Genomic DNA, 57,671 nt, shown 5'->3' with positions numbered 1-57,671 from the left:
GTGGTTGGTACCAGACGCGTAATCACCCACAGATTCTGGCGACCAAGCGCCCAAGAAGATAGAACCTGCATTATCCAGCAGCGGTAATAGTTCGCGCGGTTTTTTGGTCTGAACAATCAAGTGCTCAGGACCATAATTGTTTGAGATGGCGATACATTGGGTCAGGCTTTCAGCGATGATGATAATGCTTGAACCCAAGGCTTTACTGGCAATGTCCGCGCGACTTAGTACCGAAAGTTGTTGCTGCACGGCATCGGCGACTCTGTCGGCCAATACGGGAGACGGCGTGACTAGCACAACTTGTGAATCTGGGCCATGCTCAGCTTGACTGAGCAAGTCTGCGGCAACGAAATCGGCATCTGCCTCTTCATCTGCAATGACTAGCACCTCAGACGGGCCAGCAGGCATATCAATCGCTGCGCCTTGGTGATCGTTGCTGACTTGACGTTTAGCTTCGGTCACAAACGCATTGCCTGGGCCGAAAATCTTGTCCACTTTGCTGACAGTTTCAGTGCCATAAGCCATGGCGGCAACCGCTTGTGCGCCACCCAGGTTATACACTTGATCAATGCCACACAGTTTCGCAACGTAGAGGATTTCGTCTGCAATAGGTGGTGGCGAGCAAAGTACCACTTTACGGCAACCTGCAATTTGCGAGGGAACGCCAAGCATTAACACGGTAGACGGCAAAGGTGCGCTGCCACCGGGAATATACAAACCCACACGATTGATCGGACGGGTGACAAGCTCACACACAACACCCGGCATGGTTTCCACAGTCAGCGGCTGTGCTTTTTGTGCTTGATGGAAACAAGCGATGTTGTCATAGGCTTGCTTGAGCGCGACTTTAATCTCCTCACCCAAACGTGACTCAGCGGCATCGATTTCTTCCTGTTTAACACGAATGTTTTCAGGGACGACTTTATCGAATTTCTCGGTCAGTGCTTTTAGTGCTGCGTCACCACCTTGGCGTACATCACTGATCACGCTTTGAACGGCTTCCGTAATCGAAGCACTGTCTGAGATAGCAGGGCGTTCTAATGAACTTTCCTTCTGCTGGTCACTGAGCGATTTCCAAACCACTGTTTTCATGGCTTACTCCATCATCTTTTCTATTGGCAGCACCAGAATAGAGCTTGCGCCTAGTGCTTTCAGTTTTTCCATGGTTTCCCAGAACAGATTTTCAGTGCTCACAAGATGAACGGCAACGCGTTGTTTGTCATGCGCCAATGGCAGGATGGTTGGATCTTCTGCACCTGGCAGTAACTCAACGATTTTCTCAAGCGTTTCACTTGGCGCATGAAGCATGATGTATTTGGATTCTTTGGCTTTAATAACGCCGTTGATGCGGGTAAGAAGGCGATCTATAAGCTCAGCTTTGTCGACAGCAAACTCGCCAGTACGTTGGATAAGCACGGCTTTTGAACGGAAGATAACTTCTGCTTCTTTCAGGCCATTAGCTTCGAGGGTCGCGCCAGTAGAAACGAGATCACAAATCGCGTCAGCAAGGCCTGCGCGCGGCGCAACTTCAACCGAACCATTCAACATACAGGTGCTGAATTTAACATCTTGCTGGTCGAGGTAGGCTTTCAGAATGTTAGGGTAGGTGGTCGCAATGCGCTTGCCCGCTAGATCTTGTGGGCCGTTGTAGTCTTGGCCTTTTTCAACGGCGACAGACAGGCGGCAACCACCAAAATCAAGACGACGAAGTTTATTGTATTCGCTTGGTTCGCCAACCTTGACTCGCTCTAAACGCACTTCTTCAAGTTCGTTTTCACCGATCACACCCAGATCGACAACACCATCCATGATGAGGCCTGGGATATCATCATCGCGCACCAGCAATAGGTCGAGAGGCATGTTTTCTGCGTGGGCGACCAAACGATCACCGGAGACATTGATTTTCACACCGCAGCGCTTAAGCAGTTCAAAACACTCTTTTGCGAGACGGCCTTTTTTCTGTATTGCGATTCTTAGACGTTCTGTTTGCATGATCTAATCCCTGTATCTTTGGTATCAACGCTTCCTTCTAGAAGACGTTGCCACAATTTTTAATCCTAAAATGTAAAAACCCCCGGAAGGTTCGCTTCCGGGGGTCTGAATCTTGTATTCACTATAATGACCGTTGGAAGAACCTAAATCCCTGTCTTCCAGTCGAAACCAATCTTCCCGAAAGACTACTCAGGGTGATGGTGGTGGTGAATGGTCATTAGTGTTTTTTGCATTTGTGTCTTCTCTCAATATGTAAACGAGTAAACGTTTGCTTGGGCTCAACACTAACAAACTCATTAAATATTGCAACAAGTAATTTGTGTGTTTAACGAATTAGCGACTATGAGAAAGGGCAATGGCTTAAAAGGAGATGAGCGGGAGTGCAAACGGGTCAATTTCGCGAAGGTTTTATGACACTTTTCTTCTGCTTACTTTGTGATGGAGCAAGGGGTAGGGAATGAAAAACCGGAAATAAGACGAAGGTTTTTTCGATCAGACATAAACATCTAACAACCCATCGTTTTTCTTATCTTTCGATGCGGGATGCTGTTCGTTTTCAGCGTTGTCGTGCTCTTCTTCATCAACAAGCTTTTGTTTTTGCTGCTCTGTTTTATTTTGCTTCGAGACGTTATTCACTTTTTGTGGTGAATAGTCTGAGATTTTGGGGAACCAAGCCATCATATGTCCTCATGAGTTGCTCCCCCATATATCGACCAAAAATCAATCAGCTTGAGTGTTTTCTAACCGCAGCATTTTTTATGCTTTTTACCGCTTCCACAAGGACAAGGATCGTTTCGGCCCACTTTCTCGATTTTTGGGTATTCCCCATCAATGTAAAACCAAAGGGTTTCACCGTTTTTTTCTTCAGTGACAAAACGCGATTTTTCATGTAAGCAGTAAGGCGTACCGTCTTCTACATAATGGGCTTTGAATTCGACGAAACCCTGCTTGCCACCGTCATCAACAGAGCTTGATAGGACTTGCAGCATTTGCCATCGGCTCTTCACTGATTTGGCAATGGCCTCGCGGTGTTCTTCTGCGTGGCAAGAGGCGTGATAGGTGGCAACAACAAAGTCCACTAATCCAACAACATGTGCGCTGTAACGTGCGCGCATCAGTTTTTCTGGGTGATCCGCATTGCTGTGTTGATAATGAATAGGTTCGCAGCATTGGCTATAAGGCTGCTGGCTGCCGCATGGGCAAAGTGTTTGTGTTGAAGCTTTAGAAGGCTGAGCAGTCATGAAAATGAACCGAATGAATAAAATCCGGTTCATTTTCGAAGGCTAGCCACAAAGAGTCAATATATCGATGTCATTGTGGCAGGAAGAAAGCTGACATCGGTATATCGTCACTAGAATGCGTGAAGGTACCAGTCGTACTCTAAGTTAGTGATGTGTTGCTCAAACTCTTCCTGTTCTTTCTCTTTGCAGGTGACGAACACGTCGACAAAATCAGTACCGAGATATTGTCGCAAGACATCTGACGACGACAGCAACCTTAACGCGTCACGAAGGTTGGTGGGCAATGGCGTGGTGTCCATGTCATAAGCATTACCGACGATGGGATCACAGGGTTCAATTTTGTTATCGATGCCATGCATGATCGAAGCGAGGAAGGCGCTCATCATCAAATAGGGGTTGGCATCAGTCCCTGCCACACGGTGTTCAATTCGTGTTGCCTCTGGTAAATCGCCGGGAATACGAAGTGCTGTGGTGCGGTTTTCCAGACCCCAAGTCGCTGCGTTTGGCACATAGAAATCTGGGCTGAATCGGCGATACGAATTGATGTTCGGACACAAGATTGAAAAATACTGTGGCATCAACTCAAGCAGACCACCCAGTGCATAGCGCATGGTGTCGGTGACCTGGCCGTCTTCCTCAGGTTGAAAGACGTTTCTTCCCTCTTCATCAAGTAAGCTGATATGCAGATGCATGCCATTGCCAGCCTGGTCTGCGTAGGGCTTTGCCATAAAGGTGATGTCGAGATCATGATCATGGGCGACTTGCTTGATCACGCGTTTGAGCAGTATTGAATGGTCACATGCGGCGAGCGCATCATCGGTATGTTTGAGATTAATCTCAAATTGACCGGGCGCAGATTCGGCAACGATGGTATCAGCAGGTAGGCCTTGCTCACGGGCTGCTTCGATAATATCGGTAAGCAGGTCGGCATACTCGTCAAGGTCATCCAACGAATAGACTTGTGTATTCTCAGGTCGTTTTCCTGTCACAGGAGAGATTGGCGGCAATGGCGCTTTACCCGGCGTTTTACTGTCAATGAGGTAAAACTCAAGCTCAAAGGCCGAAACGGGGTTCAAGCCGCGCGCTTGCATTTGACGTAATACCCGACGAAGGATCATTCGTGGGTCGCCAAAGAAGGGCATTTCACTCTTCTCATACATCTCGAGCATGACCTGAGCAATGGGACGCTTTTGCCAAGGCTGGCGTGTCAGTGATCCTGAAACCGGGAAACAGATCGCATCGGATTCGCCAATCTCCAATCCCAATCCGGTTTCCTCGACTGGGTTGCCTTTAATGTTCATGCCATAAATAGAGATAGGTAATGCTATGCCCTGTTCATAAGCCTTGGGCAGTTTATCCTTCTCGACGCGTTTGCCCCGCACGATGCCATTCATATCAAGTAACAGCAGATCGACAAATTCAATATCCGGATTTTGTTCGAGAAACTGAATCGCTTCTTGTGCATCCGGTAAATTTGTATCTTCAGGCGTAAACATTTCCTTGTCTGTTTGATATCGCATTAAACACCTACCTGAGTGTAAATTATATTGGCCACCTCGATGTGTACCTCTGAGTGAATAGTAAACACACAATAATGTCAACCGCGTTCAACATCACAAATTCCTTATTTTTGCTGCAAATCAATGCGATAAGCGCGGATAAATCAGGCAATTAACAATGTTAATAAATTGATAAATAATTAGGTTGATTTTGTTGGGCTGGTCACTTGCGTAATTTATTTTTAACGTGTAGCGTGTGAAAAAACGAACGCGTTAAGTGGTGATAACGGTTTTTAACTTATCCCATCACATGGAATTAACGACAAAGTAGAGGACGGTATGCAGTGTTCAACAACGCCATTAGTCGGCGTGACAGGTTGCAGTGCTCAGCTGGGATTGCATCCCTTCCATATTGCTGGCGACAAATACGTTAAAGGTGTTGTTGATGGTTCGGGTTGTTGCCCGTTGATTATTCCTGCATTGGGCCATGCGCTTCCTATGAAGCAATTGCTCGCCTCGTTTGATGGCCTTTTGTTCACCGGCTCTCCTTCCAACATTGAACCTCATCACTATCAAGGTACGCCAAGCGGTTCAGATGCTCATCACGACCCAGAACGCGATGCCACCACATTGCCCTTAATGAAAGCCGCTATTGAAATGGGTGTCCCCGTTTTGGCGATTTGCCGTGGTTTTCAAGAAATGAACGTCGTGATGGGCGGCTCTTTACACCAAAAGCTGCATGAAGTTGGTGGCTTTATTGAACATCGGGAAGATAAAACCGCATCCGTGGGTGTTCAATATGGCCTTTCTCACACAGTGACAATCGAACCTGGAGGCCTTCTCTACGAGGCGTGGGGTCGCACTTTTGCGGAGGTCAATTCTGTTCATACACAGGGCATTGACCAATTAGGCAAGGGTTTGCGACCAGAAGCGTATGCGCCAGATGGGTTGATAGAGGCAGTCTCTGTTATCGATGCAAAACGTTTCGCTTTAGGGGTTCAGTGGCATCCTGAGTGGGAAGTCACAAAAAATCCCTTTTATTCAGCTATCTTCGAAGTATTCGGGAATGCCTGCAGACTAAGAGCGAAATCACGTGAGAAAGAATATGAATAAGCTTAAGAAATGGTTGAAGGACAACGAAATTACGGAAGTCGAATGTGTGGTTGGCGACTTATCAGGTATTGCGCGCGGTAAAATTGCGCCCGTGGATAAATTTATTCACGAAGGTGAGATGCGATTGCCTGAAAGCGTTCTGCTTCAAACGGTGACCGGTGATTATGTGGATGACGATATCTACTACTCATTGCTCGATGAAGCGGATATCGACTTCATTTGTAAACCTGATGAAGACGCCGTTTATCTGTTGCCGTGGACAATAGAGAAAACAGCACAGATCATTCATGACACGTTCGACAAAATGGGTAATCCCATCGAGTTGACGCCACGAAATTTGCTCAAGAAAGTGCTGAAACTCTATGAGGAGCGAAACTGGAAACCGGTTGTTGCGCCTGAAATGGAGTTTTACCTCACCGCGCGCAGTGAAAACCCCGATTTACCCTTAAAGCCACCTATTGGCCGTTCAGGTCGAATGGAAACAGGACGCCAATCATTCTCGATCGATGCCGCTAACGAATTCGACCCCTTGTTTGAAGATATGTATGAGTGGTGTGAAAAGCAGGGCTTAGCCATTGATACCTTAATTCATGAAGAAGGGGTCGCACAGATGGAAATTAACTTCCGTCACGGTGACCCTCTGGTTCTGGCCGATCAAGTGTTTTTGTTTAAGCGCACATTGCGAGAAGCCGCGCTGAAACACGAAGTGGTGGCAACATTTATGTCTAAGCCGGTCACCGATGAGCCGGGCAGTGCAATGCATTTACACCAGAGTATTTTAGATACCCAAACGGGCAAAAACATATTTACCAATGAAGATGGCACCAGTTCGTCGTTGTTCTACGGACACATTGCCGGTCTTCAACAATTTATTCCCGAAATGCTGCCGATGTTCGCACCCAACGTGAACTCGTTCCGTCGCTTCCTTCCTGATACCTCCGCACCTGTCAATGTCGAATGGGGCGAAGAAAACCGAACCTGTGGCTTACGTGTGCCGAGTTGCTCTCCGCAAAATCGACGTGTGGAAAACCGTTTGCCGGGCGCTGATGCAAACTGCTATCTCGCCATCGCAGCGAGCTTATTGTGTGGCTATATCGGCATGGTGAGAGAGCTAAAACCGACGCCGCCGGCACAAGGACGTGGTTATGAAATCAGAAGCCCTGCATTGCCGTATACCTTGGAAGGAGCATTGGAACGCATGGAGAAATGCGATGAAGTTGCTGAATATTTCGGCGAGTCATTTGCCAAAGGCTATATCGCGGTGAAGCGTAAAGAGCAGGAAAACTTCAAACGTGTGATCAGTTCGTGGGAGCGAGAGTTCTTATTGCTGACAGTGTAAAAAGGGAGACAACCTAATAGGTTGCCATTGAGTCAAACTATATGGATGTGGAGGTCTAAATGACACACGTCGCACAACACCCAGATACCGAAACACTGCAAGCGCTAGATAACGCGCACTATTTACACCCATTCAGCGACCACAAAACGCTGAGAGAGACGGGCGCTCGCATGATTGTGCGTGCTCAGGGTGTGTACATCTGGGACAGCAATGGAAATCGCATTCTGGATGGCATGGCAGGTCTTTGGTGCACCAATATCGGTTACGGCGAGAAAAGATTGGCCGACGCCGCGCATCGACAGATGCTTGAACTCCCTTACTACAACAGTTTCTTCCAATGTGCTCACCCACCGGTGGTGGAACTCGCGAAGGAAATTGCAGACCTTGCTCCTGACCACATGAATCAGGTGTTCTTCACCGGCTCTGGTTCTGAATCAAACGACACTGTGCTGCGCATGGTTCGTCATTATTGGACGTTGAAAGGCCAGCCTGAAAAATTCAACATCATTGGTCGTCATAACGGTTATCACGGCTCCACCGTTGCAGGTGCGAGCTTAGGTGGCATGAAAGGTATGCACAAGCAAGGTGGGCTGCCGATCCCTGGCATTCACCATATTCCACAACCTTATTGGTTTGGGGAAGGCGGCGACCTGACCCCCGAAGAGTTTGGAATCAAAACGGCACAAGAATTGGAAAAAGCCATTCTTGAGATTGGCGAAGATAAAGTCGCTGCGTTTATTGCAGAACCGTTTCAAGGCGCGGGTGGCGTGATCATTCCACCTTCGACGTACTGGCCTGAAATCAATCGCATCTTGGCGAAATACGACATTCTCATGATTACTGATGAAGTCATCTCAGGCTTTGGCCGAACCGGCGAATGGTTTGGCTGCCAACACTTCGGTATCACGCCTGATTTTATGCCTATCGCAAAAGGCATGACATCTGGTTATATCCCGATGGGCGGTGTGATTGTTAGTGATCGTGTGGCGAATGCGTTTCAAGAAAAAGGCGGCGATTTCAACCACGGCTTTACCTATTCCGGTCACCCTGTTGCCGCGGCTGTGGCGTTGGAAAATCTGCGCGTCATGAAAGAGAAAAATCTCATTCGATACGTCAAAGAAGACATCGGCCCTTACTTGCAACAACAGTGGCAAACCTTGGCGGATCATCCTTTGGTGGGTGAAGCACGAGGCGTAGGGCTGGTGGCTGCGATCGAATTGGTCAAAGACAAAGCCTCGCGATCTCGATTCGATGAATCTGTTGGCATTGGTGGTATTTGCCGTGACTTAAGTGTTGAAAATGGCCTTGTAATGCGAGCTTGTGGCGACACGATGATCATCAGCCCCCCGCTGGTGATCACGAGAGCTGAGGTCGATGAACTTATCCATAAAGCGAAATTGTCGCTGGATTTGACGTTACAACATTTGCAGGAAAATGGCGTGATTTAACGCCCACGAGATCTCACTGATTGGCATCAAAGCGATGCCAATCAACCATCAAAGCCAGCTTGCAAAACTGGTTTGGACATTGGAATGTAGTAATGCCTTTCTTTTGAAAAGGAGAGGGCTAAAAGGAGAAAACATGAAGATGGTAATCCGAAACAAGGTCACCGCAGTTATGCTTGCGGGACTGGTGGTTTCAACTGGGCTACACGCAGAAGAAGTGCTACGAATTTACAACTGGAGTGATTATATCGCGGAAGACACGATAGAAAACTTCGAGAAAGAGACGGGTATTAAGATCACCTATGATGTCTACGACAGCAACGACATACTCGAAGCCAAGTTGCTTTCCGGCAACTCGGGCTACGATCTGGTTGTGCCATCAAATAACTTCTTAGCCAAACAAATCACGGCGGGCGCATTCCAGCAATTGGATAAAAGTCAGCTGACCAACATGAAAAATTTGGACCCGGTATTAATGAAGCGTTTGGAAATGGCTGATCCAGGTAATAAGTACGCCATTCCTTACCTTTGGGGTACCAATGGTATTGGTTACAACACCGAAAAGGTGACAGCGATTTTGGGTGATAACTTACCCGAGAATAAGCTAGACCTTTTGATGGACCCTCAGTACGTGTCCAAATTAAAAGAGTGCGGTGTTGCTATGCTCGATTCCGCCGATGAGGTGATGCCGCAGGTGCTGCAATATCTCGGTTTGAATCCAAACTCCACCAATAAAGAAGACTACAAAAAAGCAGGGGAAGCACTGGCTAAAATTCGCCCTTACATTACCTACTTCCACTCGTCGCGCTACATCACCGATTTGGCGAATGGTGATGTTTGTCTGGCCTTTGGTTTCTCGGGGGATATCTTTCAAGCGGCAGATCGCGCGGAAGAAGCTGACAATGGTCAGGTTATCGAATACGCCATTCCAAGTGACGGCGCGAATATTTGGTTCGACATGATGGCGATCCCAGCGGGGGCGAAGAATGCCAAAAACGCTCACACCTTTATCAACTACATTATGCGTCCAGAAGTGATTGCCCCAATCACGGATTATGTTGTGTATGCCAACCCTAACACTGCCTCGAACACACTGATTGATCAGGACGTGTTGAACAACCCTTCTATTTATCCGACTCCTGAGGTGATGGAGAAGTTGTTCGTGTCTGAAGTGTTACCTCTGAAAATAAGCCGTCTCAAGACTCGTAACTGGACGCGAATGAAAACTGGCCAGTAACGGTTAATCAGAGAGCCGCATTGTTTGTGGCTCTCTCGCTGTTTTCAGGATTTACGTTTTCTGAGCGGTAACAGGGAGGATCAGAGTGTGACGAATAAACCGCAACCTATCGAAAGTCAGCAGAAGAAACAGGATCTGCTAAAAATTGACCGTGTCAGCAAAGTGTTCGGCGATGTTCGTGCCGTCGATGATGTGTCCCTCACGATTGAGAAAGGAGAGATTTTTTCGCTATTGGGTGGGTCCGGGTCCGGTAAATCTACCTTATTGCGCATACTGGCGGGATTCGAAAAACCGTCAAGCGGTCGAATTTATCTTGATGGTGAAGACATCACCGACATGCCTCCTTACGAACGCCCTATCAATATGATGTTTCAGTCTTACGCCTTGTTTCCGCACATGACGGTGGCGCAAAACATCGCCTTTGGTTTGAAGCAAGACAAAATGAAGAAGGCTGAAATTGATCTCCACGTTGCCGAGATGCTTCGTTTAGTGCGAATGGAAGAGTATGCCAAAAGAAAGCCACATCAACTTTCGGGCGGTCAGCGCCAACGGGTTGCTTTGGCGCGATCATTGGCAAAGCGACCAAAACTTTTGTTGCTCGATGAACCCATGGGGGCATTGGACAAAAAGCTACGCACACAAATGCAGTTAGAAGTGGTGGAAATTCTTGAACGTGTTGGTGTGACCTGTGTGATGGTAACTCACGACCAAGAAGAAGCCATGACCATGGCAGGTCGTATCTCCGTGATGCACGAAGGATGGATCGCCCAAACAGGCTCACCAACGGACATCTACGAAAGCCCCAACAGTCGCATGATTGCCGAATTCATTGGTTCGGTGAACACGTTTGAAGGCGATATCGTGGTGGATGAAACTGACCATTGCGTGATTGATTCACACGAAATCTCGCAGCCCATCTATGTTGGTCACGGCGTTGCTACTAATGTCGAAGACAAAAAAGTATGGCTGGCGGTCAGGCCAGAGAAAGCCTTGATCAGCAAAGAGCCACCTGAAGGCGAGTACAACTGGACCAAAGGTGTGGTGGATGATATTGCCTACCTCGGTGGAATGTCCGTTTACTACGTCAAATTACCTAGCAGTAAAATCGTGATGTGTAGCATGGCGAATATCTCTCGACGCCAAGACCGACCCACTTGGGATGACGAAGTGTTCATCAGTTGGGAGGCCACCAGCGGTGTGGTATTACGCGTATGACGATGCCCTCTAACCCTAATACTGACGTGAAAAAGCCGCCGACTAAGACACACATTCTGTTTCCAAAGGGTCGGCATTTTACCTTAGGGATCCCCTATCTTTGGCTATTACTCTTTTTTGCGATGCCCTTTGCGATAGTGTTTAAGATCAGCCTCTCCACGGCTGCCATTGCAATACCGCCTTATGAAGCGATTATGCAATATGTGGATGAAGTGGTTGAGATCACGCTGAATCTTGAAAACTATCTACGAATACTCGATGACGATCTTTATGTTCTCGCGTATCTCAGTTCGGTCAAAATTGCTTTTTTCTCGACGATTGGTTGTCTGCTATTGGGATACCCAATGGCCTATGCGATTGCCCGTGCACCTGCACGGATGCAGACCGTGCTGCTGTTGCTTATCATGTTGCCATCTTGGACCTCTTTTTTGATCCGTGTTTATGCCTGGATGGGGCTATTGAGTAACTCGGGGATCATCAATAGTTCTTTACTCTGGCTCGGTGTGATTTCAGACCCTATCCAGATCCTCAACACCAATGTCGCGGTGTACATCGGTATTATTTATACCTATTTGCCATTCATGGTGCTGCCCCTTTACGCCAACCTCGTCAAGCTCGATGGCAGCTTGCTCGAAGCGGCAGCTGATTTAGGCTCACGTAACTTTAATACTTTCTGGAAAGTGACATTGCCCTTGTCGAAAGGCGGTGTGATTGCAGGTTCCATGTTGGTGTTTATTCCTGTGGTGGGTGAAGTCGTGATACCAGAGCTGCTTGGCGGCCCTGAAACCCTGATGATTGGTAAGGTGTTGTGGCAAGAATTCTTTAACAACCGTGATTGGCCTGTTGCCTCGGCATTGGCGATTGTGATGTTGGCGCTGTTGATCATTCCGATCACCTTGTTCCATCACTATCAATCTAAGGACATGGAGGCTAGCCGATGAAACGTTGGCAATTTTCAACCGTCATGTTGTGGGTAGGGTTAGTGTTTCTCTATTTGCCGATGTTGATCTTGGTGATCTACTCATTTAATGCCTCAAAGCTGGTGACGGTGTGGGGCGGATTCTCCACCAAGTGGTATATCGAACTGTTCAAAGATGAACAGATCCTGCAAGCCGTCTGGACCAGCCTACGCATCGCGTTTTATAGCTCCACCATGGCGGTGATCATAGGCACGCTTGCAGCGTTTGTAATGACACGGTTTAGACGTTCATGGGGGAGGCTCACGCTATCAAACATGATCACGGCGCCACTGGTCATGCCTGATGTGATTATCGGTCTTTCGCTGTTGCTGTTGTTTGTTCAAATGGGCGAGCTGTTTGGTTGGCCAGCTGAGCGCGGGATGACAACGGTGTGGATTGCACACTCGACATTCTGCGCCGCGTATGTGGCGGTGGTGGTGTCATCGCGCTTGCGAGAATTGGATTTCTCGATTGAAGAAGCCGGCATGGATTTGGGGGCAACCCCGCTGAAAGTCTTCTTCGTGATCACTGTCCCTATGATTGCGCCTGCGCTGGTGGCGGGTTGGTTATTGAGCTTCAGTTTGTCTCTTGATGATCTGGTTATCGCAAGCTTCGTGTCGGGGCCGGGGTCAACCACGCTACCTATGGTGGTGTTCTCTTCTGTGCGCCTGGGCGTGTCACCGAAGATCAATGCCCTTGCCACATTAATCATTCTGGTTGTGTCGTTGTTTGCGTTTATTTCTTGGTATATCGCTCGCCGCTCTGAGCGTAAGTCCAAGGAAGAAATGAAACGGCTCAACCAAGAATTAGAACAACAGTAGGAACGTCACATGTCGCAGCAAGCAGGTTCAATGGAATCGAAGCAACGCACCCAAAACCCTCAGTTAGAGCATGCCTCGTCGTATTATGCGGCGTCTGCCAATCCCTCGCCGTTGCGTGAGACACTGAAAGAAGATGTCACCACGGATGTGTGCATTATCGGCGCGGGTTATACCGGATTGTCGTCAGCACTGCATCTGCTGGAAGCGGGGTTTAATGTTGTTGTGCTTGAGGCTGCGCGAGTGGGCTGGGGCGCGTCAGGTCGCAATGGCGGCCAGATCGTCAACAGCTACAGCCGTGATATTGATGTGATTGAGAAAACGGTGGGTAAAGAGAAAGCCCGCCTTTTCGGTGAGATGGCGTTTGAGGGCGGTAAAATCATTCGTGAGCGCGTTGAGAAATACAACATTGAATGCGATTTGAAAAACGGCGGCGTGTTTGCGGCGCTGAATGCCAAACAGATGCACGAGCTTGAACATCAAAAAGCGCTTTGGGAGCGCCATGGTAACGACCAACTTGAAATGATCAATCAGAATGACATTCGTAGTATGGTCGATACCGAACGCTACGTGGGGGGATTGCTCGATAAGTCTGGTGGGCATATTCACCCGCTAAACCTTGCATTAGGCGAAGCGGATGCTGTCGAAAGCTTGGGCGGTATCATCTATGAGCATTCAGCGGCGATTCGTATCGAGCGTGGCGAGCCAGTGAAAGTGTTTACTGAGCAAGGTTCTGTGACGGCTTCGTTTTTGATTGTTGCTGGCAATGCCTATTTGGGCGGATTGATGCCTGAGCTACGCGCAAAATCGATGCCTTGTGGCACGCAGGTGATCACGACCGAACCGCTAACGGACGACCAAGCCAAAAGCTTATTACCTCAAGATTACTGTGTGGAAGACTGTAATTACTTGTTGGATTACTTTCGGTTATCTGGCGACAAACGGCTGATTTATGGCGGAGGGGTAGTTTATGGCGCTCGCGATCCCGCGGATATTGACGCGATTATTATCCCGAAAATGCTCAAAACGTTTCCTCAGCTCAGCAATGTCAAAATTGACTATCGCTGGACAGGAAATTTCTTGATGACGCTATCTCGTCTGCCCCAGGTGGGTAGGGTAGGCAGTAATATCTACTACTCGCAGGGTTGTAGCGGTCATGGCGTCACTTATACCCATTTGGCGGGGCGCTTGTTGTCGGAAGTGTTACGCGGGCAAGCAGAGCGGTATGATGCGTTCGCGAGCTTACCGCATTTACCTTTCCCTGGTGGACATGTACTGAGTGTGCCTTTTTCAGCACTGGGTGCGTGGTATTACACGATGCGCGACAAATTCGGGATTTGATGTCACAGCTAGCCCCGCACAAATGGCTTTATCAACAAGAAGCGCCCAAGATTAAGGGCGCTTTATTACGAGGAGATTCTTTTTAGAAGTTAGCAGGCGTGGTCGCGCTGAAAATACGGCACTCATCATCAAACGGATTGGCAAATCGGTGGGGGCGATTACTGTCAAAGTAATAGCTGTCACCCACCTCTAGAACATAAATGTCATCGCCGACGGTAAGCTCCAATTTCCCCTCAATAACCAGTCCAGCTTCTTCGCCTTCATGCTGAAGCATATCGTCACCTGAGTGCGAGCCTGGCGGGTAAATCTCCGAGAGTACAGACAGCGCACGATTCGGATAGTCTTTACCAACTACCTTCATGGAAACCGCGTCATCGCCAATTTCCAATAAGTCAGTTTGGCGATAAATCACCGGTGCCGACTCACTTTGACCGATATCCGCAGAGAAAAACTCCACGAGGGAAAGGGGAATACCTGACAACACTTTTTTGAGCGAACTGACAGAAGGGCTAACACTGTTCTTCTCAATCATTGAGATAGTGCTGTTTGTCACACCGGCGCGTTTTGCCAATTCACGCTGAGATAATCCACGACTTTTTCTTACGGCCTTTAGGTTGGCACCAATATCCAATGTCCGACTCTCCTCGTTTCGAATGTATCAGTCACTAATGTAATAGATTTTGAACAAGCAATCCTACTTCTTAGCCCGAGGTAATCAAGTGTTTTGTGATGGCGCAGCCATAATGTAAAAAATATTTACCGTTTCATGCTCGCTTTATTTGATATGAAAACGGAATGTAATGTGTGGTGATGACAGATTAGCCTTTGTAACCAGAGGGAGATGAGAGTCAGGTTGGTGGGCGGCGGAATATTAATCGACGTCTCACTGTGTATATTTTTCACTTCACCTTCATGTAGAGAATACGTTAATCTTTGTTGATTATATTTTACAGAGAGTGTTTGTCATGGCTTCTACGTCGTCAAAACTAGCGCATACACAGTCTTACTACGCGGCGACCGCGAAGTATCCGCAACGCTATCCCGAACTCACTGAGTCGATAACGGCCGATATCTGTATTGTCGGTGGTGGATTCAGTGGCGTGAACAGTGCAATAGAGCTCGCGCTACGTGGCTACTCTGTTGTGGTGTTGGAAGCGAATAAGATTGGGTGGGGAGCGTCAGGACGGAATGGCGGCGAACTGATCCGTGGTATTGGTCATGGTATTGAGCAATTCACGAATCAGATAGGCAAAGACGGCGTTGAAGCTATCAATCAAATGGGTGTGGAAGCGGTTGAGATCGTTAAAGATCGCGTCGGGGCGTTTAACATTGATTGCGATCTCACCATGGGATACTGCGATCTAGCGTTGAAACCCGCGCACATGAAAGAACTCGAAGACGATTTCAATGGCCTAAAACAAAGTGGCTATGCCCATGAAATCCGCATGCTAGATAAAGAGGCGATGCCTGAGGTTATCGGCTCAGAACGCTATATTGGCGGTATGCTTGATATGGGCAGCGGCCATTTGCATCCATTAAATCTCGTTACGGGTGAAGCGGCGGCGGCGGCTAGTTTGGGTGTGCAGATGTTTGAAGACAGCGCCGCGATTGAAATCATCAAAGGCAATAGGCCCGTAGTGAAAACCAACAAGGGGCAGGTGACGTGTCAGTATTTGCTTTTGGCAGGCAATGCCTATATCGGCAACAAGCTTGAGTCTTACATTGGCGGGAAAGTCTTGCCTGCGGGGAGCTACATCATTGCGACCGAGCCGCTGACGGATGAGCAGGTACAAAGTACGATCCCTAAGAACATGGCGTTTGCCGATCTCAGTATCGCGCTGGATTACTATCATTTATCGGGCGATAACCGATTGCTGTTTGGTGGGTTGTGTACGTATTCTGGCAAAGATCCAAAGGACATTACAGGCGCGTTGTTGCCAAACCTTGAGCGTGTGTTCCCGCAGCTAAAAGGGACGAATATTGATTTCGAGTGGGGCGGCATGATTGGTATTGGTGCGAATCGATTGCCTCAAATTGGGCGCTTACCGGATGCACCGAACATTTTTTATGCGCAGGCCTATTCCGGTCACGGTGTGAATGCTACGCACATGGCGGGCAAGGTGATTGCTGAAGCTATCTCAGGCACAGCCGAACGCTTTGATGTGTTTGCCCGAGTGAAACACATGACGTTCCCTGGTGGCCCGATACTGCGCTCTCCATTGCTTGCAATTGGTATGACGTACCACAAGATCAAAGAAATCCTGCAATAACACACCAGTCAACTTTCCATCTATTCATGTCTCTCGCCTAAATGAGAGACGTGTTGTCATACTTTTCCCGTCATTCCGGTCTCTTTAGTTAGTGATAGGATTGTTAGTGCTCGCTCACTCACAATGCGAACGTATCCGTGAACTTATCTGGAGAGCTAAATGGCTGGAAAACGAAGTAAAGTCACTTTTGTCAGTGGAAACAACATACTTGCTGGCATGTTGGAAACCCCGGAACATACCGCACGTGGCTACGCGCTTTTTGCCCACTGCTTTACTTGCGGAAAAGATGTCGCGGCGGCATCTCGTATCTCTCGGGCATTGGTGAATATTGGTTTCGCTGTATTGCGCTTCGACTTCACGGGTCTTGGTGGCAGTGACGGTGATTTTGCAAACACAAATTTCTCGTCCAATGTGAACGATTTAGTGGCCGCTGGCGATTTTCTTCGTGAGCACTATCAAGCGCCTTTGTTATTGATTGGTCATAGCCTTGGCGGACGCGCCGTGTTATCTGCGGCGCAACGTATTCCTGAGGTGTCCGCTGTGGCAACCATTGGCGCACCTGCGGATGCAGAACATGTCGTAAAGCAATTTTCTGCTGATGTGGGAAAAATTGATGCAGATGGCGAGGCAGAAGTGAGCTTGGCGGGTCGTCCATTTACCATCAAAAAGCAGTTTCTTGACGACATTCGCACCGAAAATGACGATATTGAATCCCTTCGAGTGCCATTGCTTGTGATGCACTCGCCAATCGACAGCGTCGTTTCGATTAGAGAAGCGGAGAAAATTTACCTTCGCGCCAAGCATCCGAAAAGCTTTGTGACGCTCGACACTGCTGATCATCTGCTGACCAACAAGGATGACGCCCAGTATGTCGCTGAACTGATTGCCGCGTGGTCACACCGCTACATTGATTTGGCGTCGCCGATCAAAGAAAGCAGCACCTCTATCAAACGTGGTGAGGTGCTAGTGACTGAGCACAACAAGCAATTTACCCGCACTATTCAAACCGATCATCACCAATGGTTTGCGGACGAACCTGTGGATTTCGGCGGTGACAATTTAGGGCCCGATCCCTATGAGCATTTGCTTGCGGGGCTAGGTGCATGTACTTCCATGACGCTTCGTATGTATGCGAACCGCAAAAACCTGCCACTTGATGATGTCAAAGTCACGCTGTCACATAGCCGCCAATATGGCGACGACTGTGAGCACTGCGATGATGAGCATTCTAAAGTGGAAGTGCTTGCGCGTGAAATTGCGTTGTTTGGCAACTTGACGGACGATGAACGACAACGCTTGTTGGAAATAGCGGACAAATGCCCGGTTCATAAAACCCTAGAAAGCAAAATCGTGATCACCACGGCGTTGAAAGCGTAACGCTAAAAAAGTGGCTGACGCAAAGGGAATAGACCCAGCTGTGCTGGGTCTTTTTGTATTGATTACTTATCGATTGCTATCGCCCATAAGCGTGGGTTTTGGCTGATCAGAACGCAATCCACGTGGCTTTGACTTCGGTGTATTTTTCAAACGCGTGAAGCGATTTATCGCGACCGTTGCCTGATTGCTTATAACCCCCAAACGGTGCCGTCATGTCGCCGCCATCGTAGTGATTAATCCACACCATGCCAGTACGTAGTGCCTTCGCGGTTTTGTGGGCTTTGGAAATATCCGATGTCCACACCGCTGACGCGAGGCCATAATCCGTATCATTGGCAATTGCTACAGCCTGCTCTTGCGTTTCAAACGTAATGACAGAGAGCACGGGATAAAGATCTCTTCGCGCGCGATAGACATATCATTGTTCACGTTATCGAACACAGTAGGCTCAATGAATAATCCACCGGTTTCTGGCATAACACGACTCCCACCACAAACCATGGTTGCACCGCCTTGTGTGCCTTTTTCGATATAGCTCAATACCGTATCAAGTTGCTGCTGATCGACGACAGCGCCGACTTGCGTTTCTGGGTCAAGCGGGTGACCCGGCTGCCAGCTTTTTAGTTGATCAACCACCTTCGCCACAAAGGCATCTTTGATGGAGGCTTCTACCAACAATCGAGAGCCTGCAGTGCACACTTCGCCTTGGTTAAAAGCGATCGCAGATGCGGCAGAAGCAGCCGCGGCATCTAAGTCTGGGGCGTCAGCAAAGACAATGTTCGGGCTTTTTCCGCCAGCTTCGAGCCAAACACGCTTCATGTTCGATTCACCCGCATAGATCATCAACTGCTTGGCTATTTTGGTGGAGCCGGTGAACACCAGCGTGTCGACATCCATGTGTAAAGCGAGGGCTTTACCCACGGTGTGACCAAAGCCCGGTAACACGTTAAGTACACCTTTTGGCATACCCGCTTCAAGAGCAAGCTCACCCAATCGAATAGCTGTTAATGGTGACTTCTCTGAGGGTTTTAAAATGACGGAGTTACCAGAAGCCAACGCAGGGCCGAGTTTCCAGCACGCCATTAACATCGGGAAGTTCCAAGGCACAATAGCCGCGACAACACCGATAGGCTCTCGCGTGATCATCCCAATTTCATTGTGAGGCGTTGGGGCGATTTCATCGTAAATTTTGTCAACCGCTTCGCCAGACCAGCGTATTGCCCGCGCTGCACCGTTAACATCCACCGCTTTTGAATAGCGAATAGGTTTACCCATATCGAGGGTTTCAAGTAGCGCTAACTCGTCACCGTTTGCTTCAATAAGCTCAGCAAAACGGATAACTACTTTTTTTCGTTCTGCGGGAGGAAGATGCGCCCACACGCCAGATTCGAATGTTTCACGGGCGTTGGCCACGGCCAGATTGGCATCATCCAGATCGCAACTGGCGACCTGGGCAAGTGTTCGGCCGTCGATAGGACTAAGACAGGGAAACGTGTCGCCAGATACGGCGTCTCGGAGTTCCCCATTGATGAAAGCTTGGCCCTTAATTGTCAGCGTATTTGCCAACGAATCCCAGTCTTGACGAGACGTGCGAGAAGTCATATCTGCCCCTTAATCCATGTTAATTGCCGATTTTTTGCCACTGTGCACTATTTCAAAATATTTTACAAATAGTGCGATTAATTGTTTTTATCTTGAACATAATCCATTTACTGTTCGTTATATTTGACATAGTATTGCAAATATTGCTCATTCAGCAACAACTCATTAACAACGATGACGGCATGTAAGGATACCTGACGATGGCAGTGCAAAAACCACAAAGTGAGGGAGTGAATCTGGATAATTTCTGGATGCCTTTCACCGCAAATCGACAATACAAAGCGACCCCTCGTTTGCTTGCGAAAGCGAAAGGCATGTATTACGAAGATGTTGAAGGCAATTCAGTGCTTGATGCAACTGCGGGCCTTTGGTGTTGTAACGCCGGTCATAGCCGACGCGAGATTTCTGAAGCGGTGAGCCGTCAGATCTCAGAGCTGGATTACGCGCCAACATTCCAGATGGGGCATCCTTTGCCGTTTGAGTTGGCTGAGCGTTTGGCTGACATGGCACCTGGCGACCTAAACCGCGTATTTTTCACTAATTCAGGTTCTGAATCGGCCGACACGGCGTTGAAGATTGCGTTGGCTTACCAACGTGCTCGAGGTCACTCCAATCGCACGATGTTGATTGGTCGTGAGTTGGGTTATCACGGTACTGGCTTTGGTGGTATTTCTGTCGGTGGCATGGTGAACAACCGTAAAGCGTTTAACGGCCAGCTTTTACCGAGTGTCGCGCATCTTCCTCATACGCTGGATATGCAGAAAAATGCGTTCTCTAAAGGATTACCAGAAAACGGTATAGAGAAAGCGGAGGCGCTTGAGCAATTGGTTGCCCTGCACGGCGCTGAGAACATTGCTGCCGTTATTGTTGAACCTATGTCTGGCTCTGGCGGTGTGGTATTGCCACCCGTTGGCTATTTGAAACGTCTGCGTGAAATTACGACCAAACATGACATTTTGCTGATCTTCGATGAAGTGATCACCGCATTTGGTCGGATGGGTGATGCGTTTGCCGCACAGCGTTGGGATGTGACACCGGACATGATCACCACGGCGAAAGCCTTGACCAATGGCGCGATCCCAATGGGCGCAGTGTTGGTGAGCGAGCGAATTTACGATACGTGTATGAATGCGCCGGAAGACACCATTGAATTTTTTCATGGCTATACCTATTCGGGTCATCCCGTTGCCGCCGCCGCCGCGCTCGCATCACTGAATATCTACCGAGATGAAAAGCTGTTTGAGCATGCCCGTGAAATGGAAACGGAATGGCAAGATGCCGTTCATTCCCTTGCAAGCCATGCCAACGTTATCGATGTCCGGAATACGGGCATTATCGCAGGTATTCAACTTGCGCCAAGCGAGAAAGGGATTGGAAAACGTGGCTACGACGTGTTTACACGAAGCTTTTACGACGGTGTCTTGGTGCGCGCATCCGGCGACATCATCGCCATGTCACCGCCATTGATTTTGGAATCAAAACACATTGATCAGATGGTCAGCACGCTGGAACGCGCCATCAAAAACGCGTTATGAGTTAACTGAGGAATATAGGGATATGTCTGTGACACATTACATTGATGGTAAATACACTGCTGCGAGTGAAAGAAAACAATCGTTGTTTAATCCAGCCACCGGAAAGGTGTGTGGTGACGTTTCTTTGGCGTCGGTGTCTGAAACCGAGTCTGCTATTGCTGCGGCAAAAGCGGCGTTTCCAGCGTGGTCCGAAATGTCACCGCTGCGCCGTGCTCGTGTGATGTTTAAGTTCAAAGCGTTAGTGGAAGAAAACATCGACGAGTTGGCAGCGTTGATCACCAAAGAACATGGCAAAGTGCTTGATGATGCCAAAGGGGAACTAACCCGCGGCTTGGAAGTGGTGGAATTTGCATGCGGTATTCCACACTTGTTGAAAGGCGAGATGACGGAACAAATTGGTACCGGTATTGACGCTTGGTCGCTGAACCAGCCACTCGGTGTTGTGACGGGGATTTCGCCGTTTAACTTCCCGATCATGGTACCCATGTGGATGTTCCCGATTGCGATTGCTTGTGGCAATACCTTTATTATGAAGCCGTCGGAAAAAGATCCGAGTTCGACGATGCGTATCGCCGAGCTATTAACGCAAGCGGGATTGCCAGATGGCGTGTTCAATGTGGTGAACGGTGATAAAGAAGCGGTTGATGTGCTGTTGACTCACCCAGATGTGCAAGCTGTCAGCTTTGTCGGCTCAACACCCATTGCCGAATACATTTACAGCACAGCCTCTGCGCATGGCAAACGTGTTCAGGCATTGGGCGGCGCGAAAAATCACATGGTGGTGATGCCGGATGCCGACCTTGATCAAGCCGTTGCTGCATTAATGGGCGCGGCATATGGTTCGGCAGGCGAACGCTGTATGGCGATTTCCGTTGCGGTAGCCGTCGGCAACGTCGCTGATGCATTGATTGAAAAGTTAACCCCAAAAGTGAAAGCGTTGCGTGTTGGTAATGGCGTGATTGAAGGCATGGAAATGGGGCCTTTGGTCACCGCCGAGCATTTAAAGAAAGTAGAAGGCTATGTGGCCGAGGGTGTTGCCGAAGGGGCAACGCTGGTGGTTGATGGTCGAGGTGTGGTTGCAGAGGGCGGCGGCGACGGTTTCTTCCTTGGTGGTTGTCTGTTTGATAACGTCACCGAGGATATGACTATTTATCGTGATGAGATTTTTGGTCCTGTTCTGGCGGTTGTGCGTGTGCCAGATTATGCCACCGCCGTGAAGCTTATCAATGAACATGAGTTTGGCAACGGAACCGCAATTTTCACGCAAAATGGCGATGCGGCAAGGCAGTTCTGCCATGAAATTCAGGTGGGCATGGTGGGTGTGAATGTGCCTATTCCTGTGCCCATGGCGTTTCATAGCTTTGGTGGCTGGAAACGTTCTTTGTTTGGGCCTCTTCATATGCATGGGCCAGATGGCGTGCGTTTTTATACACGTCGCAAAGCTATTACGGCTCGATGGCCCACAGGCATTCGCGCCAACGCAGATTTTGTCATGCCGACAATGAAATAAGCGTGGAACGCGATAAAAACCGAGCGCATTGAAACGACAAAAAGGAGCCTACTGGCTCCTTTTTCTTTGTCATTTTCTGTCGCGATTTAACCAAGCTATTTAGCAAAACTAAGCAACAAAGCTAAGTAACAAAGCTAAGCAACAAACGGATAGGGCATTCGTTCAGGTTTACTCAGTTGATAGCCTTGGAAGAGATCGAAACCGAGTTCACGTGCGAAGTGATATTCCTCTTTGGTTTCAATTTTTTCCGCTAACAACTTGAAGCTGAACTTTTCTCGATATTCCTGCACAAAGCGAGTAATTGAATCCAGTGACTGTGCGCGAAAATCAATTTTGATAATGTCGGCAAGGCCAAGAAAAGGGATCCAATCAGTCGAAGGGATAAAGTCGTCAAATGCGATGCAGTATCCTTTGGCTCTTAAATCAACCAACTTCTCAAACAGTACCGAGTCTGCCTGGCAATCTTCCAACACTTCGACCACAAGATTTTCTGGTGGGTACTGAAGAGCAGTGCCATCAATTAGGCTTTGGTAAGAGAAATTCACGAAGCATGGTAAGCCATCAGAGACAGCTTCCTGAGTGATATTGCCTTTAATAAAGAGGTCATTGAGTATGCTCTGCGTGGCTACGTCAGAAGCAATACCAGGGAACGAGTCTCGAAATCCATCACGAAACAAAAACTCATAAGCGATTACTTGCTTATGAATATCAAAAATCGCTTGTCTTGCAAAGTTCGAACTCATAGAAAGCCACAGTACCTTCAAGCAAATCAATATAAAACTAAGTGTATATCCCGTCTCAGAGTCGAGAGTGCCAAATAAGTCTGATATTTCGCGAAGAAAAATAATTAAGTAAATAATACTTTTTTAATCTTGAAATGTCAGATTTAGCTGAAGAAATATGGTTAGTTTTGGAATTTTCGCGCTTCTAGCGTGCAGCCTTCTGGGGTGCAAGCGAGAACAGACCCTTGAGTGTACCAATCGCCAAGAACAATTCGTTGCGCAAGATCAGTCCCGATCGACAAAGTATGAATATTTGGGCGATGGGTGTGACCATGGATCAGTTGTTTGACACCGTAAGCTTGCATCACTCGGGTGACTTCATTCTGATCGACATCCATGATTTCTTGTGGCTTTTCTTGGTTGTTTGACGAGCTGCTTGAGCGGATCTTCTGACCAATCTTCTGTCGTGTTGAAAGCGGCAATCGACGGAATAGCCATTGCGTAAATTTATTGTGAACTTTCTTGCGGTAGCGTTGGTATGCCTCATCCTGAATGCACAGGGTGTCACCATGCATGATGAGCGTTGGCTCGCCAAATAAGTCAATAACATGGTGCTCAGGAAGCAGCGTCATGCCAGCGGATTTCGCGAAGCGCTTTCCAATCATAAAATCGCGGTTGCCGTGGATGAAATAGATTGGCACACCTTTAGCATTCAGCGCTTTAAAGGCGTTGGCGACATCACATTGTAGTGGCGTTTCTTCGTCATCACCTATCCATGATTCAAACAAATCCCCAAGCACATAGAGTGCGCTGGCCGACGGTGCTTCTTGTTCCATAAAACGGAAGAAGCAATCAGTAATGTCTGGATGAGATGGACTGAGATGAAGATCTGCAATAAATAGTATGGTCATAGATAAAAGGGCAGTGGTGGTAACCACTGCCCATTGCCACCTTATTCTTCGATGGTCACGTTGTTGATGATGACTTCTTCAACAGGTACGTCTTGATGTACATAGCCCCAGTTGCCGGTTGCTACGTCTTTGATCTTGTTAACCACGTCCATGCCTTCAACCACTTCGCCGAATACGCAGTAACCCCAGCCGTCCATAGATTCAGATTTGTGATCTAGGAAGGTGTTGTTGCCAACGTTGATGAAGAACTGTGAACTCGCTGAGTGCGGTTCCATGGTGCGAGCCATCGCAAGGGTGCCGATTTTGTTGCTCAGACCATTGTTTGCTTCGTTCTTGATTGACGCGCCTGACTCTTTCTCTTCCATGCCAGAAATCATGCCACCGCCCTGGATCATGAAGCCATCAATAACACGGTGGAACAGAGTGCCATTATAGAAACCGTCACGACAGTACTGCAGGAAGTTCGCTGCTGTTACTGGCGCTTTTTCTGCATTAAGTTGGATTTTGATATCACCAAAGTTGGTATGAAGCGTAACCATGTTGAGTTCCTTAAAAGAGCATTAAGCTTTAGACCGATGATTCTATCCCAACGGGCGGGACATTCAACCGATCGCCGCATAAAAAACCGCAGAGTGCAGGTAAGTCATGGCATACAGTATCTTAATTCCCGTACTTTCAGGTCGCTTGGGCATATAGCCTTGCCTTAAACGAAAGGAAAAGGTGTAATATACAGTCATTAAATTACGTTAATTATTGTAATGGGTAACCCGACGGCCATGTTGAAAATCTACAATTCCCTCACCAAGAAAAAAGAAGAATTTACACCTATCCATCCTGGCAAGGTTGGCATGTATGTGTGTGGGGTTACCATCTACGATTTGTGTCACATCGGCCATGGTCGCACCTTTGTTTCTTTCGATGTTGTTTCGCGCTACCTGCGATTTTTGGGTTATGACCTCAATTTTGTTCGCAACATTACAGATATTGACGACAAAATCATCAAACGTGCAGCTGAGAACGGCGAAAGCTGTGACTCACTGACCAATCGACTGATCGGGGAAATGCACGCCGATTTCGATGCATTGAACATGAAGCGCCCAGATGTTGAGCCGCGAGCAACGCAATTTATTGCTGAAATTATTGAATTGGTCGAACGTTTGATCGAACGCGGGTTTGCTTATGTCGCATCCAATGGCGATGTGTTGTTTGAAGTCGCCAAATTTGACGATTACGGCAAGCTATCGCGCCAAGACTTGGATCAACTTCAAGCGGGCGCCCGTGTTGACGTTGAAGAAGCGAAGAAGAGCCCACTTGATTTCGTGCTTTGGAAAATGTCCAAGCCAGGTGAACCGACGTGGGAATCGCCATGGGGACCCGGTCGCCCGGGTTGGCACATCGAATGTTCAGCCATGAACTCAGCAATTTTGGGTAACCATTTTGATATTCATGGCGGCGGCTCAGATTTAACGTTCCCACACCACGAAAACGAAATTGCGCAATCTTGCTGTGCCCATGATACCCAGTATGTGAATACCTGGATGCACAGCGGCATGGTGATGATTGACCGTGAAAAAATGTCAAAATCACTGGACAACTTTTTCACCATCCGTGACGTGCTAGCGCATTACGATGCCGAAACGGTTCGCTATTTTCTGATGTCAGGTCACTACCGTAGTCAGCTGAATTACAGCGAAGAAAACCTCAAACAAGCACGTTCAGCGATGGAGCGTTTGTACACCGCACTTCGCGGTTTGGATTCGTCGGTTGAAGCTGAAGGTGGTGAGGCATTTGTTGAGCGCTTTAAAGCGGCAATGAATGATGATTTCAACACACCAGAAGCGTATTCCGTGTTGTTTGATATGGTGCGTGACATTAACCGCCTGAAAACAGAAGACGTTGTGGCGGCATCAAAACTGGCTGCACGCATGCGTGAATTGGCGGATGTACTTGGCCTGTTAGGTCAAGACCCTGAAGCCTTCTTGCAAGGAAATGCGCAGGGCGGCGGCGATGAAGTGGCTGAAATCGAAGCGCTGATCAAAGCGCGTAACGATGCGCGCACGAACAAAGATTGGGCAGCAGCAGATACTGCACGTGATGCACTGGCAGCACTTAATGTCGTCCTTGAAGACGGTGCTGGTGGCACAACGTGGCGTCGTAAGTAATCAACCCAAATTAGCATCATCTAGAAACTGAAAACGGAGCGCGCGCTCCGTTTTTTTATGTCTGTAATTACTATCACGGCTGCATCAATAACCATCCTTCCGAATACTGCATTTATCGCTCTACTTTTTCTTCAATCTCTAATTCTTTGATAGTTTTGAATATATAAAGATTAGTGAAAGCACTGTGCTTGATTTTGTCTGACTTTCTCAACATTAAAACAAGAATTACTCAGTAATATCCCATCATTTCTGTTGGTTGCATTGAACCTAGATGGCTGCGATTTATCTTTAGTTGAAGAGAGTCCGAAAGGAGATGCTCGACTCGATATCGGTCATATCAATCACAGGCAATGAAGGACAGCTCATGAATAAACCATTCCTAGTAACAGCGATTCTTAGTTCTTTCCTCTCAACGACATCTTATGCGTACACTGTTTATTCGACTGATGAATCTTCTCTTACAGTGACTGGGCGCATTGAGCCGCGCTTTAATATTTCTGATGCAAACAAAACGGCTGACAATAGCTCTTTTGATGACATCAGTCGTGTTCGAGGGAATTTGGACGGAAGCACTAAGGTGACAGAGTCCATCAAAGTCTTTGGCTACTACAGTGGTGAAATCTATTCAGATAGCTCTGACAGCAAAAATCGCTATATGTACGTTGGGGTGGGCACGGATTACGGCGCTCTTTCTTATGGGCAACAAGACTCGTCTCAAGTCGTACTCACCAACGTCACTGATATTATGGAAACTTTTGGTGGGAGCGCGTCAGATATCATTACAGGGAACCAAGATGAGCTAGAGAATAACTTCGTTTATCTTGCTCAATTGCCCTTAGATCTTACCGCTACGCTCAACTATGTGAGAGATGATTCGAAAGGAAATTACACCACAGGGGGCTCCCTTTTCTATAACTCTCCAGTGGGGCTTCAATTTGGTGTTGGTTATGTTTCAGGAGAGCAAACGAGCCTGGATGTCGATCAATACAATATAGCAGCCGCCTACACGGTAGGTGATTTCTACATTGGTGGTGTTTATGTGAACGGTGAAGTCAACAATGTGGATGTGAGTGGGTTTGAAGTCGCGACAGCTTATACCCTCGATGATTTTATCTTCCGCTATGTGTACAACTACAGAACGTCTGATTTTCCAGCAGCACAAAGTGGTGAATACAGCGTGAACTACAATGCGATTGAAGGTGTTTATAACGTGACGAGTGATTTTGTTGCTTATGCGGGGTATGAATTTAATCGTCTTGAGGGGCAAATTAATGACAACCAGCTACAAGCTGGCGCACGTTACATGTTCTAAATACGCCATGTTGTTTCTTCATACGCATTAAAGAAGAAAGGAGCCGTTCGGCTCCTCTCTTCTTATTTGTTTAATGTTTTTGGTGTTTAGTTTACCCGCCTAATCCGGGAAACAACGCTCTCATCCCGTTGGCAATAAACTCGATGCCCAATGCGCCAAGAATCAAACCCATAATACGAGTGATCACGTTGATGCCTGTTTGACCCAGAAACTTCACGATGGCTGGCGCAAGACGAAATAAACCCCAAATGCCGGCGGTAAAGACACAAATGGTGACAATCAAACCGATGGTATCGACAGAGTTTGGGTAGCGACTTGAATACACGATGGTAGAACTTATTGCACCAGGGCCAGCAAGAAGAGGCATTGCTAACGGTACGACGCCGATCTGTTCACGACTGATCGACTCAGACTGTTCTTGCTTGTTCTGCTTATCTTCGCCCAACTTACCATTCATCATGGTGAAGGCAATACTAACAAGTAGCATACCGCCGGCGACTCGAAACGAATCTAGCGAAATGCTAAACACATCCAAAAGCAGCTGCCCAGCGAGCAATGACACAACCAGAATAGCAGCGACAGCAATGCTGGCGGTGTATGCCGTTTTGTTGCGCTCGGCCGGATCTAAGTGAGCGGTTAATGAAACAAAGATAGGCATGATGCCAAGTGGGTTTACCGCAGCAAACAACCCAATGAAAAACTGAAAAAATATTACAAGCTCGATGCTATTCATTTCCAATCACTCGGTCGGTGAAAAATGGACATATGGTATTGATCGCAAAAAAGCAATCGCGGGCGCTAGTATAGCGACGAAATATTAAATGCCAATCAGTAGATAACATGACAATGCATAGAGAAGAGTGGAAAGGCCTAGATGCTGCAAAAATAGGCGCTTTAACCCTGAGTGCTCTAAATGTAATCGAGAGTTTTTGGCTGGAAAGTATGGCAGACACATATGACCAATTTAACATATGTGATATGTGTCACATTAGAGTGTGTTGTAATTTTTTTAAAACAAAAAGTCGTTGTACAAGTGTGTGAGACACGGGGCGTATGTGTTACATTCTCGTAGTTTTAATGTGGTTTTAAGCTTTCAAAACGTGGATTGTAGAGCCTTTTGATTGAAAATTGAGCAGGTGGTGAAAAACTTTATGAAAGTTTATTACACATGATCCGGATCAACTTTCTGCTTCTCTGAAAATCTATAATCAGTTTTGAAAGTTATTTACTAAATGCTTGCCAAGGCTCACGGGTAATGTGAGTTGCTTAGGCCTCTAATCAAATGAGCATGTAGTTACTAAATGATTTTTAAACTTTAGGTATGTAGGAGACAACTATGCCTGTAACTAACGTAGCCGAACTCAATGCAATGGTTGAGCGTGTAAAGAACGCACAGAAAGAGTTCGCCACTTTCTCGCAAGAGCAAGTCGACAAAATTTTCCGCGCGGCCTCTTTGGCGGCGAATAATGCCCGCATCCCACTAGCCCAACAGGCTGTTGCAGAATCTGGCATGGGTATTGTCGAAGACAAAGTTATTAAAAACCACTTTGCTTCTGAATTTATCTACAACAAATACAAAGATGAAAAAACCTGCGGCATCTTGGAAGAGAACGACGAGTTCGGTACTTTCACTATCGCTGAACCAGTAGGCATCATCTGCGGTATCGTCCCTACGACCAACCCAACTTCAACGGCTATCTTCAAATCTCTCATCTCTTTGAAGACCCGTAACGGTATTATCTTCTCGCCACACCCACGTGCTAAAAACTCAACGAATGATGCTGCGAAGCTGGTTCTTGATGCAGCAGTTGCGGCTGGCGCGCCAAAAGACATCATCGGCTGGATCGATGAGCCATCAGTTGAATTGTCAAACCTTCTAATGAAGCACGACGACATCAACCTTATCCTTGCAACTGGCGGTCCAGGCATGGTTAAAGCGGCTTACTCTTCTGGTAAACCAGCCATCGGTGTAGGTGCGGGTAACGTTCCTGTTGTTATCGATGAAACAGCTGACATTAAGCGTGCAGTTGCCTCTATCCTGATGTCTAAAACGTTTGATAACGGCGTAGTATGTGCGTCTGAGCAAGCAGCAATCGTTGTGGATTCTGTTTACGAAGAAGTAAAAGAGCGTTTCGCTTCTCACAAAGCACACGTATTGAACAAAGACGACGCAGTGAAAGTGCGTAAAGTTCTTTTGATTGACGGCGCACTGAATGCAAAAATCGTTGGTCAGCCAGCCGTTAAGATTGCTGAAATGGCAGGTGTTACTGTGCCAGCAGACACCAAAGTACTTATCGGTGAAGGCCTAGGTAAAGTGTCTTATGACGATGAATTCGCTCACGAGAAACTGTCTCCAACACTGGGTCTGTTCCGCGCTGACGATTTCGAAGACGCTGTTGCTCAAGCAGTGACCATGGTTGAAATCGGCGGTATCGGCCACACTTCTGGTCTGTACACTAACCAAGACGTCAACCAAGATCGCATCCGTTACTTCGGTGACAAGATGAAAACTGCACGTATTCTTATCAACATCCCAACCACTCACGGTGGTATCGGTGACCTGTACAACTTCAATGTTGCACCATCACTGACCTTGGGTTGTGGTTCTTGGGGCGGTAACTCGATTTCTGAGAACGTTGGTCCTAAGCACCTTATCAACAAGAAGACTGTAGCGAAGCGAGCTGAGAATATGCTGTGGCACAAACTACCTAAATCAATCTACTTCCGTCGTGGTAGCCTGCCAATCGCTCTTGGCGATTTGGAAGGTAAGAAACGCGCAATGATCGTGACTGACCGCTTCCTGTTTAACAACGGTTACTCTGACGAAATCGTTGCGTTGCTGAAAGCACAAGGCATGGAAGTTCAGACGTTCTTCGAAGTTGAAGCTGACCCAACACTGTCTGTTGTAGAGAAAGGTGCTGCAGCAATGCAGAGCTTCCAACCTGACGTAATCATCGCACTTGGCGGCGGTTCACCGATGGACGCAGCGAAAATTATGTGGGTAATGTACGAGCACCCAGAAACGCATTTCGAAGAACTAGCAATGCGCTTTATGGACATCCGTAAACGTATCTACAAGTTCCCTAAAATGGGTAAAAAAGCAGAATTGGTATGTATCACTACCACTTCTGGTACCGGTTCAGAAGTCACACCATTTGCGGTTGTAACTGACGACAAGACTGGCGCGAAATACCCACTGGCTGATTACGAGTTGACGCCACAAATGGCAATCGTAGATGCGAACTTGGTGATGAACATGCCTAAGTCGCTAACCGCATTCGGTGGTTACGATGCAGTGACGCACGCACTAGAAGCTTACGTATCTGTTCTTGCGAACGAATACTCTGATGGCCAAGCGCTTCAAGCTCTGAAGATGCTGAAAGAATATCTGCCATCTAGCTACGCGAACGGCGCAGCTGACCCAATCGCTCGTGAGAAAGTGCACAATGCAGCGACTATCGCAGGTATCGCGTTTGCTAACGCATTCCTGGGTGTATGTCACTCAATGGCGCACAAAATCGGTGCTGAGTTCCACCTGCCACACGGCTTGGCGAACGCATTGCTGATTTCTAACGTGGTTCGTTACAACGCAAACGACAACCCAACGAAGCAAACTGCATTCTCTCAGTACGACCGCCCACAAGCACGTCGTCGCTACGCAGAAGTTGCTGAGCACCTAGGTCTGGCACAGCCAGGCGACCGTACTGCTCAGAAAATTGAGCGTCTGCTAACGTGGCTGGAAGAACTGAAAGTTGACTTGGACATTCCATTGTCTATCCAAGCGGCTGGTGTGTCTGAAGCTGATTTCCACGCGAAGCTTGACGGCCTAGCAGTAGAAGCGTTCGATGACCAATGTACTGGTGCGAACCCACGTTACCCGCTTATCACTGAGCTGAAAGAAGTGCTGGTTTCTTCTTACTACGGCACAGCCTTTGTTGAAGGTGAAACTTTCGAAGGTACAACGGTTATCAAGAAGAAAGAAGACCGTGATGTAGCCGCTAAGCCTGCTGCAAAAGCAAAAAAAGAATCAGCAAAAGCGTAATCCGCTGACCTGATAGAAAAAGCCCGCTTTCGCGGGCTTTTTTATTGGCAGTGGTAAATACCCTTTGAAGCGAATAAGCCCTGACAATGGGCAATCGCCAATTGTCGGAATTTAGGTCATTTCAAGGAAAAGGGTACAGAAGCGGCTACGGCAAAGTTCACCAACCGATTAACTTGCAGCTTCTAATATACGGCCGGTGAAACTGTCGTTTTCAACGATGTATGCGGCACCATCAATCATGTCGTAGTTAACCGCAGGGTGATAATGGACTTTGCCATTCTCATAATGACGTTTGCGGGGAAGCACCCCACCTACACGAATATTGGCATGTTCTAATTCTTGCGCCCAGCTACGGGTTAAACCACGAATAACAGCATTTGAACTATCAAGGCTTTGGTCGCGCCCCATCTCAGCTTGCAAGCCGGGAATATTCACGATGACACCTTTGCGGCCTCGATCGAGCATATTGAATGCAGCGCCGCGTCCGAACAGATAAAGATTAGAAGCAACATCAGCGATGGTTTGGTCAACGGTATCATTGCTTGCCAACAGGCTAGGCAAACAACTCGCTTGCCAATAATTAATCAGTACGTCTACCGCACCCATTTCGCGATTTATTTCCTCAAACAGGAAGGAAATGTTCTCAACGCTTCGACTGGCGAGAGAGAATGAGTAGCAAATGCCCCCCGATCTCATGCACGAATCGTAAGTTGTTTGCAGCTTTTGACGCTCGGTATCGACCAAAGCAACACGTGCGTTCAGCTTGCAGAAATATTCAGCCATTGCACGTCCAGTTGGGGTGCCTGCTGCAGTAATCACAATGACGGATTTTGCGATATCCATTGTCTGACCTTTCTCAATTTGTTCCGACTTATTACATTGTTATACGGCATTAACTAACAACTTATACCCAGCTTTTCAACGGGTGGATAACAATCTTGGACCATGATTTGAGAAAGCGATGTGAAATTGTTCAAAAATGTGTGTGCAAACTGTGTGCAAAGTGATTTTTTTAGTAAGTGATCACAGTTATGTTTTTTGGGGTGGAAGAAGTTGAAGTATTAAATTAGCTATGTTAGAAGGAAGCTGTCTGTCCTTAATAATCAAGGGATTAAGCTTGGATGTTAAGCTCTTGATAGCGCTTGGCCGTCACTAATTGATGGTATAGATTTACCGGATCGAGTGCGGTAGTTGTAGGATTTTCAGCCGCAAGCTGTCTTCTCTGATGTCCTGAGAGATTATGATAAACATCCTCGCCCAAATTGTGCGTTCCAATGGCAGGAAAATGTAATGCTGATGGTGCGACACAGTGATTTAATCGTGCGCTGGCGATACCGGCTTTGTGGAATGCATCGGCTTGCGTTCCGCACAATTCATAATCTTTTTCTTCTGCAATCAGGCGCGTAGGCTCAGGCAAATTCAGCGCTTGACGAAGATCGGCCTCGGTTGCTTTTTCAGGGTATGGAGGGTTGAGAGGGGTTGTTTCTGTTGCATCAGTAGAAAGTAGTGCAAGCATCAAAGCAAAATCCGAACGACGACCCTGTGTAACAGCATGACTTAGGTGATCACCTAGCTGTACATCAGTAATAAGTTGGGCTTTGTCGAGCGCGTGGATTTGCATAATTCTCAGCAGTTCTTCTGGGTACCTCCTGTTTATCGACGTCAAAGCCAAAACCTTTAACGACTTTTTGTTTTTTTTCTGTGTGTTAGACGTTTTTTCCTATGTAATAGAAAAAGATAAAGCCCGCCGAAGCGAGCTTTACGTGTCAAATGGTTAGGGCGTGCATGGACTAAGCGTTTAGCGCTTGCTCCAAGTCAGCAATAATATCGTCAATGTGCTCAATACCTACAGACAGTCGAATCATCTCTGGCGAGACGCCCGCCTGTGCTTGCTCTTCTGCACTCAATTGACGATGCGTGGTAGAGGCTGGGTGGCATGCCAATGATTTTGCATCACCAATGTTAACCAATCGTTTAAACAAGCCCAGCGCGTCATAGAAACTCACACCTGCGTCATAACCTTCTTTCAATCCGAAAGAAAGAATCGCTGATGGCTTCCCACCCATGTATTTTTTCGCGAGATCATAAAACGCAGAGTCTGGCAGACCCGCATAGCTTACCCAGCTGACTTTATCGTGCGCTTTCAGATACTCCGCCACTTTAAGGGCGTTTTCAACATGACGCTCCATGCGCAGAGACAAAGTTTCCAGCCCTTGCATCAGCATGAACGCATTCATTGGTGAGAGCGCTGCGCCGGTATTGCGCAATGGGACTGTGCGTGCGCGACCGATGAAAGCGGCATCACCAAAGGCTTCGGTGTAAACCACGCCGTGATAAGAAGGCTCTGGTTGGTTAAACACAGGGAAGCGCGCTTTGTGCTGTGCCCAAGGGAATTTACCTGAATCGACAATAACACCACCAAGCGTTGTACCGTGACCGCCCACATATTTTGTCAGTGAGTGAACAACGATGTCCGCACCGTGCTCAATCGGTTTGCAAAGCACAGGTGTTGCGACTGTGTTGTCGACGATGACAGGCACACCTTGTGCATGAGCCAGTTCAGCGATTTTGGCTAAATCGACAATGTTGCCTGCAGGGTTACCAATGCTCTCGCAATAAACGGCTTTTGTTTTTTCATCAATCAATGCCGCGAGGCTTTCTGGTTTGTCGTCTTTTGCAAATCGAACTTCAATACCTTGCTTTGGCAGCATGTGTGCGAACAGGGTATAAGTGCCACCGTACAGCTGAGGGGTAGACACAATGTTATCACCGATTTCCGCCAGGGTTTGGATGGCATAGTTGATGGCAGCGCTACCGGCACTTACCACCAGACCCGCTATACCACCTTCCAAAGCTGCCATGCGTTGCTCAAGCACATCATTGGTTGGGTTCATAATGCGGGTATAGATATTTCCCGGCACGGCAAGGTTGAACAGATCAGCACCATGTTGAGCGCTGTCAAATTCATAGGCAACGGTTTGATAGATAGGCGTTGCGACAGATTTGGTGGTTGGGTCCGTTTGGTAGCCCGCGTGAATGGAGAGCGTTTCGTCTTTCATGTTTCATCCTTGTGCACATTTCAACCGAAAGGCTCACTATCGCATAAAGCACAGGGGTGTAAATTGCTACTGTTCAAGGATCTTGTATTTGATAAGCCTTAGCGCAGACGAATACTAATTTGGTGCATGTAAATACGATAAATGATTGCAAGTACAACACAGACCATGGCGGGAGCCGCAAAGGAATAAGCGCCTAAAATAGGGAAGATAAGCGCGCTGATTGTACCGCCTAAAATAAACCCGATCGCGATGACTAAAAACAACACCAGTTTACGCCGATTGAGTGGTTGTCCGCGCAGCAGTGCGCCAAACATTAAGCCCAAGTCCGTGATAATCCCGGTGATGTGTGTCGTGCGAACAATTGCGCCGCTGTAGCTTGTCACTAAGCCATTTTGAATACCACAAGCCGCTGCCGCGAGATACAAACCATACACAGCATTGTGTTGCATTGGATAGATGGCACCAAGCAATAAACCAGCTTCGACGATAAGCAGAATGTCGTAACGACGCCCTAGTGACAGGGTGCCATCTTTCAAAATGAAACCAGATAAGAGTGCGCCACCGAAAAAACCGGCAAGAATGCTCGACAAATGGAAGAGCTGGGCTGGATGGCTATTGATCATGTCGGTGCCGATCAGCGTAGCAGTGCCAGACAGGTGAGAGATAGCCTGGTGCTCAAAACCGAGCAAGCCAATGCCATTCACGCAACCTGCGGTGAGAGCCAGAATAAAAGCCCCGTACTCAACCCATTTGGGCAGCTTGGATATCACGCGTAAACCTTTAATGAAATGCTGGCGATAAAGAAGTGCTCGGCATGATGCCGAATAGACGAGGGATTTTACATCAAACCGCGAAAAAGCTCGCGGTTTAGATCAAAGGGACAAATCGAACGTGGTCAAGCGCGATCCGATAGGCATCGAAAGATGCTGGCCAACCAAGCGTTAGTTGATTGGAATAATCGTGATATCACCGTATAGCGTGCACTGACAGGCAAGGCGGCGTTTATCACCGTCCATGTCCAGTGTATCAAGCAGGTCGATCTCATCTTCATTCTTTGGACTTAGGTTGTTCATACCAGCCGTCACATCAATGGCGCACGTCCCGCATGCCGCCGAACGACAGCCAAACGGCACTTCGCTTTTTCCTGAGTCTTCCAAATCGATCAATGAACTGCCATTGGCAAGTTCAACAGTATTTCCTGTATGACCGAAAGTGACTTTTGGCATGGCGTAACTCCTCTAACATGGACGCTTGATGTTTATTTGAGCGTTATTTTCATCCTTAGCATAGTCCTTTAATATCGCAGTCGAGAACAAAAATGTTCGATAATCAACCACTAATTTGCCATTTCGAGCAATTTCACTGAATACAATCTGAATGGTCGGTATGACGAAAGAATGGGGAACGGTAAACACATCTTGCCCGTCCTGTGCTATTCCTTTTAATACAAACATCTCAAAGTTGGAACCACCTATGACCTCCAATCTCGCTTTGTCTGACAACAAACCTTCGCTCGACATCTTGATGCGCGATTTGCAACAGCTAAGCCGTCGGCGCGGTCAGTCATTTTCTGATTGGGTCGGAGAATTGCTGAAAGTAGGGGCGAGCCATTTTAATGCCAGCCTCGGGGAGCTTTGCAGAGTCAGTGACCAAGAGATCCATGTTGTGGAACGCTTTTCGGCGGACACTGCCGGAAGTGCAGAGGGCTCTCCTCTCAACGTTTCTGATGTTATGCCGCTTGCGAATTCATTCAGTGGTGTTGCAGCCGGTATGCAAACACCGATACTTGCGCCCGATACTCACGCACATGAAAAACTGAGCGGCCATCCTTATATTAAACATTTGCCTGGTGCTTACTGGGGCGTCGCTATTCATTTTGGGGGCGTGGTATGGGGAACCCTGAGTTTTAGTTCTGAAGCTTTGTGTGAAAGTAATGCGAATGACGAAAATGCCTTGCTGCTGATGGCGGGTTTGCTTGAACTTAAACTTGAAAATGATGAGTATCGCGAAGAATTGTTTGGCGCGCGCACGTCTTATCAATTGCTTAGTGAGCGTTTGAAAAACATTCAGCACATTGATTTGTTGACCGACTTACCTAATCGTGGCGCTTTGTTTGATTATCTTCACCGCGAAATTAACCAACTGATTCGTCGAGACGGAGAAGGCGCGATCGCGCTGGTGGATATCGACTTCTTCCACATGTTCAATGAAAAACACGGCCATGAAGAGGGTGACCGCATACTCAAAGGCGTGGCAGACTCGCTCAGACAAGCCGTGCGTAACTACGATTATGTTGCGCGTTACAGCGGTGAACAGTTTTTAGTGTGGTTTCCCGATACTTTACAATCGGAAGTGGTGAAAGTGTGTGAACGGATGGCGGCGCATGTTTCTCACTGCGAAGTCGAAGGAACGCCTGTCACCATTAGTGTCGGCTATTGTGCTTTTCGTAGTGATAGTGAAGAAAAAATCCCATTTTCTAGAGCACTCGATAAGCTAATCAATTTAGCGAATACCGCGTTAAATGAAGCAAAAGCCAAAGGACGAAATTGTGCCGTGTCTGCATCTAAACGTCCTGTCACCATCACGTCGCTACCGATTTAAATACATTGTTTTGAATCCTGTCTCGATTATCGATAGAGGTATACAGACAGAAAATAATTGATTTGGTCGTTGATGTATTTGACCGTTATTTGGCGGTCGCTTGTTTCACCGCCTTGTGTGATGTCCCAAGGAATGAATTTGGTGTAACGCGGCAGCGATTTTCCCGACTGTACTGAAGAGGGGGATAGTGCGATCAAAAAGTCCACATTCTGTCCTTGATAAGCCTCTATTGTGCGTAAATGGTCATCCCGACATGCAATGTTGTATTGGCGAAGCGATTGACACGCTGAGGCGATGTTGCAAACCTCGCTAGTGAACGCACACAAGCCTTTGAAATAACTGTCAGCTTTGTGGTTCAAGATAGACTGAGCAACCAGTGAATATCCTTCTTCTCCATCACAAAGAAATAACACGCTGGGCTTGATTTTTTGCCCGTTTGGCTTCGGCGTCTCTGTGTCATTTTCCAATACCGATAACCCCTCGTTTCTGCTGTTTGCTTTTTCGCTTTCCTTCGCGCATTGACCCATGTTTTTGTCTCTTTGGCTGTTCATCAATGGTGATCCCAGAACATGAGATTCACCCTCTACGTGCCTCCACTACTCGATAGCCACTGCAATGCGTGCGAGAAAAAACGTCGATGAGGTTACTCGTGTATAACCTAGACAAGCAATGTTTCACTCGGGTGACGTATTGATTTCATTAATGTTTCAGCGTGAAAGTGACACGGTCTGTAATCAAATGTTCACATTTTGTTAAGGTTACTGTCATAGGCGGCCTCTAACTTTTACATCAGTTTTGAAGCGAAAACGAAAGCAGTACAGGCTTTTCTGACTGCTTAAATGAACAAACAATCGACTTGGAGGTTGATGTGAAACTTAAGACTCTGATTGCGGCATCGACAGTATGTCTGTCTACCTTTGCAGCGGGTAACGTTGCTGCTGCGTCACGTGACTACATTAGCATTGTTGGTTCATCAACAGTGTACCCATTTGCCACCGTTGTAGCGGAACGCTTCGGTCGCACGTCAGCATTTGCTGTACCGAAAATCGAATCAACAGGTTCAGGCGGTGGCTTGAAATTGTTCTGCTCAGGTGTAGGCGAAAACACACCGGATATCACTAACGCATCGCGCAAAATCAAAAGCTCAGAAGTTGAGTTGTGTGCGAAAAACGGCGTAAAAGATATCGTTGAAGTGAAAATCGGCTATGACGGCATCGCGTTTGCGAACTCTAAAAAATCTCAGCAGTTTGATATCACTTTGAAAGACCTTTTCACTGCGCTGGCGAAAGTGGTTCCTGATGCAAACGGCAATCTGATTGCCAATCCAAACAAAACCTGGAAAGACGTTAACGCCTCTCTTCCCGCAACCAAAATTGAAGTGCTAGGTCCACCACCAACGTCGGGTACGCGTGATGCGTTCGTCGAGTTGGCGATGGAAGGCGGTTGTAAGCAATATCCAGAGCTGAAAGCGCTGAAAAAAGCAGACAAGAAAAAATACAAAGCGGTTTGTCACGGTATTCGTGAAGACGGCGCGTTTATCGAAGCAGGCGAAAACGACAACCTGATTGTTCAGAAGCTGGCTGCGAATCCAAACGCGTTTGGTATCTTCGGCTATAGCTTCCTTGAGCAAAATGCAGACAAAGTGCAAGGCGCTAAAATCGGCGGCGTAGTGCCTACGTTCGACGCGATTGGTGACGGTTCTTACCCTGTTTCTCGCTCACTGTATTTCTACGTGAAGAAAGCGCACGCAGAAGTGATTCCGGGTCTGCAGCAGTACGTTGCCTCTTTCACGTCTGAAGATGCGATTGGCGATGAGGGCTACTTGACTGACCGTGGTTTGATTCCGCTGTCAGCGCGTGATTTGAAACTGGTTCGCAACAACGCAGTTGACCTCACACCGAATCTGTAACGCGTTACCCCTGAGGTGGTGTGCTGATAACATCACGCCACCTTTGTTGTACAAGGGATTAAAGGAAAAGGGATGCAAACGTCTACATTGATGGTGATAGTGCTGGCGCTAACGTTGAGCGCGTACTTCCTTGCCAAAAAACGTTCCCGGGATGTTGCTACCGTCGCTGGTGGCTTGAACAAACTTCACTCCCGGCCTAATTATTACGGCTCCTATGCGGCTATTTTAGCGGCAGTGCCGAGTGTACTTCTTCTTATCATCTGGCAGGCCTTTGAGCCGAGCACGGTGAAATCGCTGGTGATGGCGCAACTGCCACAGAGCGTACTTGATACCAATGAAAATACGCAGTTGTTGTTTGGCCAGATCGTGCATATTGCTAACGGTCTGCTTCAGACGGATGAGCCTGCTTTGCTAGCGGCCGCGGCCTACTATCATCACCTCGAGAGCATTGGGCGTACTCTTCGTTTCGTCGCCGTGGCTGCCTTGTCACTGGTTGGCTTATCGTTCGGTTGGCGTACAGTCAGACCTAAGCTAAAAGCCCGTCATCACGTCGAAAAATGCCTTCAATTTTTCCTCATGTTTTGTTCGACGCTGGCTATTCTCACCACGCTAGGTATTGTTCTTTCGGTGCTTTTTGAAGCGATTCGCTTCTTCCAAATTATCCCGATCACAGATTTTCTGTTCGGCACGCAATGGTCCCCACAGATAGCCCTTCGTGCTGATCAACAAGGCGCAACAGGCGCATTTGGTGCTATTCCGCTGTTCACCGGCACTTTGATGATTTCCTTTATCGCCATGTGTATTGCTGCGCCAATTGGCCTAATGAGCGCGATTTATCTCGCTGAGTACGCTTCGCCTACCGTTCGCAATATCGTTAAACCTGTGTTGGAAGTGCTGGCAGGGATACCGACGGTGGTTTACGGCTTCTTTGCCGCTTTGACCGCCGCGCCATTTATTCGAGATCTCGCCCATGCGATTGGCTTTTCGGGGGCCTCTTCTGAGAGTGCGCTTGCAGCAGGCATGGTAATGGGTGTGATGATCATTCCGTTCGTTTCGTCGTTGTCAGACGACGTGATCACTGCGGTTCCTCAATCGCTGCGTGATGGCTCACTTGGCCTAGGCGCGACCCAATCTGAAACCATCATCAATGTTGTTATTCCCGCCGCGCTTCCCGGTATTGTCGGCGGCTTGCTGCTGGCCGTATCACGCGCCATTGGCGAAACCATGATTGTGGTGATGGCGGCAGGTTTGTCGGCCAAGTTAACTGCTAACCCGTTGGATTCAGTCACCACGGTGACAGTGCAAATCGTGACCTTGTTGGTGGGCGATCAGGAATTCGATAGCCCGAAGACACTGGCTGCATTCGCCTTGGGCTTGACGCTGTTTGTTGTCACGCTGGCACTTAACTTTGTCGCCCTTCGAATCGTGAAGAAATATCGAGAGCAATATGACTGATAGATTATTAAAAATCGCAGAAACCAAGCGAGAAAAAGTGAAGGCAGGTGTGGGTCGTCGTCGCGCCAAAGAAAAGCGTTTTCGCTTCTATGGCGTTGCATCCATCTCCATGGCATTTGCGTTTTTGATTGTGTTGATGACCACCATTGTTTCTGATGGCTATACCGCGTTTTTCACCACTGAAATTAAACTGACGGTTGACTTGTCTGCGGATGAACTGGGACTGGTTGGTCAGGATATTAATCAACAGACCTTGATGAGTGCGAGCTTTCGTAAAGTCATCCGCAAAGCGATTTTGGACGATGTGCCTGTTAATGGTCGTCAGAACAAACGCCAGCTTTATAAATTCTTGTCGAACGGAGCGGAATACGATTTGCGTGACATGGTCATTGCCGATCCATCGCTAATTGGGAAAAGAATCGAGTACTGGGCGCAAGCGGGCGACAACTTCAATCAGTACAACAAAGGCAACATCACGGCAGCCATACCAGAAGATGGGCGACAGTTTAAAAATCTTCAAATCCAATGGTATGACGAACTGGTGAAAGAAGGGAATGTTCGCACTGTCTTCAACACCAACTTCTTCACCAATGGCGACAGCCGTGATGCAGAGTTAGCCGGTATTTGGGGGGCGACGGTTGGGTCGTTTTATACCTTGTTAATCACGCTGGCATTAAGTTTTCCGATTGGTATATCTGCCGCGATTTATCTTGAAGAGTTTGCACCGCGTAATCGTGCAACGGAACTGATTGAAATTAATATCAATAACCTTGCTGCGGTGCCATCAATTGTGTTTGGTTTGCTCGGGTTAGCTGTGTTCTTGAATGTGGCAGACTTGCCTCGTTCAGCACCTGTTGTGGGCGGCTTGGTGCTAACGCTAATGACCTTACCAACCATTATTATTTCTAGCCGAGCGGCAATTAAAGCTGTCCCGCCATCCGTGCGTGACGCCGCGCTCGGTGTTGGTGCTTCAAAAATGCAGATGGTCATTCACCATGTGTTGCCATTGGCCATGCCGGGCATGCTCACAGGCACCATCATTGGCATGGCACAAGCGCTGGGTGAAACCGCGCCACTGCTCATGATTGGTATGGTCGCTTTCATTGTCGATGTCCCATCTGGGCCATTAGACGCGGCAACCGCACTTCCAGTACAAATATATCTCTGGGCGGAAAACCCAGAAAAAGGCTTTGTCGAGAACACCTCAGGCGCAATCATGGTGCTGCTGGCCTTCTTGGCATTTATGAACGCATGTGCCGTTATCATGCGCAAGCGCTTAGAGCGCAGATGGTAGGAGTAGGGAAATGACAACCATAATTACACATTCGTCTGATTTTTCATCCAGCAAAAGTGTTCGCTCAGCGGAGCATACCGCAGCCCCGAAAGAGACTTGCGGGATCCCCTTTGTCGATGCCCCTCGTATGACGGCGCGCAATGTTGGTGTGAGCTACGAGAGTGGCGCTAAATCGGCCATTCGTAATATCAATCTTGATATTGGCGAGAAACAAGTGCTGGCAATGATCGGCCCTTCAGGTTGCGGTAAATCGACGTTTTTACGCTGTTTAAACCGTATGAACGACACGGTTTTTGGTTGCGATGTCACGGGAGAAATCTTGCTGGATGGCCACGACATTTATGCCAAGGAGCAAGAAATCGTCGAGCTCCGTTCACAAGTCGGCATGGTATTCCAGCGTGCAAATCCGTTCCCTAAATCTATTTATGACAACGTGGCATATGGACCACGTATTCATGGCTTGGTGGACAGCAAAGACGAGCTTGATGAAGTGGTGGAGCAATCCTTGCGTCGCGCAGGTCTTTGGGAAGAAGTGAAATCACGTTTAGGCCAGCCTGCAACGGGTTTGTCTGGTGGGCAGCAACAGCGCTTGTGTATCGCACGTACTATTTCGATTGCACCAGAAGTGATCTTGATGGATGAGCCGTGTTCGGCGCTTGACCCGATTGCGACTGGAATCATCGAAGATCTTATCGAAGAGCTCAAAGAGAACTTCAGCATCGTGATTGTCACGCACTCCATGTCTCAGGCTCGACGTGTTTCCGATCGCACGGCGTATTTCCATTTAGGCGATCTGGTTGAAGTGAATGAAACCGTCAACGTGTTTGAGCAACCCGAGCACACACTGACGCGCGATTACATTGGTGGCCGATTCGGGTAAAACCCAAGTGTTTGGTTTCAGTCAATTAAGATAATGTTATCAAGGCGAACTCAACGTTCGCCTTTTTCGGCAGTGATCTGGTGTTCATTTGCACGAACTGTTTAAAGCCTGTCCAAACGAGCGAATTAGAGTAAATTCGCACTTTACAAGGTCACGATAGCTTTGTAATATTCGCGGCAACAACGGAGAGATGGCTGAGTGGTTTAAAGCACCGGTCTTGAAAACCGGCGAGGGTTTATAGCCCTCCTAGGGTTCAAATCCCTATCTCTCCGCCAAATTCTAAGCCCCTGATTTATCAGGGGCTTTTTGCGTTTTTGGTACTGCATTAAGTCACCTAACAGGATTGACTGAGACAATGTACCTATTCCGTGCCCCAAACTCGACCTACTACACTCGCATCTGCTTGCCTAAATCCTTAAGAGATAATGGGTTTCCTTTTGACTTGAAAATTTCGCTACTTACCAAGCGACGTGATGAAGCCGTCGAGCGGAATTTCATCTTGGTTCCTTGCGTACGTGAGTTGATTGAACGTGCTTTTGAGTACGGTGATGCAAAAGCGTTTCGCCATCACGTGGATGACGTCGTCAATCAGGTTCGAGAAAACTTTTCACTTAGAGATACGCCGCGATTTCCCACTCGAAGATTGCGAACGAACAGTTCGCTAAACCTGACTCGACCTGAAGAGGAGCACACAAAGCATCCTTCACGCAAAATCTCGCCCCAACTTGCCTTAGAAGAGTTTATCGAGTCCAAGAAAGCCTCAAAGATAACGCCGCTGAGTATTGAGCAACTCAATCAAAGAATCTCTCACTTCCTAGAGGACTTAACGCTGGACTGTATATCAAAAACAGCCAGTGCGGATGCTTTGCGATTTCGTGATCGTTTATACCGAGAGGGACGAAGTTACAAGACCAACAAAGAGTATTTGGCGGCTTGTCGTCAATTCTGTCAGTGGTGTAAGCAGATGAACTACCATGTTGAAAACCCCTTTATCGATGTCACCGTGAAACATCAGGTGAAGAAAAAAAACCAAGATGAAGAGCGGGCACGTTGGACGATGGATGATTTGGTGAAGCTCTATCGCTCAACGTCTTTCCAAGCACAATCCATGCAATTTAAGTGGGTCACGGCAATCTTACTTTATCAAGGACTTCGTCCTTCAGAAGCTTGCCAGCTTCGTGTCGCTGACATTCGTTCAGAAGATGGCGTCGCTTGTTTCGCCATATCAGAAGAGGGGGAGCATCAGCATGTGAAAACATCAAGCAGTGTCAGGCTGGTGCCCATTCATCCCAAGCTACTCGCGCAGGGTTTTATGGATTTTGTATCGACCAGACAATCGACGCGTTGCTTGCAGTTGTTTGATTATAAACCAGAAGGAAAATGGCTCGATTGGTCTAAAGGATATTGCCGTCAGCTCGGTAGATTGCAAACTAAAATCGGCATGAGAGCAAAAGAGCGGCCAACGGCATACAGTTTTCGTCACACGTTCACTGATGAGCTCAAACAGAATGACGTTGAAGAGTCACTGGTCGCACAAATTGTAGGTCACAGACACAAGGGCATTACCTTTGGACGTTATGGAAAAAAATATCCAGTGAGTAAACTGATCAAGGTGATTGAAAAAGTGGTATTCCCAGGGATAGACATGTTGGTGAATGGTGATGTGCCTCGCAAGTTTTGGGATTGAAAGACGGGCTGCCAAGGCGTTACTTCAGCCCGTCTGGCATGTCGAAGGCGCAGGAAGATGCATATGATAAATATAGCGAATTTTGACGTAGCATTCGCAGCATTATACATAAAGTATCCATAGGGTTAATATTTAAGTTATTGTTATTAAAGATTTTATAGGATTGACGACAAGGTTATTGCATCGTAGCTTGCTCGTAAAAGAACAGCATCCAGCTGTCGAGAGAGCAAAAAAATGACAATAAAAACGATAAATAATTACCTAGACAATTATCTCAGCGAACGACGTTTCAGTGTGTCGCCATCCACGTTGAATTCAGAAAAAAGTAAAACGAATAATCTGAAACGATTGATAGGGAAACGCGCTATCGACGCTATTACCCATAGCGATATCCGTCAGTTGATTGTGAAGTGGCATCGCCGATTCAAAAACAAAACCATCAACGGGCACCTCACTATTCTCAGAGCTATTTTTGCCCATGCGATGCGCGACGGTGTGATAACGCGTAACCCGACAGTTGGCATTGAGAACTTGAGAATCACCTCCACCGAACCCAATCCATTTACCAAGCAAGAGCTGGCTCGAATGTTTGAGTGTAGTGACGTGTGCGTTCATGGAAAGCACGCCGCGTTGTTGAATGCGCTGGTTGGGTTGCGTATCAGTGAACTCATCGCATTGTCTTGGGACGATGTGGACTGGCATCGTTGTCTTCTGTACGTGCGTCGCGCTCGTGTCCTTAAACACTATAAAGTGCCTAAAACTGCGGGGTCAGTGCGAACGATAGACTTAAACCCCTTGGCGATATCTATCCTTAAGTCACAACAAATGATGACGGCTAATCGACGAAGAAAGACAATTTCTATTCTGCAACGTGATAACAAAAGTTACCGAAAAGAGTCGGTGGCATTTGTATTTATTAATAGCAAGACGCGACAACCTTTTTTGAATGCAAGGCAGTTTGGTAAAGCTTTCTTTAATCCCTTTCTCAATAAGGCAGAAGTGACGCATCGAGGGGCAGGACAGTTGCGCCATACATTTGCATCGCAATGTTTGACGGCGGGTATCAGCAAAGAGTGGATTGCGCAGCAAATGGGGCACACGGGCACGCATATGATAGATGCTCACTACGGCAAGTGGCTTCGAGACGATGCGCCCGATTGTGCGTTATTGGCGTCTAAACATCTTCAAGATATTTTCGGCCTAGATGAAAAACCGCAATTGGTACCCTTACCGAAAAGTGATGATGTGGCGTCTGCGCTGCTGAGAAGGTTGCAATAAAAACCTCAGCTCATCGCACTGCTTCAGACGATGTTGGAGGAAGCTTAATGCATTCGTTGACCGTAGGTGACGACCTCCAAACCGTGCATTGGCAAAATGTGACGGTGACGCAACCCGCTGCGCTTGCGTCACACTTTTGCTTCGCAAAAGATGCACGCAAGCTGCGGGCAAGAGAAGTCTCTCTTGACTCTCTGACTCGACCTCAGAGAGGTCGAGAATGAAGACCATCCGATTTTTTCATCGTCGTTTTAATTACACAGCAAACCAAAAAGATAGAGTGCGATGCAAGCAGTCGTTAAGGCATTCATTGCGACTGACCAATGAGCTAAGTACAACGAAACAATTTGAGTGGAACTCTGAGCTTTCGGGATGCAATTTGCTCTGGCGTCACGGAAGACTTAAACAATTAGACAAGATTGATGACAGCATTAAACAAGAGGTTCTCCACGGCATTGTACCCGAGCCATGTGTTCAAAATCATACAAAGACGCAAACTCGCTTGAGACAGTATCGCAAGAAATTGAAAACAGCGATTGAATCTGAGCGCCAATTAGGGAATGAAGAAGCAGCCGTATTTTTAGAAGAAATACTCAGCCTAAAGCAAGCCGTACGGCACAAATCAGTGATGCCGCAGTTTGAGCAACTTCCCATGTCGCGAAAAAAGCAACGGGTAAAAATGTTGGAAACTTATCTGGATTTCTTCATCGCGATGTCAGAGTCAACGCCAAATCGAAACCTGACACACGTGCAAGAAGGGATTTTTAAGGTGCCGCACAAATGGGAGGTAGGGAACAATCAGATATCGCTTGAGGAATATATACAAGCCACCGTTAGCTTCCTAGAACTTTATTTCCCAAACTATTCAATAGAGGCGGTCATTGGACATGATGATGAACGGGGCGCAGATGAAGACACAGGCGCACATACCCACTACTTTCTAAGCGGACAGAACGACATGACGGGTGATTTCGATTTGCTCAAAACTCAGCGTGCCGTGGTAAATGTTTACTCAAAGAGTAAAAGTCTGAACGTTGCGCCTTTACCACTGGAAGGGAACTTAACGAGAGACCAGACTCGAAGCGTCGGAGAGTTGTTTCAGCTGATGGTGTTCGACTATTTCAACGAACATTTGTTTCAGCACAAGGGACTCAATGCAGAGTTGGCTCCTGAGAGCGAAAGGCGATCTAAACAAAGAACCAAAATGAACCAAGAAGCAAGCCTTCCTAAAGGGAAAAGAGAGTTCAATTATCACAATCGAATGATTTTGGACCAAAAAGCAAAGTTAGAGCTGACATGGCAAAAAACTAAACAGGCGAAGGTGCGTCTTGTAGAGGTTGAGAATCAATACCATGTCACTGTTGGAGAGTTGGCGGCGCTTAAAGAAGAGCGAAGTCAATTGAGTCTTAGCAACAAGTTTCTTCATGACGAAGTCATGAAATTACGTGCTGAGGAGCAGGTGGTACTGGCGACACTGCGTTCGTTTAATGAAGAAGTGTTTGGTCATATGACAAAGTTCTGTGCCGCGTTATTTTTTGTACTTCGAACAAGTGATTTGGGATTAAAGAAAAAAGTTGAACGCTTCGTAAATCAAGCTGTGGATCACCTGTTGGCTTTGCCTGAGCCACTCAAGGAACGTGCCGCGATATTGATGGACTCGGAGATGAAGCATGCCGAAAAAAGGCGAGATGAACGTAAGCGGTTAATAAACCCCACATACCAATAATACACGTGCTTTGACATAGTGCCTTTTTTATCGGAGGCACTATGAACCAAGAGCAAAAACGCGCCCATTGGGCAGCAGTTGTTGAGCAACAAAAACAAAGCCCGCTATCCATCAAGCAATTCTGTGCAGACAGCGGCATCAGTTATCAAACCTTCTACTATTGGTCTAAGCGATTGCGTTCTCCTGACGCGACGCAGACACTTCAGCCTATCATTTTCAATGAACATGAAGATACGCAAGCTGAGTCGGTGATCATTACCTTTGCCAATGGTATTCGCGCTGAGTTACCAACAACACTGAGTGCCGCTCAGATCAAACACTGGGTGGATGCCTTGCAATGACCCCCTCTGGCAAGGTCTTTCTGGTCTCCGGTGTCACCGACATGCGAAAGTCTATCGATGGCCTGTCGCTGATTGTCGCCGAGCAGCTTGAAATGGATCCGTTCAGCGAAGCCTGGTTTATCTTCTGTAATCGGGGACGAGATAAACTCAAAATCCTCTTTTGGGATACCAACGGTTTTTGGCTTTACTATCGTCGATTGGAAAAAGGAACCTTCAAGTGGCCACATCCCAATCCTCTTGGCGTTATTACCATCAGCAAGCCCCAGCTTTATTGGCTGCTATCTGGGTTATCACTGGAGAACAACAAAGCCCATCGCCCCCTCAGTGGGCTAGAAGTGTGACGCTTGATACTGATCGTCATATTGCGCTTGAACGATCCGTTTTAGACGTCACACTGGGCATCATTCAGTGCTGTAAAATGATGCCCAATGACCGACTTTCCCGATGATATTGAACAACTTAAAGCCATGCTTCTTGCCAAAGATGCCTTGTTGCAGGCCAAAGAGGAGGAAGTCGCTGCCCTGAAAACCCAAGTGCAATTACTGGTTGAGCAACTCAATCTCAGTAAATCCAAGCGCTTCGCCTCCCAAAGCGAAAAAGTCGCCAAAGGGACGTTCAACGAAGCCGAGCAACAGAATGCGTTGCCCAAGCCTTCCACCGAACGCGGTAAGACGGGTCGAAAACCGTTGCCCGCCGACCTTGAACGTGAGGTGCAAAGCCACACCCTCAATGCCCCATATTGCGACTGTTGTGATGCGCCCTTGCATGAATGCGGCAAAGAAGTCAGTGAAACGTTGAAAATCCTGCCACAGCGAGTCAGTGTGATCCGCCATGAGCGCACCAAATATGCCTGCCGTCAGTGCGAGCAGACGGCAGAGACCAGCAAGGTCATCACCGCACCGAAGCCAGCGAGCATGATCCCCAAAAGCCTCGGCAGTGCGGAGGCCTTCGCTGCCGTGGTCACCGCCAAATACGTAGATGCACTGCCGCTTTACCGTCAGGTTGATATCCTCAACCGCTCCGGCATCGATATCAGCCGCGCCACCTTGGCCAACTGGTGTGTGCAGCTTGGCAGCAAAGTGCAGGTCATCATCGACACGATGAAAGCGCAGCTCTTACAAGAAATACTCATCTGCGCGGATGAAACCACGGTGCAAGTGCTCAGAGAGGAAGACAAACAAGCACAATCCAAATCCTACATGTGGGTCTATCGCAGTGGAGAGTTTACCTCCAATCCAGTGGTGATTTACGACTATCATCCGAGTCGAGCGGGCACCTGTGTGCGTGAGTTCCTCGGTGATTACACCGGCTATCTGCTATCAGATGGTTATAGTGCTTACGACACACTGAAAGACGTGACACAAGCCGCCTGCATGGCGCATGTCCGCCGTAAATTTACCGACGCGCAAAAAGCGTCACCGTCAACGAAAGCAGGGAAACCGGAGAAAGCCCTGACCTTCATCGGCAAACTTTACGGTATTGAAAAGCGAGCGAAAGGACTGTCTGCTGAAGCCCGCCAACAGCTTAGAGTGCAAGAAAGTCTGCCCATTCTGAATGATTTTAAAGCGTGGCTAGATAGTCAGCATGTGTTGCCCAAAGGTGCATTGGGTAAAGCGATAAGCTACGCCCAAAATCAGTGGTCCAAGCTGCTGACCTTCCTTGATGATGGCCACATCAGCATTGACAATAATGTGACGGAGCGGGATATCCGACCATTCACGACAGGCCGAAAAAACTGGATGTTCTCAACCTCAGTCGGTGGAGCGAAAGCCAGTGCCAATCTGTACAGTCTGGTGATGACGTGTCGAGCCAATGACATCAATCCGTATTATTACTTCCGGCATCTGTTTACAGCGTTGCCGACGCGTTCGCTTACCGATGATATGACGGATCTGATGCCGTGGAATGTTGATCTCAGTGGCATCGAGTAGGACTTCACCGGTTCATTAGCCGCTTACAGATGAACGGGATAAATCGCTTTGATGAGCAGTAGACATCATGGGCGACACCTACTGATCATGCCGTGTTACTAACCTCGATGAAACCAGATCTGATAGGTTGCCCTATCTCTTTTATGTCCGAATTCTTGCAGGTGCATATTTTCTTGCTCCGTTTTGCCCCAAAGCTTGTTAGCTACGAGGTTCCTCACGGATGACAGCCTCAACTCTTGCCTTAACATAACTACAAATAACGGCAATAATCTAATCATTCGGCAATGACTGAGTCAAAGGAACCATTATGCATTCAAAAAGACTTGAAGATATTGATGTTAGCTTCATTGACTATGAGGTAGGTCTTGAACGATATGTTAGGTGTACTTGGGCCCTGCATATGTACAGGCATCACGTGTTTCGTGCAAACCTGTCAGATTCGTTCATCCTGAAGATCAATCGAATCAATGGATCTTTGGGGATCGCGGTAGAGACCATTGATTTGAATGAGTATAAAGACAACTTTAGGTCGTCAGAGGATCTAAATAAATCTATTGAGGAAAATGAATACCCTAGGTGGATCTGGTTTTACGGTGTTGAAGCGTTAAAGGATTCAAACTTTTCAGGTTGGTTGCGTAGTCGGTTAACAGTCCGATCAATAGAGAACTTACGAGTTATCTTTGTTGCTGAATCTCGTGACGATTATCGATATGTTTTTTGTGATAGCAGGGCAGCTTTCTATAAATCTACGATGTTACTCCAAACTGATATTGGCGACCAAAATTAGGATTGTGGAATAGCGTAACTGGTAAGGGGGTTGTAAGTTATTCAGGTTGTTTGGAGTAGAAAAAATGATTCAAATGTTCAAAGCTTCGTAACTTGGAGATGTCCACTTTTGAGGTGGTCATGATGACTAGCTCGAAAGTGCCCCTTTCTAATTTAGTTAAAACTATCAGTAGTAAGGGGCGAGCGGCTTAATGGCCTCATTTTTCTTATCTTAGAGAGTCTAAATGTAGTGTGTAGTGGTCAACTCATTCCGGACAGTAAATTAGGCTGATTTTAGTGGTCAACTCATTCCGGACAGTAAATTAGGCTGATTTTCAGCTTTCGCAGGTGGAAGACCACCGTTATAACTATGCGGTCTCTTCCAGTTGTAATAGCTCATCAGGTAATGGCTGATATCTTTGGATGCCTCAGCAAAAGATGCATAGCCTGTTGCTGGTATCCATTCAGATTTTAGACTTCTAAATAGCCTTTCCATTGGAGCGTTGTCCCAGCAGTTGCCACGGCGACTCATGCTTTGTGTCATCCGATACCGCCACAGGTGTTGTCGAAACTGGCGACTGCTGTATTGGGAGCCTTGATCCGAATGGAACATCACGCCACTTGGTTTTCCTCGTTGCTCATACGCCATCGACAACGCTTTTGTCACCAATGCCGCATCAGGACTGTCAGACATGGCCCAACCGACAACCCGTCTGCGATACAGATCAATGACAACGGCAAGATAGCACCAACGATGACCCGCCCATATATAGGTAATATCGCCGCACCATACTTGATTTGGGGCGTCGACAGTGAACTGACGATCAAGCTGATTGGGAATATCAGGCCGTTCAACCGTAGCTTGCTTATAGTTATGTGAACCGGGTTGCTTGCTGATGAGTTGTGCCTCTTTCATCAATCGGCGAACCTTGAATCGTCCAATCTTATGTCCGATTTCACACATCATGCCGACCAGAGTGCGACTACCCGCAGAGCTTCTGCTCAGCGTAAACAGTCGGTTGATCTCGCTACGAAGATGCAAACGTTCAGCATCAATATCATGGCGTCGTTGGCAGTGCTCATAGTAAGTCGACGTGGCGATATCGAACACAGTACAGACCAATTCTACCGGTTCTTGCTCTCTCAATTGGTCTATCAGCGCGTACGTTCGAGTTCGTCCGACATCAAGAGAGCAGTAGCCTTTTTTAGAATAGATTTTTCTCGTTCAAGTCGATGGATCCTTGCCTCTAACTCTTGGATTTTCTGCTGCTCTGGCGTTAAGGCTTTGGAAACTGGCGTACTACCGCCGCGCTCTTGTTCAAGTTGTGTGACCCAGCGTCTGAGTCCCGTTTCACCGACGTTTAATGAGCGGCTAGCCTCAGCAATTGAATACCCTTGGTCAAGTACCAAACAGGCTGCTTCTAGTTTAAATTCAGCGGAGAATGAACGACGTTGTCTTGTCATGGAACACCTCTTTCTTTAGTGGTGACTTTACCACCTTAAATGGTGTCCGGGATCATTAAACCACTACACTTTATTTGCCCAGCAACCGATCGTGAAGCTTATAAGACGCTTAAAGATGAACGCACCGTCCGTGAGATCAAGCAAGCTTTGTCCCTTATGGGGCGAGAACTTCAGTGTACGAGCCGAACGAGTGCTTATTATGTGACTTACAAGGTTATTGATGAGCATAACCGCCGCCAGGTAACGACATTGATGAGCAACGTACACGGTATCATTCGACCTGTTGTTAAGTTCATTGCAACAGTCAGTGAAGCGGCTCAAGTGGAAACGGTGATGGTTGGCGGTGATGAGTTAAATGTCCCTGTACTTAGTGCGCAAATCCAATCCTCTCCAAGTTTGATGGAGAAACTCGATAGTATTTACCGACTACCAAAAGTTAGTCGAAAAAAAGTTCGTGAGACTGCTACCGAAAAACTCGATGTGGTAGTCGAATTTTTGGTTAAGGAGGGGGTTGCCCATCTCGTAAATAAAGAACGTCAACTTTATGTAATGACAGGTAAGCTAGACTTTGTTTACGAGATACTAGACTTCATCGATACGCATGAGAAGATTGTTGAGACAGTCAACAAAGCAAACGAGGAACAAGCGGAGTTCGACTTTTGAGTAGCTCTCAAAGCAACGGCAAACATGGTGGCGTCGGCCATATGCTTCGCTTAGTCAGCCAAGCAAGAGACACGCTAACTCAAGTCTTTGAGAACGGCACGATCCGCGAAACCCATGAGAACGCCAACGAACTGCGCAAACTGAAAGAAGCACGAGTTGTTATCGTTACAAGCCGCGGCTACCGTGTCCACCCGAAGATGGAAGCACTGATGAACTACTTCCTTGAGACGGAAGCAAGTTCGTTCCTTGGAACCCAGCACGCGGAGCGTATTCCAGAAATACAAGATCTAGCCCAAGAATATCTAGAAGCCAAACTCAATGGCAAAAGGGAGCAAGAAGCAGATAGATTCAACACCCTTGAGGGTGTTGTCTATGAAATTACCATGGATCTACAAGAATCTTCTCGACGTCTACGCAACCGTATCAGCTATGAATTTGGTTACGGCAATACACTTGTTCAAAAACAGAAAGAGAACCAAGTCGCCATCGATCAAGCTGAAAAACTTGTTATTGGTATGAAAGCTTTCTCATTTAAGCTGCTAAGCGACATGGGAGGGGAGAATTCTGAGCTAAACACATTGTTCTGCGTTGAAATGCACCATGCTATTCGTAGCTGCCAGCAAGAATTGGGCTCTATCCTAAATCAACTTCGTGCCCTCATGATGAAATATCGTAATCGAGAGCGTGATAAAGACCTTATCAACGCTTTTGATCGATTCATCGATCAAGAGCCACACTGGACACCAAGTGAAGAAGTGATTTTGCCAGATGAAATAGCAAAGCATGACGGTTTACCTGCATTCTGGCTATCTGAACCAATTGAGTTGACATATCACCCAAATCCTGAGGACATGGACCAAGAACCGGAATTGGCCGACATTGTAGAGAAAATCACGGCACAACCCGTCGAGCAGGAAGATCTACCAGTTATAGAAGAAGCTGAGCGTCGAGAGTTTACACTCGATGTTGAGATACAAGAGCTGATTGAAGCTGATATTGATTCCCACTGCGATACTCTCTTTGTTGAAGCTTTTATGGCTAAGGGGAAAACAAAGGTTTCTGCTTTGGATTACTATGAGCAAATCAACGATGATCTACCTGAAGATCTTGAGCGACTAACATGCGCTAAAGATGTATGGCTATTTAGCGTGCTTAACTTCCATAGTTCGATGCTTCCACAAGACCGTAAAGACTTTATTATTGAGCCTATTGGAGCACATACCTATTATGCTGAGGGCAGTAACATAGGCTATGGCAACTTTCACCTAGAAGATGTATCTATATCGAGGAATTAGTGAGTAAAATTATTGATAATATTACGAGTGGTGATCTAACTCGACTTAAAAACATCTTCGTTCCTGCCAAAATTCAACATGGGGCCTCCGTAGTTTTAACGGGTGTATTTCAGGTCTTTCACCAAGACTATGGTATCGGTAAAACTAGCGCTGGAAAGTTACAGCTAACACCCAAAGATATACGCCAAGTCAGGAAGTTAATTAAAGAGCATTCAGGATTCGATTTTTTAACCGATTCTATACCAAACACTCGAACGGACATGGCTAAGTATTTCCCAAACGAGAAATTAAGTACTACACCGGTTAAAGATAAGGTAATCAAGGTCTATGGGTTATTGTCCACTAACATAAATGGTAAGAAATACAATCTAGAGAATGGTATGACCATTGAGATACCACTAGATAGATTGATAAGTATTGAACACGAACAAATAGTAATTGTTGAGAACTATGAAGCATTCAGAAACTTTCGAAAAGTAAAATCCGATATTAACCCAAACCCTCTTGTCGTTTATCGAGGAGATAAGGATGGTGGCGTTATATCAAAAGAAATAGCGTTGAATTTTCCTGATAGGGAGCTCGTAGCATGGTTTGATACAGATCCGTCGGGAGTATCTTTTGCTCTCGCTTCAGTGGCGAATTCCATGCTTGTGCCTGACATATCAAAAGAAGAATTATCAAGGCATGGTAGATCAGAGCTTTTCGACAGCCAATACCAGTTGTGGGAAAGAGCCTCAGATAAAATTCCGCCTGAATTGAAGCAAGTAATGAGTGAGTCAGGCAGGGGGTTGACTCAGGAGGCTATTATTGCCAATGGTATTCGCCTTGTGTCGCAGCCCATTGATTGATTGCGTTGTCATTTGACAGGGATATAATCATCACTTAATGTTACTTATGTAACGGCTAAATGTACCAGCGGCAATTCTTGGTGCGAAGATACCCAGCTGAATTCAAAGATTTTAATGTAGAAGATAATGGTTGTGACAGGGTTCAAATCCCTATCTCTCCGCCAAATTAGATTAAGCCCGCTCAGTGAGCGGGCTTTTTCGTTTCTGTCTTTTGCGTAAATAACGTGGTTATTTTCCTGTTTACTCTGTTTGTGCGATAGGCGAGGTACGACCTGGTGCTTGGGTTGGGGCATATCCCAGCAATCTGTCGTATGCCCGTTTAGGTAAGCTCATCATCACCAAGGGCACGAGATACAGCACAGTGAAGAAAGAGGTGGTCATGCAAAACACGATAACCACAGCAATATTGTATTTTGCCACCGCACCAAAATTGAACTGAAACACCAAAGGCAACACGCCAAGGATCAGTGAGAACGAGGTCATAAATACTGCGTTGAAACGCTGCGAGCATCCCTCGACGATGGCGTCTTTGAGCTTGGCAGGATCTGCATATTGGCGAGCAATTCGGATCACTTCGTAAACCATGATAACGGCCTGTTTGGACGATAAGCCCACCGCGGTCAGAATCGACAAGCGAGTATAGATATTGTCTGACAGACCAAATAAATCTAACGCGATATAACCCGAGAAGTAAGTGACTGGTACGGTCGATAGCACGATGATGAGAGGCGCGACAATGGAGTCAAATAACACCGTCAGCAACAAGAAAATGAGCAACAGCGAAAACAGGGTGATGTTCATGTGTTCAGTCACTGACGAAGAAATCGATCGGCTCGAACCAATGAAGGTAATGTTGTGTTCCGCAATGCCTTTTGAGATCAGAATGTCTTTTAGTGCGTGTATCGCATCGTACTTATTAACACCAGAAAGAGTAATGCCGCGAATTTGCACGCTTGGTAGCCCATTGGTTTTATTTATATTCAATGGCTCAAAGGAAGGCTCAACATGTTGAACGGCACTTTTCATGATCTTGCGCGTCCCGTCATTGTAAAGCGTGTAGTCATCAATCAGCGTGGTATTTTGTGTGTTCTCAATGTGTGGTTCAGACGTTGAAACGCCGAGGTACACTTTTACGTTGTCATTGGCGTGTGGCGTTTTGCCAATGTAATTTGGCTGAGAAAAAGCTGCGATGAGAGAGGCGAAATAACGGCGTTCCGCACTGCCATAGGTGGTGGTGTCCACTAACGTGTCGATATTGAATTGGTTCGACACGTATTTCGCATCGTGAACCAAAAACTCAAACAGGCCCGTGGCACGTGCTTCTCGCAAAGCCGCCTCCACGTTGCCGAGCACTTCTTCGGTGTCGCTGCCCATGATTGCCATGTCGATAGGAAAAGTTGATGCACCGGGAATATCGGTGGGTAAAATCACAAAAGAACGGCTTAAGGTTTCTTGTGCCAGTAACGATGCCAAACGCTCAGATTGCTTAACCAACAGGTTGTTTTTCTGCGGATTATCAACAAATTGCTGTGCAGTATATTTTATGGATTGTGTGATGGCTTTCCACCACACAGTGTCCGCTTCTTTTCCGTTTTCGTTTCCTTCTAACGTTTGATTGGCAAATTCAGGGGCTTTCAGGCGCACATAATGTGTGATCATATTGCTGTCAGGCAGGCCTGTCACATAATTGGTGGAGTCGACCCATGGCAGCGCAAGAATACGCTGGGTTAAGGTGCTGGCTTGCTGCTGCACATCTGCGGAGGTCGCGTTCGGGCTCACTTCACTGAGTACCAACAACAGGCGTTTGTCCTCTGGCGGTGCGACTTCGCTGTCGCTGTTTTGCCAAGCAAAGAACCCCACCACTAACACACCCATGATGACAACCGCCGTTAACGCACGGATCACGCTGCTTTGGGCAAAATGGCACAGCGATTGATGATAGGCACGTAGCGCCGGGTTTTGATAAGGCGTTATATTCGAGTTCGCATCCGAGCCGTTCGAGTGTTTGCGTTGCGTCGGCAAGAGCTTCGGGGTGATAAGCACAGAGACAAACAAAGAGCACAGGAGGGCGATAGAAATGGCGATGCCAAATTCTTTGCTCACCACGCTATAGTCTGCACTTGAGAAAATATACGGCAAATACACCACCACCAACGTTAGCGTGATCGCCACCAATACCATCAAAATAGCGCGTAATCGCATCAATTGATTGCCGCTTTGAGTCAATCCGTTTGGGGCTGATGTGGTGTGTCCGTTTAAGTAATCGGTCACCACAATGGAGTCATCCACCACCAAACCAATCGCAATGATTAACGCCGTAATGGTGATCAAGTTGATGGAATCTAAAGACACAGAATAAAAAGCAAACGCCAATAGCAAAGAAAGGGGGATAGAAAGCGAAATCGCAAAAGCTGAGGCAAAAGAACGTGTGGTGAAATACACAATCAAACATGTCACGGCGATGGAGAGCATGATCGACATCAGCGTTTCTTTGATCGAGCCATACAGCATCACAGTGCTGTCCATGATTTCCTGCGCCTGAATATCGGGTTCTGCAACTAAGAAATCAGCGATCATCGCTTTCACGTCGGTCGAGACCGACAGTGGGTTAGCCCGTCCGTCGAAGGTCGCTAGCATCACCACGCCGTCTTTGTCATTGAACTTGGCTTTCACGCGAGAGTATTCGTTGGCAACACGAAACGTCGCGATATCAGATAAGCTGTGAACCCCTTGCGTACCGTTATTTTCAAGGCGCAAGGTTGCCATTTTTTGAATGCCGTTATCCATGGATTTGTGATGATAGATCTCGTAATTGTCACCGTCGACAAGGTAGCTG

General features: G+C 47.3%; 47 protein-coding genes, 1 tRNA gene, 1 pseudogene and 1 other annotated feature (2 of these 50 cut by a window edge). Of the genes and pseudogenes, 30 read left to right on the top strand and 19 right to left on the bottom strand.

What is annotated here, in order from left to right; all coding sequences use genetic code 11:
- The 5 genes from hisD to AC3CIC_RS10835 all read right to left on the bottom strand — a co-directional run.
- Positions 1-1,092 carry the 5' portion of a histidinol dehydrogenase gene (hisD, locus tag AC3CIC_RS10855; protein ID WP_017004243.1) on the bottom strand. It extends 204 nt beyond the left edge of the window, so 1,092 of the gene's 1,296 nt are visible here — the first part of the coding sequence; its start codon is at positions 1,090-1,092; its stop codon lies beyond the left edge, outside the window.
- 3 nt (positions 1,093-1,095) lie between these two features.
- A complete protein-coding gene (hisG, locus tag AC3CIC_RS10850) occupies positions 1,096-1,992 on the bottom strand; it encodes an ATP phosphoribosyltransferase (protein WP_488514602.1) in 897 nt (298 codons plus the stop codon).
- A 70-nt stretch (positions 1,993-2,062) separates the two neighbouring features.
- Positions 2,063-2,202: a sequence feature (His leader region), on the bottom strand.
- A gap of 282 nt (positions 2,203-2,484) precedes the next feature.
- On the bottom strand, positions 2,485-2,673 hold the full coding sequence (locus tag AC3CIC_RS10845; protein ID WP_394210443.1) for a hypothetical protein: 189 nt from the start codon (positions 2,671-2,673) through the stop codon (positions 2,485-2,487).
- A gap of 59 nt (positions 2,674-2,732) precedes the next feature.
- A complete protein-coding gene (locus tag AC3CIC_RS10840) occupies positions 2,733-3,233 on the bottom strand; it encodes a YchJ family metal-binding protein (RefSeq protein ID WP_488514601.1) in 501 nt (166 codons plus the stop codon).
- A gap of 110 nt (positions 3,234-3,343) precedes the next feature.
- Positions 3,344-4,753 carry a glutamine synthetase family protein gene (locus tag AC3CIC_RS10835; RefSeq protein ID WP_488514600.1) on the bottom strand — a complete coding sequence of 470 codons (1,410 nt, stop codon included), beginning with the start codon at positions 4,751-4,753 and terminating at the stop codon, positions 3,344-3,346.
- A gap of 318 nt (positions 4,754-5,071) precedes the next feature.
- On the opposite strand from AC3CIC_RS10835, the gene AC3CIC_RS10830 reads away from it, so the two are divergent.
- The 8 genes from AC3CIC_RS10830 (at position 5,072) to AC3CIC_RS10795 (ending at position 14,199) form a co-directional block, all read left to right on the top strand.
- Entirely contained in the window at positions 5,072-5,845 is a 774-nt protein-coding gene (locus AC3CIC_RS10830) for a gamma-glutamyl-gamma-aminobutyrate hydrolase family protein (RefSeq protein ID WP_488514599.1), read from the top strand.
- Positions 5,838-7,184 (top strand): glutamine synthetase family protein, encoded by a 1,347-nt coding sequence (locus tag AC3CIC_RS10825; protein WP_016961148.1) that lies wholly within the window; start codon positions 5,838-5,840, stop codon positions 7,182-7,184. The genes AC3CIC_RS10830 and AC3CIC_RS10825 overlap by 8 nt, the downstream gene beginning before the upstream one ends.
- A gap of 59 nt (positions 7,185-7,243) precedes the next feature.
- A complete protein-coding gene (locus tag AC3CIC_RS10820; protein WP_488514598.1) occupies positions 7,244-8,632 on the top strand; it encodes an aspartate aminotransferase family protein in 1,389 nt (462 codons plus the stop codon).
- Positions 8,633-8,765: 133 nt separating this feature from the next.
- Positions 8,766-9,866: a polyamine ABC transporter substrate-binding protein gene (locus AC3CIC_RS10815; protein ID WP_488514597.1), complete on the top strand. Its 1,101-nt coding sequence runs from the start codon at positions 8,766-8,768 to the stop codon at positions 9,864-9,866.
- Positions 9,867-9,953: 87 nt separating this feature from the next.
- Positions 9,954-11,081 carry a polyamine ABC transporter ATP-binding protein gene (gene potA, locus AC3CIC_RS10810; RefSeq protein ID WP_016961151.1) on the top strand — a complete coding sequence of 376 codons (1,128 nt, stop codon included), beginning with the start codon at positions 9,954-9,956 and terminating at the stop codon, positions 11,079-11,081.
- A complete protein-coding gene (locus AC3CIC_RS10805) occupies positions 11,078-12,022 on the top strand; it encodes an ABC transporter permease subunit (RefSeq protein WP_371733149.1) in 945 nt (314 codons plus the stop codon). Before potA ends, AC3CIC_RS10805 begins: the two co-directional genes overlap by 4 nt.
- Positions 12,019-12,861 (top strand): ABC transporter permease subunit, encoded by an 843-nt coding sequence (locus AC3CIC_RS10800; protein WP_016961153.1) that lies wholly within the window; start codon positions 12,019-12,021, stop codon positions 12,859-12,861. Before AC3CIC_RS10805 ends, AC3CIC_RS10800 begins: the two co-directional genes overlap by 4 nt.
- 9 nt (positions 12,862-12,870) lie before the next feature.
- On the top strand, positions 12,871-14,199 hold the full coding sequence (locus AC3CIC_RS10795; protein WP_488514596.1) for an NAD(P)/FAD-dependent oxidoreductase: 1,329 nt from the start codon (positions 12,871-12,873) through the stop codon (positions 14,197-14,199).
- A gap of 82 nt (positions 14,200-14,281) precedes the next feature.
- Here the strand turns inward: AC3CIC_RS10795 and AC3CIC_RS10790 are convergent, their stop codons facing one another.
- Positions 14,282-14,830 carry a cupin domain-containing protein gene (locus AC3CIC_RS10790; protein ID WP_016961155.1) on the bottom strand — a complete coding sequence of 183 codons (549 nt, stop codon included), beginning with the start codon at positions 14,828-14,830 and terminating at the stop codon, positions 14,282-14,284.
- Between the two features lie 334 nt (positions 14,831-15,164).
- Between AC3CIC_RS10790 and AC3CIC_RS10785 the strand changes: the two genes are divergently transcribed.
- Positions 15,165-16,469, top strand: coding sequence for an NAD(P)/FAD-dependent oxidoreductase (locus AC3CIC_RS10785; RefSeq protein WP_016961156.1), 1,305 nt, complete (start codon positions 15,165-15,167; stop codon positions 16,467-16,469).
- Between the two features lie 159 nt (positions 16,470-16,628).
- Positions 16,629-17,846 carry a bifunctional alpha/beta hydrolase/OsmC family protein gene (locus AC3CIC_RS10780; RefSeq protein ID WP_394210428.1) on the top strand — a complete coding sequence of 406 codons (1,218 nt, stop codon included), beginning with the start codon at positions 16,629-16,631 and terminating at the stop codon, positions 17,844-17,846.
- Between the two features lie 106 nt (positions 17,847-17,952).
- Here AC3CIC_RS10780 and AC3CIC_RS10775 read toward each other — a convergent pair.
- Positions 17,953-19,448, bottom strand: a pseudogene (locus tag AC3CIC_RS10775) (aldehyde dehydrogenase).
- A 200-nt stretch (positions 19,449-19,648) separates the two neighbouring features.
- On the opposite strand from AC3CIC_RS10775, the gene aptA reads away from it, so the two are divergent.
- Positions 19,649-20,983, top strand: coding sequence for an omega-aminotransferase AptA (gene aptA / locus AC3CIC_RS10770; RefSeq protein WP_488514595.1), 1,335 nt, complete (start codon positions 19,649-19,651; stop codon positions 20,981-20,983).
- A 22-nt stretch (positions 20,984-21,005) separates the two neighbouring features.
- Complete coding sequence (locus tag AC3CIC_RS10765) at positions 21,006-22,493, top strand: CoA-acylating methylmalonate-semialdehyde dehydrogenase (protein ID WP_488514594.1); 1,488 nt, start codon at positions 21,006-21,008, stop codon at positions 22,491-22,493.
- Between the two features lie 134 nt (positions 22,494-22,627).
- Here AC3CIC_RS10765 and AC3CIC_RS10760 read toward each other — a convergent pair whose 3' ends face one another.
- The 3 genes from AC3CIC_RS10760 to AC3CIC_RS10750 all read right to left on the bottom strand — a co-directional run bounded on the left by AC3CIC_RS10760 (position 22,628) and on the right by AC3CIC_RS10750 (position 24,665).
- Positions 22,628-23,236, bottom strand: a complete 609-nt coding sequence (locus AC3CIC_RS10760) for an EAL and HDOD domain-containing protein (protein WP_488514593.1) — start codon at positions 23,234-23,236, stop codon at positions 22,628-22,630.
- A gap of 161 nt (positions 23,237-23,397) precedes the next feature.
- Positions 23,398-24,126: a UDP-2,3-diacylglucosamine diphosphatase gene (lpxH, locus tag AC3CIC_RS10755; protein ID WP_488515905.1), complete on the bottom strand. Its 729-nt coding sequence runs from the start codon at positions 24,124-24,126 to the stop codon at positions 23,398-23,400.
- 41 nt (positions 24,127-24,167) lie between these two features.
- Positions 24,168-24,665 (bottom strand): peptidylprolyl isomerase, encoded by a 498-nt coding sequence (locus tag AC3CIC_RS10750; protein WP_016961163.1) that lies wholly within the window; start codon positions 24,663-24,665, stop codon positions 24,168-24,170.
- A gap of 237 nt (positions 24,666-24,902) precedes the next feature.
- Here AC3CIC_RS10750 and cysS point away from each other — a divergent pair, with 237 nt between their 5' ends.
- Positions 24,903-26,288 carry a cysteine--tRNA ligase gene (gene cysS / locus AC3CIC_RS10745; RefSeq protein WP_488514592.1) on the top strand — a complete coding sequence of 462 codons (1,386 nt, stop codon included), beginning with the start codon at positions 24,903-24,905 and terminating at the stop codon, positions 26,286-26,288.
- Between the two features lie 364 nt (positions 26,289-26,652).
- Complete coding sequence (locus AC3CIC_RS10740) at positions 26,653-27,600, top strand: porin (protein WP_488514591.1); 948 nt, start codon at positions 26,653-26,655, stop codon at positions 27,598-27,600.
- Positions 27,601-27,691: 91 nt separating this feature from the next.
- On the opposite strand, the gene AC3CIC_RS10735 is transcribed toward AC3CIC_RS10740, so the two are convergent.
- Entirely contained in the window at positions 27,692-28,333 is a 642-nt protein-coding gene (locus tag AC3CIC_RS10735) for a YchE family NAAT transporter (RefSeq protein ID WP_017004229.1), read from the bottom strand.
- A 603-nt stretch (positions 28,334-28,936) separates the two neighbouring features.
- Between AC3CIC_RS10735 and adhE the strand changes: the two genes are divergently transcribed.
- On the top strand, positions 28,937-31,642 hold the full coding sequence (adhE, locus tag AC3CIC_RS10730; RefSeq protein ID WP_488514590.1) for a bifunctional acetaldehyde-CoA/alcohol dehydrogenase: 2,706 nt from the start codon (positions 28,937-28,939) through the stop codon (positions 31,640-31,642).
- A gap of 168 nt (positions 31,643-31,810) precedes the next feature.
- On the opposite strand, the gene AC3CIC_RS10725 is transcribed toward adhE, so the two are convergent.
- From AC3CIC_RS10725 to AC3CIC_RS10705, 5 genes are all read right to left on the bottom strand, one after another.
- Entirely contained in the window at positions 31,811-32,485 is a 675-nt protein-coding gene (locus tag AC3CIC_RS10725; protein WP_016961168.1) for an SDR family NAD(P)-dependent oxidoreductase, read from the bottom strand.
- Between the two features lie 268 nt (positions 32,486-32,753).
- Positions 32,754-33,263: a VC2046/SO_2500 family protein gene (locus AC3CIC_RS10720; protein ID WP_016961169.1), complete on the bottom strand. Its 510-nt coding sequence runs from the start codon at positions 33,261-33,263 to the stop codon at positions 32,754-32,756.
- Positions 33,264-33,432: 169 nt separating this feature from the next.
- The gene (locus AC3CIC_RS10715; RefSeq protein WP_394210412.1) at positions 33,433-34,701 is read right to left on the bottom strand and encodes an O-acetylhomoserine aminocarboxypropyltransferase/cysteine synthase family protein; all 1,269 of its coding nucleotides are present in this window, start codon (positions 34,699-34,701) and stop codon (positions 33,433-33,435) included.
- 98 nt (positions 34,702-34,799) lie between these two features.
- Positions 34,800-35,471 (bottom strand): YoaK family protein, encoded by a 672-nt coding sequence (locus AC3CIC_RS10710; RefSeq protein WP_016961171.1) that lies wholly within the window; start codon positions 35,469-35,471, stop codon positions 34,800-34,802.
- 171 nt (positions 35,472-35,642) lie between these two features.
- Positions 35,643-35,927 carry a 2Fe-2S iron-sulfur cluster-binding protein gene (locus AC3CIC_RS10705; protein ID WP_488514589.1) on the bottom strand — a complete coding sequence of 95 codons (285 nt, stop codon included), beginning with the start codon at positions 35,925-35,927 and terminating at the stop codon, positions 35,643-35,645.
- Between the two features lie 247 nt (positions 35,928-36,174).
- Between AC3CIC_RS10705 and AC3CIC_RS10700 the strand changes: the two genes are divergently transcribed.
- Positions 36,175-37,302 (top strand): sensor domain-containing diguanylate cyclase, encoded by a 1,128-nt coding sequence (locus AC3CIC_RS10700; protein ID WP_488514588.1) that lies wholly within the window; start codon positions 36,175-36,177, stop codon positions 37,300-37,302.
- A gap of 26 nt (positions 37,303-37,328) precedes the next feature.
- On the opposite strand, the gene AC3CIC_RS10695 is transcribed toward AC3CIC_RS10700, so the two are convergent.
- Positions 37,329-37,853: a hypothetical protein gene (locus AC3CIC_RS10695; protein ID WP_488514587.1), complete on the bottom strand. Its 525-nt coding sequence runs from the start codon at positions 37,851-37,853 to the stop codon at positions 37,329-37,331.
- A 317-nt stretch (positions 37,854-38,170) separates the two neighbouring features.
- On the opposite strand from AC3CIC_RS10695, the gene AC3CIC_RS10690 reads away from it, so the two are divergent.
- The 11 genes from AC3CIC_RS10690 (at position 38,171) to tnpC (ending at position 49,800) form a co-directional block, all read left to right on the top strand.
- Positions 38,171-39,211, top strand: coding sequence for a substrate-binding domain-containing protein (locus tag AC3CIC_RS10690; protein ID WP_017004219.1), 1,041 nt, complete (start codon positions 38,171-38,173; stop codon positions 39,209-39,211).
- Between the two features lie 72 nt (positions 39,212-39,283).
- On the top strand, positions 39,284-40,666 hold the full coding sequence (gene pstC, locus AC3CIC_RS10685; RefSeq protein ID WP_488514586.1) for a phosphate ABC transporter permease subunit PstC: 1,383 nt from the start codon (positions 39,284-39,286) through the stop codon (positions 40,664-40,666).
- Positions 40,659-41,960, top strand: a complete 1,302-nt coding sequence (gene pstA / locus AC3CIC_RS10680) for a phosphate ABC transporter permease PstA (RefSeq protein ID WP_371733144.1) — start codon at positions 40,659-40,661, stop codon at positions 41,958-41,960. Before pstC ends, pstA begins: the two co-directional genes overlap by 8 nt.
- 127 nt (positions 41,961-42,087) lie before the next feature.
- The gene (gene pstB / locus AC3CIC_RS10675) at positions 42,088-42,840 is read left to right on the top strand and encodes a phosphate ABC transporter ATP-binding protein PstB (protein ID WP_277814493.1); all 753 of its coding nucleotides are present in this window, start codon (positions 42,088-42,090) and stop codon (positions 42,838-42,840) included.
- 184 nt (positions 42,841-43,024) lie between these two features.
- Positions 43,025-43,115 (top strand) — tRNA-Ser (locus AC3CIC_RS10670).
- A 167-nt stretch (positions 43,116-43,282) separates the two neighbouring features.
- Positions 43,283-44,527, top strand: a complete 1,245-nt coding sequence (locus tag AC3CIC_RS10665; protein WP_488514585.1) for a tyrosine-type recombinase/integrase — start codon at positions 43,283-43,285, stop codon at positions 44,525-44,527.
- 234 nt (positions 44,528-44,761) lie between these two features.
- A complete protein-coding gene (locus AC3CIC_RS10660) occupies positions 44,762-45,805 on the top strand; it encodes a site-specific integrase (protein ID WP_488514584.1) in 1,044 nt (347 codons plus the stop codon).
- A gap of 217 nt (positions 45,806-46,022) precedes the next feature.
- Entirely contained in the window at positions 46,023-47,528 is a 1,506-nt protein-coding gene (locus AC3CIC_RS10655) for a hypothetical protein (RefSeq protein ID WP_488514583.1), read from the top strand.
- A 41-nt stretch (positions 47,529-47,569) separates the two neighbouring features.
- On the top strand, positions 47,570-47,869 hold the full coding sequence (gene tnpA, locus AC3CIC_RS10650; protein ID WP_407330990.1) for an IS66 family insertion sequence element accessory protein TnpA: 300 nt from the start codon (positions 47,570-47,572) through the stop codon (positions 47,867-47,869).
- Positions 47,866-48,210, top strand: coding sequence for an IS66 family insertion sequence element accessory protein TnpB (gene tnpB, locus AC3CIC_RS10645; RefSeq protein WP_407330989.1), 345 nt, complete (start codon positions 47,866-47,868; stop codon positions 48,208-48,210). The genes tnpA and tnpB overlap by 4 nt, the downstream gene beginning before the upstream one ends.
- A gap of 87 nt (positions 48,211-48,297) precedes the next feature.
- Positions 48,298-49,800 carry an IS66 family transposase gene (gene tnpC / locus AC3CIC_RS10640; protein WP_488514319.1) on the top strand — a complete coding sequence of 501 codons (1,503 nt, stop codon included), beginning with the start codon at positions 48,298-48,300 and terminating at the stop codon, positions 49,798-49,800.
- A gap of 1,066 nt (positions 49,801-50,866) precedes the next feature.
- On the opposite strand, the gene AC3CIC_RS10635 is transcribed toward tnpC, so the two are convergent.
- Positions 50,867-52,029 (bottom strand): IS3 family transposase gene (locus AC3CIC_RS10635; RefSeq protein ID WP_488514316.1). Its coding sequence is split into 2 segments (ribosomal slippage): positions 50,867-51,774 and positions 51,774-52,029, totalling 1,164 coding nucleotides; the frame shifts between segments, so codons are not numbered across the junction.
- Positions 52,030-52,230: 201 nt separating this feature from the next.
- Here AC3CIC_RS10635 and AC3CIC_RS10630 point away from each other — a divergent pair.
- Genes AC3CIC_RS10630 through AC3CIC_RS10620 form a run of 3 tightly spaced genes read left to right on the top strand, consistent with a single transcriptional unit; the run spans position 52,231 to position 54,835 of the window.
- Positions 52,231-52,692 carry a hypothetical protein gene (locus AC3CIC_RS10630; RefSeq protein ID WP_488514582.1) on the top strand — a complete coding sequence of 154 codons (462 nt, stop codon included), beginning with the start codon at positions 52,231-52,233 and terminating at the stop codon, positions 52,690-52,692.
- Positions 52,689-53,987 carry a hypothetical protein gene (locus AC3CIC_RS10625; RefSeq protein ID WP_488514581.1) on the top strand — a complete coding sequence of 433 codons (1,299 nt, stop codon included), beginning with the start codon at positions 52,689-52,691 and terminating at the stop codon, positions 53,985-53,987. Before AC3CIC_RS10630 ends, AC3CIC_RS10625 begins: the two co-directional genes overlap by 4 nt.
- Positions 53,987-54,835 carry a DUF7281 domain-containing protein gene (locus AC3CIC_RS10620; protein ID WP_488514580.1) on the top strand — a complete coding sequence of 283 codons (849 nt, stop codon included), beginning with the start codon at positions 53,987-53,989 and terminating at the stop codon, positions 54,833-54,835. The genes AC3CIC_RS10625 and AC3CIC_RS10620 overlap by 1 nt, the downstream gene beginning before the upstream one ends.
- Positions 54,836-55,075: 240 nt before the next feature.
- Here the strand turns inward: AC3CIC_RS10620 and AC3CIC_RS10615 are convergent, their stop codons facing one another.
- Positions 55,076-57,671, bottom strand: partial view of an efflux RND transporter permease subunit gene (locus AC3CIC_RS10615; RefSeq protein WP_488514579.1) — the 3' portion only. 659 nt of this gene lie beyond the right edge of the window; 2,596 of the gene's 3,255 nt are visible here — the last part of the coding sequence; its start codon lies beyond the right edge, outside the window; it ends in the stop codon at positions 55,076-55,078.

This window comes from Enterovibrio sp. QJM3NY_24, from assembly GCF_057786035.1.
Note: the sequence above shows the minus strand (reverse complement) of the source record. Positions and strands in the feature narration are given on the sequence as shown.

Excerpts from the sequence above, each read along its gene's own strand:
- AC3CIC_RS10785 (WP_016961156.1), top strand. The coding sequence starts at position 15,165 with ATGGCTTCTACGTCGTCAAAACTAGCGCATACACAGTCTTACTACGCG.
- AC3CIC_RS10735 (WP_017004229.1), bottom strand. The coding sequence starts at position 28,333 with ATGAATAGCATCGAGCTTGTAATATTTTTTCAGTTTTTCATTGGGTTG.
- AC3CIC_RS10800 (WP_016961153.1), top strand. The coding sequence starts at position 12,019 with ATGAAACGTTGGCAATTTTCAACCGTCATGTTGTGGGTAGGGTTAGTG.
- AC3CIC_RS10830 (WP_488514599.1), top strand. The coding sequence starts at position 5,072 with ATGCAGTGTTCAACAACGCCATTAGTCGGCGTGACAGGTTGCAGTGCT.
- AC3CIC_RS10820 (WP_488514598.1), top strand. The coding sequence starts at position 7,244 with ATGACACACGTCGCACAACACCCAGATACCGAAACACTGCAAGCGCTA.
- tnpC (WP_488514319.1), top strand. The coding sequence starts at position 48,298 with ATGACCGACTTTCCCGATGATATTGAACAACTTAAAGCCATGCTTCTT.
- AC3CIC_RS10760 (WP_488514593.1), bottom strand. The coding sequence starts at position 23,236 with ATGAGTTCGAACTTTGCAAGACAAGCGATTTTTGATATTCATAAGCAA.
- AC3CIC_RS10705 (WP_488514589.1), bottom strand. The coding sequence starts at position 35,927 with ATGCCAAAAGTCACTTTCGGTCATACAGGAAATACTGTTGAACTTGCC.
- AC3CIC_RS10715 (WP_394210412.1), bottom strand. The coding sequence starts at position 34,701 with ATGAAAGACGAAACGCTCTCCATTCACGCGGGCTACCAAACGGACCCA.
- AC3CIC_RS10840 (WP_488514601.1), bottom strand. The coding sequence starts at position 3,233 with ATGACTGCTCAGCCTTCTAAAGCTTCAACACAAACACTTTGCCCATGC.
- lpxH (WP_488515905.1), bottom strand. The coding sequence starts at position 24,126 with ATGACCATACTATTTATTGCAGATCTTCATCTCAGTCCATCTCATCCA.
- aptA (WP_488514595.1), top strand. The coding sequence starts at position 19,649 with ATGGCAGTGCAAAAACCACAAAGTGAGGGAGTGAATCTGGATAATTTC.
- AC3CIC_RS10765 (WP_488514594.1), top strand. The coding sequence starts at position 21,006 with ATGTCTGTGACACATTACATTGATGGTAAATACACTGCTGCGAGTGAA.
- AC3CIC_RS10815 (WP_488514597.1), top strand. The coding sequence starts at position 8,766 with ATGAAGATGGTAATCCGAAACAAGGTCACCGCAGTTATGCTTGCGGGA.
- AC3CIC_RS10660 (WP_488514584.1), top strand. The coding sequence starts at position 44,762 with ATGACAATAAAAACGATAAATAATTACCTAGACAATTATCTCAGCGAA.
- pstA (WP_371733144.1), top strand. The coding sequence starts at position 40,659 with ATGACTGATAGATTATTAAAAATCGCAGAAACCAAGCGAGAAAAAGTG.
- pstB (WP_277814493.1), top strand. The coding sequence starts at position 42,088 with ATGACGGCGCGCAATGTTGGTGTGAGCTACGAGAGTGGCGCTAAATCG.
- AC3CIC_RS10720 (WP_016961169.1), bottom strand. The coding sequence starts at position 33,263 with ATGCAAATCCACGCGCTCGACAAAGCCCAACTTATTACTGATGTACAG.
- AC3CIC_RS10795 (WP_488514596.1), top strand. The coding sequence starts at position 12,871 with ATGTCGCAGCAAGCAGGTTCAATGGAATCGAAGCAACGCACCCAAAAC.
- AC3CIC_RS10740 (WP_488514591.1), top strand. The coding sequence starts at position 26,653 with ATGAATAAACCATTCCTAGTAACAGCGATTCTTAGTTCTTTCCTCTCA.
- hisG (WP_488514602.1), bottom strand. The coding sequence starts at position 1,992 with ATGCAAACAGAACGTCTAAGAATCGCAATACAGAAAAAAGGCCGTCTC.
- AC3CIC_RS10845 (WP_394210443.1), bottom strand. The coding sequence starts at position 2,673 with ATGATGGCTTGGTTCCCCAAAATCTCAGACTATTCACCACAAAAAGTG.
- AC3CIC_RS10725 (WP_016961168.1), bottom strand. The coding sequence starts at position 32,485 with ATGGATATCGCAAAATCCGTCATTGTGATTACTGCAGCAGGCACCCCA.
- AC3CIC_RS10750 (WP_016961163.1), bottom strand. The coding sequence starts at position 24,665 with ATGGTTACGCTTCATACCAACTTTGGTGATATCAAAATCCAACTTAAT.
- tnpA (WP_407330990.1), top strand. The coding sequence starts at position 47,570 with ATGAACCAAGAGCAAAAACGCGCCCATTGGGCAGCAGTTGTTGAGCAA.
- AC3CIC_RS10825 (WP_016961148.1), top strand. The coding sequence starts at position 5,838 with ATGAATAAGCTTAAGAAATGGTTGAAGGACAACGAAATTACGGAAGTC.
- AC3CIC_RS10805 (WP_371733149.1), top strand. The coding sequence starts at position 11,078 with ATGACGATGCCCTCTAACCCTAATACTGACGTGAAAAAGCCGCCGACT.
- pstC (WP_488514586.1), top strand. The coding sequence starts at position 39,284 with ATGCAAACGTCTACATTGATGGTGATAGTGCTGGCGCTAACGTTGAGC.
- AC3CIC_RS10655 (WP_488514583.1), top strand. The coding sequence starts at position 46,023 with ATGAAGACCATCCGATTTTTTCATCGTCGTTTTAATTACACAGCAAAC.
- AC3CIC_RS10835 (WP_488514600.1), bottom strand. The coding sequence starts at position 4,753 with ATGCGATATCAAACAGACAAGGAAATGTTTACGCCTGAAGATACAAAT.
- adhE (WP_488514590.1), top strand. The coding sequence starts at position 28,937 with ATGCCTGTAACTAACGTAGCCGAACTCAATGCAATGGTTGAGCGTGTA.
- AC3CIC_RS10780 (WP_394210428.1), top strand. The coding sequence starts at position 16,629 with ATGGCTGGAAAACGAAGTAAAGTCACTTTTGTCAGTGGAAACAACATA.
- AC3CIC_RS10700 (WP_488514588.1), top strand. The coding sequence starts at position 36,175 with ATGACCTCCAATCTCGCTTTGTCTGACAACAAACCTTCGCTCGACATC.
- AC3CIC_RS10695 (WP_488514587.1), bottom strand. The coding sequence starts at position 37,853 with ATGAACAGCCAAAGAGACAAAAACATGGGTCAATGCGCGAAGGAAAGC.
- tnpB (WP_407330989.1), top strand. The coding sequence starts at position 47,866 with ATGACCCCCTCTGGCAAGGTCTTTCTGGTCTCCGGTGTCACCGACATG.
- cysS (WP_488514592.1), top strand. The coding sequence starts at position 24,903 with ATGTTGAAAATCTACAATTCCCTCACCAAGAAAAAAGAAGAATTTACA.